The organism is Neobacillus novalis NBRC 102450 (assembly GCF_001591805.1).
GTDB lineage: Bacteria > Bacillota > Bacilli > Bacillales > Cytobacillaceae > Neobacillus > Neobacillus novalis.
Genome location: NZ_BCVP01000010.1, coordinates 173,015 through 230,685, shown reverse-complemented (window position 1 = coordinate 230,685; position 57,671 = coordinate 173,015). Strand labels below are relative to the sequence as shown.

Annotated in this window: 57 protein-coding genes and 1 riboswitch (2 of these 58 running past the window's edge); of the genes, 43 read left to right on the top strand and 14 right to left on the bottom strand. The window is 41.9% G+C overall.

What is annotated here, in order from left to right:
* The 3 genes in view from BANVL01_RS09055 to BANVL01_RS09045 are tightly spaced (at most 34 nt apart) and all read left to right on the top strand, a layout consistent with a single transcriptional unit that may run on beyond the window.
* Window positions 1-41 carry the end of a xanthine dehydrogenase family protein molybdopterin-binding subunit gene (locus tag BANVL01_RS09055; RefSeq protein ID WP_066086004.1) on the top strand. Its footprint begins 2,278 nt before the window's first position, so 41 of the gene's 2,319 nt are visible here — the last part of the coding sequence; its start codon lies beyond the left edge, outside the window; its stop codon occupies window positions 39-41.
* Window positions 42-884 carry an FAD binding domain-containing protein gene (locus BANVL01_RS09050; protein WP_066086006.1) on the top strand — a complete coding sequence of 281 codons (843 nt, stop codon included), beginning with the start codon at window positions 42-44 and terminating at the stop codon, window positions 882-884.
* 34 nt (window positions 885-918) lie between these two features.
* A complete protein-coding gene (locus tag BANVL01_RS09045; RefSeq protein ID WP_066086009.1) occupies window positions 919-1,374 on the top strand; it encodes a (2Fe-2S)-binding protein in 456 nt (151 codons plus the stop codon).
* A gap of 359 nt (window positions 1,375-1,733) precedes the next feature.
* On the opposite strand, the gene BANVL01_RS09040 is transcribed toward BANVL01_RS09045, so the two are convergent.
* A complete protein-coding gene (locus BANVL01_RS09040; protein WP_066086013.1) occupies window positions 1,734-3,800 on the bottom strand; it encodes a peptidoglycan D,D-transpeptidase FtsI family protein in 2,067 nt (688 codons plus the stop codon).
* Between the two features lie 191 nt (window positions 3,801-3,991).
* On the opposite strand from BANVL01_RS09040, the gene BANVL01_RS09035 reads away from it, so the two are divergent.
* A complete protein-coding gene (locus BANVL01_RS09035) occupies window positions 3,992-4,384 on the top strand; it encodes a hypothetical protein (protein WP_066086017.1) in 393 nt (130 codons plus the stop codon).
* A gap of 48 nt (window positions 4,385-4,432) precedes the next feature.
* On the opposite strand, the gene BANVL01_RS09030 is transcribed toward BANVL01_RS09035, so the two are convergent.
* From BANVL01_RS09030 to BANVL01_RS09020, 3 genes are read right to left on the bottom strand one after another with little or no spacing between them, the layout of a single operon-like run.
* Window positions 4,433-4,915 (bottom strand): (2Fe-2S)-binding protein, encoded by a 483-nt coding sequence (locus BANVL01_RS09030; protein ID WP_066086020.1) that lies wholly within the window; start codon window positions 4,913-4,915, stop codon window positions 4,433-4,435.
* Window positions 4,912-5,751 carry an FAD binding domain-containing protein gene (locus BANVL01_RS09025; RefSeq protein WP_066086023.1) on the bottom strand — a complete coding sequence of 280 codons (840 nt, stop codon included), beginning with the start codon at window positions 5,749-5,751 and terminating at the stop codon, window positions 4,912-4,914. Before BANVL01_RS09025 ends, BANVL01_RS09030 begins: the two co-directional genes overlap by 4 nt.
* Window positions 5,748-8,093, bottom strand: coding sequence for a xanthine dehydrogenase family protein molybdopterin-binding subunit (locus BANVL01_RS09020; RefSeq protein WP_066147816.1), 2,346 nt, complete (start codon window positions 8,091-8,093; stop codon window positions 5,748-5,750). The genes BANVL01_RS09025 and BANVL01_RS09020 overlap by 4 nt, the downstream gene beginning before the upstream one ends.
* 267 nt (window positions 8,094-8,360) lie before the next feature.
* Here BANVL01_RS09020 and BANVL01_RS09015 point away from each other — a divergent pair, with 267 nt between their 5' ends.
* The 15 genes from BANVL01_RS09015 (at window position 8,361) to BANVL01_RS08945 (ending at window position 23,906) form a co-directional block, all read left to right on the top strand.
* The gene (locus BANVL01_RS09015) at window positions 8,361-9,884 is read left to right on the top strand and encodes a carboxypeptidase M32 (RefSeq protein ID WP_066086027.1); all 1,524 of its coding nucleotides are present in this window, start codon (window positions 8,361-8,363) and stop codon (window positions 9,882-9,884) included.
* 283 nt (window positions 9,885-10,167) lie between these two features.
* Complete coding sequence (locus tag BANVL01_RS09010; protein ID WP_066086028.1) at window positions 10,168-10,956, top strand: TerC family protein; 789 nt, start codon at window positions 10,168-10,170, stop codon at window positions 10,954-10,956.
* A gap of 169 nt (window positions 10,957-11,125) precedes the next feature.
* Window positions 11,126-12,025 (top strand): hypothetical protein, encoded by a 900-nt coding sequence (locus BANVL01_RS09005; RefSeq protein WP_066086031.1) that lies wholly within the window; start codon window positions 11,126-11,128, stop codon window positions 12,023-12,025.
* Between the two features lie 126 nt (window positions 12,026-12,151).
* The gene (locus BANVL01_RS09000) at window positions 12,152-12,895 is read left to right on the top strand and encodes an ABC transporter ATP-binding protein (RefSeq protein ID WP_066086034.1); all 744 of its coding nucleotides are present in this window, start codon (window positions 12,152-12,154) and stop codon (window positions 12,893-12,895) included.
* Window positions 12,876-13,610 carry an ABC transporter permease gene (locus tag BANVL01_RS08995; RefSeq protein WP_066086038.1) on the top strand — a complete coding sequence of 245 codons (735 nt, stop codon included), beginning with the start codon at window positions 12,876-12,878 and terminating at the stop codon, window positions 13,608-13,610. The genes BANVL01_RS09000 and BANVL01_RS08995 overlap by 20 nt, the downstream gene beginning before the upstream one ends.
* A 21-nt stretch (window positions 13,611-13,631) precedes the next feature.
* Window positions 13,632-15,092, top strand: coding sequence for a sensor histidine kinase (locus BANVL01_RS08990; protein WP_066086040.1), 1,461 nt, complete (start codon window positions 13,632-13,634; stop codon window positions 15,090-15,092).
* Window positions 15,089-15,775, top strand: coding sequence for a response regulator transcription factor (locus BANVL01_RS08985; RefSeq protein WP_066086041.1), 687 nt, complete (start codon window positions 15,089-15,091; stop codon window positions 15,773-15,775). The genes BANVL01_RS08990 and BANVL01_RS08985 overlap by 4 nt, the downstream gene beginning before the upstream one ends.
* Window positions 15,776-15,885: 110 nt before the next feature.
* Window positions 15,886-16,686, top strand: coding sequence for a COG4705 family protein (locus tag BANVL01_RS08980; protein ID WP_066086044.1), 801 nt, complete (start codon window positions 15,886-15,888; stop codon window positions 16,684-16,686).
* A 134-nt stretch (window positions 16,687-16,820) separates the two neighbouring features.
* The gene (locus BANVL01_RS08975) at window positions 16,821-17,483 is read left to right on the top strand and encodes a phosphatase PAP2 family protein (protein ID WP_066086046.1); all 663 of its coding nucleotides are present in this window, start codon (window positions 16,821-16,823) and stop codon (window positions 17,481-17,483) included.
* A 47-nt stretch (window positions 17,484-17,530) separates the two neighbouring features.
* The gene (gene pssA, locus BANVL01_RS08970; protein ID WP_082804939.1) at window positions 17,531-18,235 is read left to right on the top strand and encodes a CDP-diacylglycerol--serine O-phosphatidyltransferase; all 705 of its coding nucleotides are present in this window, start codon (window positions 17,531-17,533) and stop codon (window positions 18,233-18,235) included.
* A gap of 24 nt (window positions 18,236-18,259) precedes the next feature.
* Entirely contained in the window at window positions 18,260-18,565 is a 306-nt protein-coding gene (locus BANVL01_RS08965) for a tudor domain-containing protein (protein ID WP_066086049.1), read from the top strand.
* Window positions 18,566-18,697: 132 nt separating this feature from the next.
* Window positions 18,698-20,413, top strand: a complete 1,716-nt coding sequence (locus BANVL01_RS08960; protein ID WP_066086052.1) for an ABC transporter ATP-binding protein — start codon at window positions 18,698-18,700, stop codon at window positions 20,411-20,413.
* A gap of 144 nt (window positions 20,414-20,557) precedes the next feature.
* Window positions 20,558-22,684, top strand: coding sequence for a TerD family protein (locus BANVL01_RS08955; RefSeq protein ID WP_066086054.1), 2,127 nt, complete (start codon window positions 20,558-20,560; stop codon window positions 22,682-22,684).
* A 143-nt stretch (window positions 22,685-22,827) separates the two neighbouring features.
* The gene (locus tag BANVL01_RS08950; RefSeq protein ID WP_066086057.1) at window positions 22,828-23,583 is read left to right on the top strand and encodes a Cof-type HAD-IIB family hydrolase; all 756 of its coding nucleotides are present in this window, start codon (window positions 22,828-22,830) and stop codon (window positions 23,581-23,583) included.
* Window positions 23,584-23,705: 122 nt separating this feature from the next.
* Window positions 23,706-23,906 (top strand): cold-shock protein, encoded by a 201-nt coding sequence (locus tag BANVL01_RS08945; RefSeq protein ID WP_066086058.1) that lies wholly within the window; start codon window positions 23,706-23,708, stop codon window positions 23,904-23,906.
* A gap of 49 nt (window positions 23,907-23,955) precedes the next feature.
* On the opposite strand, the gene BANVL01_RS08940 is transcribed toward BANVL01_RS08945, so the two are convergent.
* A complete protein-coding gene (locus BANVL01_RS08940; protein ID WP_066086061.1) occupies window positions 23,956-24,156 on the bottom strand; it encodes a YwbE family protein in 201 nt (66 codons plus the stop codon).
* Window positions 24,149-24,352 (bottom strand): hypothetical protein, encoded by a 204-nt coding sequence (locus tag BANVL01_RS08935; RefSeq protein WP_066086064.1) that lies wholly within the window; start codon window positions 24,350-24,352, stop codon window positions 24,149-24,151. Before BANVL01_RS08935 ends, BANVL01_RS08940 begins: the two co-directional genes overlap by 8 nt.
* A gap of 271 nt (window positions 24,353-24,623) precedes the next feature.
* Between BANVL01_RS08935 and katA the strand changes: the two genes are divergently transcribed.
* From katA to BANVL01_RS08900, 7 genes are all read left to right on the top strand, one after another.
* Entirely contained in the window at window positions 24,624-26,087 is a 1,464-nt protein-coding gene (gene katA / locus BANVL01_RS08930; protein WP_066086068.1) for a catalase KatA, read from the top strand.
* A gap of 157 nt (window positions 26,088-26,244) precedes the next feature.
* On the top strand, window positions 26,245-26,715 hold the full coding sequence (locus tag BANVL01_RS08925) for a GyrI-like domain-containing protein (RefSeq protein ID WP_066086071.1): 471 nt from the start codon (window positions 26,245-26,247) through the stop codon (window positions 26,713-26,715).
* A gap of 74 nt (window positions 26,716-26,789) precedes the next feature.
* Window positions 26,790-26,977, top strand: a riboswitch (cobalamin riboswitch).
* Window positions 26,978-27,111: 134 nt separating this feature from the next.
* Window positions 27,112-28,920: a DUF4430 domain-containing protein gene (locus tag BANVL01_RS08920; RefSeq protein ID WP_066086072.1), complete on the top strand. Its 1,809-nt coding sequence runs from the start codon at window positions 27,112-27,114 to the stop codon at window positions 28,918-28,920.
* A gap of 64 nt (window positions 28,921-28,984) precedes the next feature.
* Window positions 28,985-29,758: a DUF4430 domain-containing protein gene (locus tag BANVL01_RS08915; protein ID WP_066086075.1), complete on the top strand. Its 774-nt coding sequence runs from the start codon at window positions 28,985-28,987 to the stop codon at window positions 29,756-29,758.
* Between the two features lie 18 nt (window positions 29,759-29,776).
* The gene (locus tag BANVL01_RS08910) at window positions 29,777-30,655 is read left to right on the top strand and encodes an energy-coupling factor transporter transmembrane component T (RefSeq protein WP_066086078.1); all 879 of its coding nucleotides are present in this window, start codon (window positions 29,777-29,779) and stop codon (window positions 30,653-30,655) included.
* Window positions 30,637-32,283, top strand: coding sequence for an ABC transporter ATP-binding protein (locus BANVL01_RS08905; RefSeq protein WP_066147812.1), 1,647 nt, complete (start codon window positions 30,637-30,639; stop codon window positions 32,281-32,283). Before BANVL01_RS08910 ends, BANVL01_RS08905 begins: the two co-directional genes overlap by 19 nt.
* A complete protein-coding gene (locus BANVL01_RS08900; protein ID WP_235845517.1) occupies window positions 32,259-32,954 on the top strand; it encodes an ECF transporter S component in 696 nt (231 codons plus the stop codon). Before BANVL01_RS08905 ends, BANVL01_RS08900 begins: the two co-directional genes overlap by 25 nt.
* A gap of 782 nt (window positions 32,955-33,736) precedes the next feature.
* On the opposite strand, the gene BANVL01_RS08895 is transcribed toward BANVL01_RS08900, so the two are convergent.
* Window positions 33,737-35,842, bottom strand: coding sequence for a transglycosylase domain-containing protein (locus BANVL01_RS08895; RefSeq protein WP_066086083.1), 2,106 nt, complete (start codon window positions 35,840-35,842; stop codon window positions 33,737-33,739).
* A gap of 196 nt (window positions 35,843-36,038) precedes the next feature.
* Between BANVL01_RS08895 and BANVL01_RS08890 the strand changes: the two genes are divergently transcribed.
* From BANVL01_RS08890 to BANVL01_RS08875, 4 genes are all read left to right on the top strand, one after another.
* Window positions 36,039-36,737 carry an ABC transporter ATP-binding protein gene (locus BANVL01_RS08890; RefSeq protein ID WP_066086086.1) on the top strand — a complete coding sequence of 233 codons (699 nt, stop codon included), beginning with the start codon at window positions 36,039-36,041 and terminating at the stop codon, window positions 36,735-36,737.
* Window positions 36,728-38,077, top strand: coding sequence for an ABC transporter permease (locus tag BANVL01_RS08885; protein WP_066086089.1), 1,350 nt, complete (start codon window positions 36,728-36,730; stop codon window positions 38,075-38,077). The genes BANVL01_RS08890 and BANVL01_RS08885 overlap by 10 nt, the downstream gene beginning before the upstream one ends.
* 97 nt (window positions 38,078-38,174) lie before the next feature.
* The gene (locus tag BANVL01_RS08880; protein ID WP_066086091.1) at window positions 38,175-38,441 is read left to right on the top strand and encodes a phage holin; all 267 of its coding nucleotides are present in this window, start codon (window positions 38,175-38,177) and stop codon (window positions 38,439-38,441) included.
* A 331-nt stretch (window positions 38,442-38,772) separates the two neighbouring features.
* On the top strand, window positions 38,773-39,987 hold the full coding sequence (locus tag BANVL01_RS08875) for an MDR family MFS transporter (protein ID WP_066086094.1): 1,215 nt from the start codon (window positions 38,773-38,775) through the stop codon (window positions 39,985-39,987).
* A gap of 96 nt (window positions 39,988-40,083) precedes the next feature.
* On the opposite strand, the gene BANVL01_RS08870 is transcribed toward BANVL01_RS08875, so the two are convergent.
* On the bottom strand, window positions 40,084-41,028 hold the full coding sequence (locus BANVL01_RS08870; protein WP_066086097.1) for an aldo/keto reductase family protein: 945 nt from the start codon (window positions 41,026-41,028) through the stop codon (window positions 40,084-40,086).
* A 201-nt stretch (window positions 41,029-41,229) separates the two neighbouring features.
* On the opposite strand from BANVL01_RS08870, the gene BANVL01_RS08865 reads away from it, so the two are divergent.
* Complete coding sequence (locus BANVL01_RS08865; protein WP_066086100.1) at window positions 41,230-41,442, top strand: hypothetical protein; 213 nt, start codon at window positions 41,230-41,232, stop codon at window positions 41,440-41,442.
* 237 nt (window positions 41,443-41,679) lie between these two features.
* Here the strand turns inward: BANVL01_RS08865 and BANVL01_RS08860 are convergent, their stop codons facing one another.
* On the bottom strand, window positions 41,680-41,916 hold the full coding sequence (locus BANVL01_RS08860; protein WP_156482232.1) for a YczF family membrane protein: 237 nt from the start codon (window positions 41,914-41,916) through the stop codon (window positions 41,680-41,682).
* Window positions 41,917-42,092: 176 nt separating this feature from the next.
* Here BANVL01_RS08860 and BANVL01_RS08855 point away from each other — a divergent pair, with 176 nt between their 5' ends.
* The 3 genes from BANVL01_RS08855 to BANVL01_RS08845 are packed head-to-tail and all read left to right on the top strand — an operon-like array spanning window position 42,093 to window position 46,018.
* Window positions 42,093-43,679 carry a spore germination protein gene (locus tag BANVL01_RS08855; protein ID WP_235845516.1) on the top strand — a complete coding sequence of 529 codons (1,587 nt, stop codon included), beginning with the start codon at window positions 42,093-42,095 and terminating at the stop codon, window positions 43,677-43,679.
* Window positions 43,679-44,884 (top strand): Ger(x)C family spore germination protein, encoded by a 1,206-nt coding sequence (locus BANVL01_RS08850; protein ID WP_066147804.1) that lies wholly within the window; start codon window positions 43,679-43,681, stop codon window positions 44,882-44,884. The genes BANVL01_RS08855 and BANVL01_RS08850 overlap by 1 nt, the downstream gene beginning before the upstream one ends.
* Window positions 44,885-44,905: 21 nt before the next feature.
* Complete coding sequence (locus BANVL01_RS08845; protein WP_066086109.1) at window positions 44,906-46,018, top strand: GerAB/ArcD/ProY family transporter; 1,113 nt, start codon at window positions 44,906-44,908, stop codon at window positions 46,016-46,018.
* Between the two features lie 36 nt (window positions 46,019-46,054).
* Here the strand turns inward: BANVL01_RS08845 and BANVL01_RS08840 are convergent, their stop codons facing one another.
* The 3 genes from BANVL01_RS08840 to BANVL01_RS26670 form a co-directional block, all read right to left on the bottom strand.
* Window positions 46,055-47,752 carry a PAS domain S-box protein gene (locus BANVL01_RS08840; RefSeq protein ID WP_235845515.1) on the bottom strand — a complete coding sequence of 566 codons (1,698 nt, stop codon included), beginning with the start codon at window positions 47,750-47,752 and terminating at the stop codon, window positions 46,055-46,057.
* Window positions 47,753-47,837: 85 nt separating this feature from the next.
* Window positions 47,838-48,341: a GNAT family N-acetyltransferase gene (locus tag BANVL01_RS08835; RefSeq protein ID WP_066086112.1), complete on the bottom strand. Its 504-nt coding sequence runs from the start codon at window positions 48,339-48,341 to the stop codon at window positions 47,838-47,840.
* Window positions 48,342-48,528: 187 nt separating this feature from the next.
* The gene (locus BANVL01_RS26670; protein WP_082804923.1) at window positions 48,529-48,681 is read right to left on the bottom strand and encodes a YpzG family protein; all 153 of its coding nucleotides are present in this window, start codon (window positions 48,679-48,681) and stop codon (window positions 48,529-48,531) included.
* 253 nt (window positions 48,682-48,934) lie between these two features.
* Here BANVL01_RS26670 and fabG point away from each other — a divergent pair, with 253 nt between their 5' ends.
* The 6 genes from fabG to BANVL01_RS08805 all read left to right on the top strand — a co-directional run bounded on the left by fabG (window position 48,935) and on the right by BANVL01_RS08805 (window position 53,965).
* A complete protein-coding gene (gene fabG, locus BANVL01_RS08830) occupies window positions 48,935-49,699 on the top strand; it encodes a 3-oxoacyl-ACP reductase FabG (protein WP_066086117.1) in 765 nt (254 codons plus the stop codon).
* Between the two features lie 279 nt (window positions 49,700-49,978).
* Window positions 49,979-50,428, top strand: a complete 450-nt coding sequence (locus tag BANVL01_RS08825; RefSeq protein WP_066086120.1) for a MaoC family dehydratase N-terminal domain-containing protein — start codon at window positions 49,979-49,981, stop codon at window positions 50,426-50,428.
* Window positions 50,425-50,826, top strand: a complete 402-nt coding sequence (locus BANVL01_RS08820) for a MaoC/PaaZ C-terminal domain-containing protein (RefSeq protein WP_066086126.1) — start codon at window positions 50,425-50,427, stop codon at window positions 50,824-50,826. Before BANVL01_RS08825 ends, BANVL01_RS08820 begins: the two co-directional genes overlap by 4 nt.
* 50 nt (window positions 50,827-50,876) lie before the next feature.
* Window positions 50,877-52,082 (top strand): acyl-CoA dehydrogenase family protein, encoded by a 1,206-nt coding sequence (locus BANVL01_RS08815; RefSeq protein WP_066086130.1) that lies wholly within the window; start codon window positions 50,877-50,879, stop codon window positions 52,080-52,082.
* A gap of 24 nt (window positions 52,083-52,106) precedes the next feature.
* Window positions 52,107-52,880 carry an SDR family oxidoreductase gene (locus tag BANVL01_RS08810; RefSeq protein ID WP_066096394.1) on the top strand — a complete coding sequence of 258 codons (774 nt, stop codon included), beginning with the start codon at window positions 52,107-52,109 and terminating at the stop codon, window positions 52,878-52,880.
* Between the two features lie 221 nt (window positions 52,881-53,101).
* Entirely contained in the window at window positions 53,102-53,965 is an 864-nt protein-coding gene (locus BANVL01_RS08805; RefSeq protein WP_066086133.1) for a GNAT family N-acetyltransferase, read from the top strand.
* 61 nt (window positions 53,966-54,026) lie between these two features.
* Here BANVL01_RS08805 and BANVL01_RS08800 read toward each other — a convergent pair whose 3' ends face one another.
* Window positions 54,027-54,785: a flagellar motor protein MotB gene (locus BANVL01_RS08800; protein WP_066086138.1), complete on the bottom strand. Its 759-nt coding sequence runs from the start codon at window positions 54,783-54,785 to the stop codon at window positions 54,027-54,029.
* Complete coding sequence (motA, locus tag BANVL01_RS08795) at window positions 54,769-55,566, bottom strand: flagellar motor stator protein MotA (RefSeq protein WP_082804922.1); 798 nt, start codon at window positions 55,564-55,566, stop codon at window positions 54,769-54,771. The genes BANVL01_RS08800 and motA overlap by 17 nt, the downstream gene beginning before the upstream one ends.
* A gap of 115 nt (window positions 55,567-55,681) precedes the next feature.
* Between motA and BANVL01_RS08790 the strand changes: the two genes are divergently transcribed.
* The 3 genes in view from BANVL01_RS08790 to BANVL01_RS08780 are tightly spaced (at most 29 nt apart) and all read left to right on the top strand, a layout consistent with a single transcriptional unit that may run on beyond the window.
* Complete coding sequence (locus BANVL01_RS08790; RefSeq protein WP_066086146.1) at window positions 55,682-56,119, top strand: YaaR family protein; 438 nt, start codon at window positions 55,682-55,684, stop codon at window positions 56,117-56,119.
* A 29-nt stretch (window positions 56,120-56,148) separates the two neighbouring features.
* Window positions 56,149-56,988, top strand: coding sequence for a flagellar hook-basal body protein (locus BANVL01_RS08785; RefSeq protein ID WP_066086149.1), 840 nt, complete (start codon window positions 56,149-56,151; stop codon window positions 56,986-56,988).
* A gap of 4 nt (window positions 56,989-56,992) precedes the next feature.
* Window positions 56,993-57,671 carry the 5' portion of a flagellar hook-basal body protein gene (locus tag BANVL01_RS08780; protein WP_066086152.1) on the top strand. 95 nt of this gene lie beyond the right edge of the window, so 679 of the gene's 774 nt are visible here — the first part of the coding sequence; it begins with the start codon at window positions 56,993-56,995; its stop codon lies off the right edge, out of view.

Here is a 57,671-nt window from a genome sequence, read left to right as displayed (position 1 = left end):
TTCCAGAACTGATTTGGAAAGCAAAGGAGGCGAACAAGTGAATGCTTCCGTTTGATTTTGAATATTATAAGCCGGAAACGCTGCAAGAGGCAGTCGAGCTCTATCAGTATTTAGACCAACAAGGCAAACAGCCGATGTTTTTTTCTGGTGGTACGGAATTAATTACCCTTGGCAGGATAGATTTAGCCTATACCGAAGCGGTCATTGATATTAAGGATATAGCCGAATGCAAAGTGATGCAGGTTAGCGGGGATCATTTACTGATTGGGAGCACGCTTACCCTCACTCAAATTGAAGAAGCGAATCTGTTTCCGTTATTAACAAAAACGGCGAGTCAAGTAGCTGATCATTCCGCCCGTGGAAAAATTACTTTGGGCGGCAATATTTGTGCTCGTATTTTTTACCGAGAAGCCGTTTTGCCCTTTTTACTAGCAGATAGCCAGGTCGTCATTGCCGGAACTGATGGGGGAAAGGTTGTAGCCATCCATGATGTTTTTCAAGGTGAGTTGAAGCTTAAGAGAGGGGAAATTCTTGTTCAAACCGCGACAGAAAGCCGGTTTATTAGGGCCCCGTTTTTCAGCTTCAAACGGCGCCAGCAATGGGAGACGGGCTATCCGTTAATTACGGTTGCTGCGTTAAAAATTGATCAAGAGGTGCGTGTGGCTGTCAGTGGCTTATGTCCGTTCCCATTTCGTTCCAAGGAAGTCGAGACCGCCTTAAACAAAAGCGGTCAATCGGCCGTGGCAAGGGTAGACGGGGCACTTGCGGTGCTGCCAAAACCAATCCTCAATGATGTCGAAGGTTCGGCGGAATACCGTTTATTTGTTTTAAGGAATTTGTTAGTAGATGTATTGGCAGCCCTGGATGGTGTGAGAATTAGATAGTTTCGTAGTTTGGCTTGAAGGGGGAGGATGAAACTTGCAATCCCACACAATTACGTTAAACATTAATGAAGAAATCCATATAGTTGCTGTCAAGGCAGCTGATACCCTTTTATATACAATAAGAGGTAAGCTGGGCCTTACAGGGGCAAAGCCGGGCTGTTTAAATGGAGATTGCGGGGCATGCACGGTGAACGTCGACGGCTGGCCGATGAAATCGTGTTTGATGCTTACGGTAGAAGCGGTTGGGAAAAAGGTTACCACGATTGAAGGACTGAGGGAGACTCCCATTCAACAAGCTTTTGTCGAAAACTTCGCTTTTCAATGCGGCTATTGCACACCCGGTTTTATTATGAACTGCCATTCGTTAATCCAGCAGCATCCGGATGCCGATGATCAAACGATTAAAGAGTGGCTTGAATCGAATATTTGCCGCTGCACTAGCTATATTGAGATAGAGAAGGCTGTGAAATCAGTGTTAAACAAGAAATGAAGGCGCAAAAATGGCGACCTTCATTTTTTTATCGCTTCCTCTTTCCTGATTTTGGTATTCTATTACTAGAAAAATAATTGTGCCCGTGAAAGCGAAAAAAGGATCCCCACGGTCACAAAAAAATTAATTTTATCCGAGAAGCTGGAAAAAGGTCCTACTCAATGAGCCCCAAAAAGGAAAAAACTGGATATTGGCACTCTGAGAGGTTCACAGTGCCCATGAACACAAGAAAAAGCCAAGAACGGGCACTCTGAGAGGTTCACAGTGCCCATGAACAAAAGAAAAAGCCAAGAACGGGCACTCTAAGAGGTTCACAGTGCCGTTTAACAAAGAAAAGACGGCCCGAGGAGCCGTCTTAATTATTGGTTTTTCATTTGAAAATACGTATCCAGTACCCTTTGGCCAATCCTGAGGCTTGCCCGATTATCTATGGTTCCTTCGTAAGCCCATGGAACTAACACCGCCATGGCCACTTCGGGATTTGCACTTGGGGCATAGCCTATCAGGCTTAAGTTCATAACGGGAGGCGGTTCTTTGCCATAATTACTGCGCAAGGGGCCATCATAAAAGGCTTCGGCGGTTCCCGTTTTTCCTGCTGGTGAGTAAGCAGCCTTTCCAAAGAAATTATAGGCAGTTCCTCCCGGCTCCTGCATCACCTTTTTAAAGCCTGTTTGGACATTATACATCCATTCTTTTTTCACATCGATGGTATTCAGGACGGTAGGATGGATTTCTTGAGCGACAGTTCCAAGTTCATTGGATTCAACGGCAGTCTCACGAAATTCTTTCACCACATGGGGCTGCATACGATAGCCGCCATTTGCAATCGTTGAAGCATACTGGGCCAGCTGCATCGCCGAATACGTATCATATTGACCGATAACAAGGTCGAACAAATAACCTGGGAGCCTACTTTGCCCTTTTAATCCGGTCTGCTCATTTGGCAAATCAATTCCCGTTCTTGCTCCAAGGCCAAAGGAAGCAAACGAATTCCGAATATCCTCAAAGGCATTTTTGTTACTGAAATTCAACGGTTGATCGTATTCATAATGACCTTTCCCGATTCTAATCGCGGTTTGGAACATATAAACGTTGGAAGATTTCTTTAAGGCATCGAGTTCATTCAATTTTCCTAAATAAGTATATGACTTTTTAATCGGGGTATCTTTTATCTTTATCCCAGCATCATCAAAAGAGGTACCAGGAGAAATGGCACCTGTTTTATAACCGGTTAAAATAGTTGCCCCCTTTACTACAGAACCAACGTTGTAGGTTGTCGTAAAGGTTCCGAGTGCGTCATCTTCCATTTCTGACCTGCCCGTTTCTTTGTTTTTAACAATTTTTTTCCCGGACATTGTTAAGAGCTCACCTGTTCGCGGGTCCATTAAGACGACGTAGGCACGGTCTGTAAGTTTCGTCCCTGGTGATTGCTTTGTGACCCATAGCTCCTCTTCAACAATCTTATCGATCGCCATTTGCAAGTTCATATCAATCGTTAAAACGAGATCTTTCCCTTTTTTCCCAACGCTCATAACATTGGTTTCAATGATATTGCCTGTTTTATCAATACTATTTTTAATCTTTGATTTCGTACCATGAAGAACATCCTCATACTGAAGTTCTAGCTGACTTTTTCCAATGCGGTCATTGAGACTGTAGCCTCTTGCCAAAAAATAATCCAATTGTTCAGCAGGCAGACCTTCATCAGATTTTGTTACCTTCCCTAACACAGATCTTAAGGTATTTTCAAAGACGTAGGACCGCTCCCAATCGGTTGTCGTATCAACCCCAGGAAGGAATTGAAGATTTTCACTGACAATCGCAAATTCCTTCTCGGTAACATCTTCATTTTTGACGATTTGCGGTGTAAATTTATAGCCGCTGTTAAACTCACGGTAAATCGCCAATACTTCAAGTTCCTCTTTTGTAAAAACTAATTCTTTGTCAGTAATGCGGTCTAATTTAAACTTATAGATGTCTTTATCGGTTAATTTCTTGTCATCATATAAGGCTCTTTCATTATCAGTAATTTTAGCTTCAGCTAACTTGGGATACTTCATAATCCAGAATTCCCGCTTGTTCCTGTCCGTAACTTTATCCGTGTTTTTAGTAATCAATTTGGCTAATTTTTCTGCTGTTGCCAGCATTTCTTTTTGGCTGAAGCCTTCATTTGTAAATGTGATTGCTTTTTTTGGAATATTATCGACGATAACTTTGTAATCCCGATCGTAAATTTTTCCTCGCGGTACTGGATTACTGATGGTAAAATCTTCTTTTCTATCCAAATCCCTTTTGAAGTTTTCTCCATATACAATTTGGACAAATCCTAATCGTAAAATAAGGACGGAGAATAGTAAAAACACACTAAAAAAAAGTATATTCAATCGAAAGGGGAAATGGTTTTTTTTCTTTTTTTGTTGCTCCAACGTGTATCCACATCCTTTTACCTACGATTCATTTCTTTTATTATGCCTTATCTTAAAAGGGGGAACAACAAATAATGGAAATTCTCTTCAAAATTTAAGGAATAATCTAAACAATCAGTTCATTCCCTTATGGATAGAAAGGAATCATTTTATCAAAACTAATTTTATGACTTGCTAAAGGAGGATTACTGATGGAAAAGCAAAACCAACAGCAAATGCAATCACAAAGCTTTAACCAACAACAGATGCAGCAGCAGGAAATAGAGCAGCAGCAAAATCAGCCAATGGTGGAACAGCAATTTCAAACTGGGAAGCAGCAAGCGCTCCAATCACTGCAACAGGCAGCAACTACCATTCAGCAAAACGTTTCGATGAACAATCCCCAGGCAATGCAGCAAGCTGCTCAGCAGCTTGGACAGGCAGCTGCCCAGCTAAATCAAATGCAAGGGCTTGCGGTTACCCAATCGCAAACGGCGCAGCAGCAGCAACTAGAACAGATTCTGCAGCAAATTGAACAGGCCGCGCAAACACTTAGCCTGGTTGAATCCTTAAATCAGGGAAATTACAGCTTCAAAAAAGGGTAATGGAATCGGAGATCCCAGTCTTTCTAAGGCTGGGGCATTATATTTTGCTCAAATTTTGTTCGTCTTTGCTTGCAAAACAGTCTTAACAGCTTCTTTAATTTCTTGGTACCCTGTGCAGCGGCAAAGATTGGACTGCATCCACTCTTCGATTACTTCATCAGTTGCGTTGGGCTCTGTTTCTGCTAATGCATGGCAATTTAAGATAAAACCTGGTGTACAATAGCCGCATTGAATCGCCCATTTTTCGACAAAGGTTTCTTGAATGTTAGAAGCCTTTAGACCCTCGATGGTCGTTATTGGCTGGTTGATTGATTCGATAGCCAGTGACAAACAAGAATGCATCGGTTCGCCGTTTATTAGGATTGTACAGGCGCCGCAATCACCATTTTCACAAGCCCGCTTCGCACCGTTTAAACCGAGCTGTTCTCTTAATGTAAGAAGGAGAGTGTCTGCGGAGCGAATGGTTACCTCATGACTGTCTCCATTCACATGTAATTTTACGACTGATTTAGATGAACCATTTTTGATCATGAAATCGCTCCCTTCAAAGCATCCAGCGCATCCTCTAACGCATTAATTAACACAAATTCGCGGTATTCTCTAGAAGCCTGAATATCATTGACAATTGGTGCTGGAAGGCGACTAAGCGCTTGTTCAATCCGCTTTTCGATTGAAAGGGAAGAATCGTTTAACGCCGCTTCCATTTGAGCAGACCTAAATGGATACGCACAGACTCCGCTAAATGCCGCACGGATCTGGCTGTCTTTTGCAATCGCAGCAAGGGATACGACAGGATAACCCACCTTAGAGGTTTTTGTTTTTTTTATGCTGATATACTGGTAAGAGGCGTAGGACTTTTCTACTAAAATTTGTATGAGGAACTGCCCAGGTCCCAATTTCATTTCTTGCTGAAAAACATCTTCGAATGCAAGAACCTGTTCGCCCTCTTTGCCGGCAATTTTTACTTGCGCGTCCGCCAATAGCAGCGGAAGTACCCCTTCGCGATAGATTAACCGGCTATGAAGATTGCCGCCAATCGTAATTTTGTTTCTAGATGTATGGTCTGCAACCTGTTTGACGGCTTGACCAAGAAGCGGAAATAAATTGGACTTGGCAATTTTATTTAATGAAACGGCGGAACCGATAACCAGCAGGTCTCCAAGGGATTCCAATACTTGGCATTCAGGAATCCCTTTTAGATCAATAACGGCGTCAGCGCTCAATTTATTTATTCGCGAAAAAGTAATAAATTCTGTCCCACCGCTATAATAGATGACCTTTTTGCCCTGGCTCTCGATATCCTGAAACGTCTGAATTGCCTCAGTTATCGAATCGGGTTTGTAATATTCAAAGTCAAACGGAATCATTTCAAGTGCTCCTTCTTTGTCTTCCAGATTAACTCAGGAATTAATGGCAAATGATTCAACTCTACTTGTGCAGCCGCGGACAGACTGTTGGCTAGTGCCCCCGCCATGCCAATCACCCCATATTCGCCGATTCCGCGTGCCCCGTATGGCCCGTCAGCAGCAGGGGATTCAATAAAGTCGACCAGATATTCGACAGGCTGTTCGCCAAATCTGATGATTTGATAGGTCCGTAATTGCGGGTTTTGAACAATTCCTCCTTCATCAAAAAGAAACGCCTCGCTGCTGGCAAAGCTAAGACCTAAATACATGCCGCCTCTCATTTGCTGGGTTGCGGTCGCCGGGTTAATGATGGTGCCGCCGTCAAGCACTGTAACAGCTTTTAAAATTTTGTAGGTATAATCCCTTGTATCCCATTCGACTTCAATTGCCTGTGTTCCGACAGACCACCACGGTCCCGGCTTACCGAACCCTGTTTCCTTATCCATGGGGGTTAAATGTCTTTGAATGTATTTTCCATGACCTACTACCTGGCCTTCCACTGCATGCCCATTTGGGTATTGATAACCTAATGCGATATCTTTTATTTGGACACCATAATCGGGATTTGGTTTTAAATAAACGCGACCGCCGCCAACCTCTAAGTCCTCCTTAGAACATTTTAATGCGATTGAGGCGGTTCTTTTTAGCTGCGATATCGCATCATCACAGGCAGCTAAAACAGCTCTTCCCGCTAGAAATGTCGTACTACTGGCAACCGTCCGCCATTGATGCGGGTCATAGGAGGAATTGACTTCCATCGTGATATGAATCTTATTCATTTCCAGCTTTAATCTTTCAGCGATGATTTGCGCTAAAATGGTTTTTGTTCCTTGTCCTAATTCAATCGCCGCGCAGTTCAAATTCACACTGCCGTCTGCTTCAAACTTTAGAATTGCTCCTGACTGGGCATTCGTGGCCGTTGTCGATGTTTTCCAAAAAGTACTAATCCCTTTTGCTCTTATTTTATTGTTGCTGATTTCGAGCCGCTGCCCCTCATCCCATTGAATGAGTTCCCTTGCTCTTTCTAGGCATTTCAACGTATCGCCAATGTTATTAGCGGTAATGACAGACTGGGTTGGTGAAGTGTCACCGGGTTGAATCGTATTCATTTTTCGGAGCTCGATAGGGTCAATCGATAATTTTTTAGCAAGCTGGTCCATAGTGCGCTCGACGGCAAAGGTAAGTTCCGGATGGGCGTACCCCCTGAAAGAGGTAGCATAAGGGTGATTGGTGTACATGCAATACGAATCACACCAAACATTCGGGACATTATATGGTCCTGTACAATCAAGGGCCATCGCACGGGTAATTCCAGCCGCCTGGTCCGTATAAGCACCTGAATCAATCAAAAACGTGTATTGTCCTGCGATGATTTTCCCGTCTTTATTGGTTCCAAGCGAAATCGTCGCTTCCACGCCAATGTGGCACGGAGCCGTAATCAGATCTTCTTCGCGCTCATAATTCAACTTCACCATTTTTCCGCCAATGGCTTTTGAGGCTAAATACGCGAGTGGTTCCAGTTGGACAGTGCCTTTCCCTCCAAATGCACCGCCGACAATTGTCGTGTGGACAATGATATTGCCCAGTTCAATATTAAAGAATTGATTCATGACTTTTTTTATCGTAAAAGGTGATTGCGTCGTGGTATGAATAATCACCTTGCCGGAAGATTTTATTTCGACCCTAGTACTTCTTGTTTCTAGGGCAACATGATCGGATAGGTTAAAAGAGTAGGTTTCTTTCACCTTTGTCGTGCAAGCTTCCCAGGTCTTAATGAAATCACCCTTGCGAATCTTAATATGGCTGCCAATGTTTGTTCCCTGAACGGGGTATACATTGCTAATGATCTTCATGTATTGGCCAGAGTTTTCATGGACTAAGGGAGCTCCAGTTTGGAAGGCATCCCGTACTGAATTGACCACCTGCAATGGTTCGTAATCGACTTTTACGAGGGCGGCAGCTCTTTTTGCTTGGTGTTCATGGTCAGCAACAACGATGGCTACCGGTTCGCCGTAATAGCGAACTTTTTCAATCGCCAACGGAGGCCGATCTGCGAGGATTGGACCAATATGATATGGAAACATTTTTCCTGTGATAATCGCCCGAACTCCAGGTACCTTCCATGCCTCTGTTGAGTCAATTGAGTTAATCTTAGCGTGGGCATAGCTGCTCTTAACCAGCTTTGCGTGGGCCAAACCAGGTAACGTATAGTCGTCTATGTATCGAACTGTTCCCGCTGCTTTTTCAACGGCATCAATTCTTTGTATCGGCTTTCCAACTGCCGTCCCTGTTCTGTCCTGCATAAAATATAGGCCTCCTAAATACGTTATCGACTAAGCGTAGTCCTGCATCAGAGATTAGTTTTTCCTCTTATATGTTAAATTTATACAGATTTGATTATTAGTGAAAGGTAAAAGCTAATTCGTTAACGTCGAAATCCTTTCTATAGCTAAGAAAAAGTTTTCTAATTTTTTCCCCTATTTGAATTTTTAATTTATAATAAAGTGGATGTGGCGGTTTCTGCAACTGCCATTCTTTAAGTAATAGAATCATGTTTAGGGGGGCTACATATGGAACAGAAAGTGATCGATCTAGATTTACAGACCGCATTGGAACATTTTAGGGTATTAGATGAAAAAATCACGCATTTTTCAAGTATTATTGGTCTGACTGACTGGGATTCAAAGGTTATGGCTCCGAAAAAAGGGCGAAATGTGTTTGCAAAAGCTATCGGGACCTTACGGACGGAAGTGTTTAAACTTTCCGTTTCAGAGGAAATGGGCAATTTGTTAGCAATATTATCAGCTGCAAGTAATCTGGATGCTGTGACAAAAGCAAAGGTTCGAGAATATAGAGAGTACTATCAAAAATCGAAAAGTATCCCTGCAGACCTTTTTCAGGAATACAGCATCTTAACGGGCCAAGCCAATGATGCCTGGGAGGAGGCGAGAGCCAACAATGATTTCGCCCACTACCTTCCGTATTTAGAGAAAATAGTTCAATTTAGGCGGAAGTTTGCGGAAATTTATGGCTATGAGGAGCATCCGTACGATGCACTTCTCGACGAATTTGAACCAGGTTTAACGGTGAAAAGACTAGACCCGTTATTTGCTAAACTTAGAGAATCAAGCGTTAAACTATTAGAGCGGATTCAGAAACATGGAAAGCCGACAGCTGTCGAGGTTTTTGATCAATCATTTGATATTGAGACCCAAAAAGCATTTAACCGCTATATTCTGCCGATTATTGGCTTTGATATGAAAGCCGGCAGACTGGATGAAACCGTTCATCCTTTTGCGCAAACGGTTACGATTGGCGATGTCCGCTTAACAACTCGTTATCTTGAAAAAAATGTCCGTTCCGCCCTATTCGGGACGATTCATGAAGCAGGGCATGGCATTTATGAGCAGCATGTAAATCCGGAATATGAGGAATCTGTTCTTCAGAGCGGAGCATCGTTTGGAATTCATGAATCGCAATCAAGATTTTTAGAAAATATGGTCGGACGGAGCAGGGAATTCTGGTATTATTTTTACCCGCAGCTTCAAGCCCATTTTCCTGCACAGCTTGAAAATGTTAGTGTTGACGAATTTTATCGTGCCGTTAACACTGTACAGCCGTCGTTTATCCGTGTAGAAGCAGATGAATTAACGTATAATCTTCATATCATGCTGCGGTATGAAATTGAAAAAGACCTGATTGCAGGGGTGATTGAAGCAAAGGACCTGCCGGCTATTTGGAACCAGAAAATGCATGATTACCTAGGGGTGACACCAAGTACAGACACGGAAGGCGTCCTTCAGGATGTTCATTGGTCCTTTGGCGGCATTGGCTATTTCCCGTCTTATTCATTAGGTAATCTATATGCAGCGCAAATTCTTCGGACCATCCAAAAAGATTTGCCGGAATTTTATCACCTCATTGAAAATGGCCGCTTTGACCTGCTACAAGAATGGTTAAAGGAAAACATTCATCAATATGGAAAGCTTTATACACCGAATGAACTGATTGTGAAAGTAACCGGTGAGGAATTAAATGCCGACTATCTTGTCGAATATCTTGAGCAAAAATACTGCGAGGTATATGGATTATAATCGTTCTAATGCTTCACATTGACAACCGCTTAATAATATACTATATTAATAGTAATAAAATATTTCCTTTTTAAAGGGGAGTAGCTGCTACAATAAAGTCGTCACTTCGAGAAATCCATCTCCGGCTTTATTGGCAACATGGACGTTGTTAGCAAGACCTTTACTTTACGGTAAAGGTCTTTTTCTGTTTTCTTCAGGCCTTTACTGTCATCAGTAAGGGCCTATTTTTATTGGCGAGAGGGAACAATTTTAGAAAAAACTTACTTTAGAGGAGGAAATATTCATGGATTTTAGTTTGTTACTGGAATACGGCTGGGTGTTAGTTATTTTGGTGGGCTTGGAAGGTCTTTTGGCAGCAGATAATGCCTTAGTCCTGGCGATTATGGTTAAAGATCTTCCTGAAGAAAAGCGAAAAAAGGCTTTATTTTATGGCCTGGCCGGAGCGTTTGTGTTCCGTTTTGCTTCACTATTCGCAATTTCGTTCCTTGTGGATGTGTGGCAGGTGCAAGCGATTGGTGCGCTATATCTATTATTCATGGCGGGGAATCATATTTTCCGCAAGGTTGTTAAAAGGAAATCGGAACAGCCTGTGAACCAGCAAGTTTCCAAAAAAAATAGCGGCTTTTGGATGACTGTGTTTAAAGTTGAATTAGCCGATATTGCATTTGCTGTTGACTCGATTCTTGCTGCTGTAGCGATGGCGGTTGTCCTCCCGGATACCCCACTGCCAAATATCGGCGGCCTTGACGGAGGAAAATTCTTGGTTATTTTTGCAGGTGGAATAATCGGGTTAGTGATTATGCGCTTTGCCGCTAATCAGTTTGTGAAGCTGTTAGAAAGAAGGCCAGGTTTGGAAATTGCTGCCTTTGCGATTGTTGGCTGGGTTGGTGTAAAGCTTGCTGTCTACACACTATCACATCCGTCATTAGGGATTCTTAGCGAGGAATTTGCCCATTCAACTGAATGGAAAGTAAGCTTTTACGTCTTGTTAGTCGGGATTGCGGCGGCTGGATGGTTTTTCTCCAAAGATAAAGCCAGTGAGTCAGTGAAAAAGGAACCGAAAATTTCATAACCTTTTTGGAAAGCAATTCTTTCTGTATGGGAGGATTGCTTTTTTAATTTCCAATTTTTTACCAAAAACTTCCGATTTAAGAAATTATTAATATTTCATTAATAGTCTGTTTAGTTTGGTCGTCTATTCTTATCATGTAACAACACTATGCCTTGAAGGAGGAAGAAAAATGAATAAGAAAGTCCTGGCCGCAGTTGGCGTCAGTGGATTATTAATGGCTGGAGGTGTTTTATCGGCATCTGCTTCCACATCTGGATACGACTTGTTTAAAACAGCAGTTAAGAAGACTCATACAATCAACAGTTTTACTGCCCAGACCTCAGCGTCCTTAACAGATAATGGCAAGGAGATTTACCAGGTTGATTCTTTGAACGCAGTAAATTTAAAGGATGAATCCGGAAATAGCACTGTCAGTGTGACAAATGGCGGAATCACTACAAAAGTAGATTATTTTTCAAAAGCGAATCAGACGGTCGTGAAGAGCAGCAAGGATGACAACTACTATGTAATAGACGAAAGTGAACATAAGAAAGAGTTTAAACGTAAGGAGCATAAAGATGAAAACCTCTCGCCGCAAATGCAAAAAGATGTAGAGGCAATCTTTGATGCTGTAACAAAAAATTATCAAGATATGATTACAACGAGTGTTGGTGCCAACGGAAAGACGGAGCTGCAGCTCGATCTATCTAAAAATCAAATTCCTGCCGTTGGACAGGCTGTTGTGTCATTCTTCCTTAAGAATATCGACCAGCAAAAGGATCATAAGGAAAAAGCAGAATTCGGCTCCTTACAGTTGGCTGACCTAAAACCAGAGCTTCCACAACTAAAAAATAACATTAACGTATCCCGTGTTGTCTTAAAAGGCATAGTGGATAAGAATGATTACTTAACCGGTCAAGAAGCGACTATTTATGTTTCCGGTGAGGATGTAAATGGTACACACCATGATCTTGTATTAATGCTTACAAACACATTCGATCAGTTAAATAATTCAAAAGTATCAGGCGTGGATTTGACAGGCAAAAAGGTTGTTAAAGTACAAGACAAGCATGATGGACATGAGGATTAATTTACAAAGGTAAAGAAAATAACCGATGTGGCAGGGGACATATTCCTCTGCCCTTGGTTCTAAAAATTGAAGAGTACAAGTGGGAAACTTGCTTATATAAAAATGCGTTAAAAAGGAGTGAGATGCGTGCCGGTTCTCGAACTGCGAAACGTAACAAAGCAATATAAAAATGGCCGCGGTGTTAAAAATATTAGTTTTTCCGTGGAACATGGTGAAATTTTCGGGTTATTAGGTCCAAACGGTGCCGGGAAAACAACGTTAATGAAGTGTATTGTGGCATTATGCCGTCCTGATCAAGGGGAAATAGTGATTAATGGGTATCATGTCATGGATCAATTTGAACAAGCAATGCAATCGGTTGGGACACTAATCAGCGGGGTCGAAGCGTTTGATTATTTAACGGCATATGAAAATCTCCTGTTAGCATCGAGACTGTATCCATCTCTTGAAAAAGGGAGAATTGATGAAGTACTCCAATGGGTGGGAATGGAGGCTCACAAGCATGAAAAGGTGAAATCTTTCTCAACAGGAATGCGTCAGCGTTTATATTTAGCGGCCGCCTTACTTTCCAAACCATCTTTTGTTATTTTAGACGAACCAACAAATGGTCTGGATATTGAAGGGAAACTTGATTTTCAGGAGCTTATTAGCCGGTTAGCTAGTGAGGAGGGTGTTACCTTTATCCTTTCCACTCATTTGATTGATGAGGTTGAACGTTTATGTAATCGAATCGCCATTCTTTCTAAGGGTAAAATTATTGGCGAAGTGGCTAAAAATCAATTAGCTGAAGGTCAAACCTTTGAATCTTTTTATATGGACAACATCCGTAAAGGGAAGGAAGTGAACGAAAATGTTGAACTTACAAAATGAGTGGAATAAGTTAGTACAAAAAAAATCAACCATTGTCTTGTTTTGCCTCTCAGTAATATTCCCTTTACTAGTTGGGCCGGCTATTCAAATGATGCAAAACAAGTTTGGTTTCACCGCATTCGATGGCGAGTCCTTCCCACTTGTGATATTAAGTTTAGCCGTATCCTTTTACCTGCCATTATTATTGGCCCTTTGCGTTAGTGATATGTTTGCTGGGGAACAAGAACAAAAGACACTTTCCTTCCTGCTTGTCCGTCCATTATCACGGTACAAACTGTTTACATCCAAGATTGTCTGTATTGGCATCTACTTATTGACGCTATTATTGCAGGTCTGCCTTTCATCATTAATAACAGGTGCCATCTGGCTCGAAAATTTCACCTTTACTGGTTTGTTAATGGGCCTCTCAGCGTTTTTGTTATCATGGTTTCCATTAATGGCAATTGGAATCCTCTTAAGTTTCCTGGCGTTATGGTTCGGTTCTAGCAGCAAGGCATTGACATTTTCTATCCTCCTTTACTTAGTAATGGTCGTTTTAACCTATCTTTTTCCAACCGTTGCCCAGTGGCTGCCGGCATACGATAATGACTGGTATCAGCGTTGGATCAATAATGGGATAAATATCGTCACTTTTGGCAGAACCCTTTATCTTTTATCATTTTGTGCATTATTCTTCACGCTGGGCTATTATAAGTTTAGCAAAAAAGAATTTTAAATTTAGAAAGTAGTGGAACAGATGTCGATTCGTTTTAGACTTTTATTATCCAATCTCGCAATGATTTTAGTGCCCATCTTTTTCGTTGTTTTATCTGCACTTTTAATGGCCTTGCTTTTTAGAGGGGATATAAAAGAATTGCGAAACATCTACCTGCCACCGGAGCATTACCATCATATTTCTGAGAAGGATCAATTATATATTGATTTACACAAGGAAACACTGAAAAACCCGGAACAATTTTTGAATCCAACCTATTTAAAAGAAATTGACGGTCAATTAAATAAGGCGGGTAACACTTCATTAGTAGTGAGAAAAGGACAAAACATTGTCTACCTACCAGCAAAATTACAAGGGTTAGACAAGGAGGAACTTCCGCCATTTGGGTTATTTGGAGAAGTTGATCCGGTTGAACAAATTAATCATCAATTTATTTCGATAAAAAAGCTTGATTTTTTCTTTCCTGATGGGTCAGAAGGTTCCTTGTTTTTTGTAACGGATGCCAGCAGTTTTGCCAAATTTGTTCGCTCCTCATTCCCAATTTTATTTATTGTTTTGCTCTTAATTTTAATTGTAACGAATGGTTTACTCACTTACTATGTGTCAAGAAGTATCATCCTTCCTATTCGAAGATTACAGAAAGCTGCTGAGCAAATAAAAGAAGGAAACCTTAATCAACCGATTCCAGTTAAATCCAAGGATGAAATCGGACAGCTTGCCCAGGGGTTTGAGGAAATGAGGGTTAGGTTAAAAGAATCGATTGAAAAGCAGTTAGCCTATGAGGAAAATCGCAAAGAGTTAATCGCCAATATTTCTCATGATCTAAAAACACCGATTACGACCATTAAAGGGTATGTGGAAGGAATTCGCGATGGCGTGGCCAACAGCCCCGAAAAAATTGATCGCTACATTCAAACGATACATTCAAAATCAATCGATTTGGATCATATGATTGATGAACTATTTTTATATTCGAAATTAGACTTACAGCGCCTTCCTTTTCATTTTGAAAACATTCAGTTTGATCACTACCTTCAGGATTTTGTTGAAGAACTGCGGTTTGATTTGGAGGAAAAGAAGGTTGGAATCAGTTTAAATATAGAAAAAAATGGTGATTATCTCATCGTCGCTGACCGTGAGCACCTGAAACGTGTCATAACCAATATTGTCGATAATTCTTTGAAGTATATCGATAAACCGGCCAAGGAGCTTTCCTTTCATTTATCTACAATAGATTCTTATGTTCTTTTCAAAATGAATGACAACGGTCCAGGGATTGAGGAAGAGAAATTACCGATGATTTTTGACCGCTTTTACCGTGTCGATATGGCACGAGGAACGGAAAAAGGCGGTAGTGGCCTGGGGTTATCGATTGCGAAGCGAATCATCGAAGAACATCATGGTTCCATCTGGGCAGAAAGTCAAAAAGGACAAGGAACAACGATTCTTTTTACGTTAAGAAAAGCAGGTGAAGACAATTGAAACGGATCTTAATTATTGAAGATGATAAAAGTATTGCTGAGCTTGAACGGGATTATTTGGAAATAGATGGTTTTTCGGTTGAGATCGCATTAACCGGTGATGAGGGCTTACAAAAGGCTATAAATGAGAAGGTAGATTTGGTATTGCTCGATCTTATGCTCCCAGAGGTTGATGGCTTTCAGATTTGCAAAGCAATCCGAACTGAAAAGGATATCCCCATCCTTATGGTTTCTGCCAAAAAAGAAGACATTGATAAAATCCGTGGCTTGGGACTTGGTGCCGATGATTATATTGTTAAGCCATTTAGTCCGAGTGAGCTGGTTGCAAGGGTTAAGGCGCATCTATCTCGTTATCAAAGACTAATTGGAAGGGAACCGCAAAATGACAGTATTATGGTGCGTGGTCTTCGGATTGATCAAGCTTCAAGACGGGTTTATGTAAATAATCAAGAAGTGGCTGTTACCACAAAAGAATTTGATGTGCTAACCTTCTTTGCGCTCCATCCAAACCATGTCTTTAGCAAAGAGCAGTTATTCGAAAAGTTATGGGGCTTTGATTCGTTGGGTGACATTTCAACGGTTACTGTCCACATTCGAAAAATCCGTGAAAAAATTGAAACGGATCCATCTAATCCTCAATATATCGAAACTGTTTGGGGAGCAGGATACAGATTTAAAGGGTAAAATAGTAAAATTTTTATGATTTTTCCGAAAATCATCAACAACCAAGGAATTCAGATTAGTGAAAAGCTTAAATAAACTTATCGGTTAGTGGAAAGTAGGAGGATTACTAAATGGAGTATTCTGAGGGGAAATATCGTAAGGAAAGTATTGGACGGCAGATGTTGAACAAGGTTCCGGAAGTCACGATTTTCTTCTGGATCATCAAGATCATGGCCACAACTGTAGGCGAAACGGCCGCAGACTTCTTGAATTTCAATTTAAAATGGGGCTTAACTAATACAACGATCGTCATGGCCTGTCTTTTAGTCATTATCCTGTTCTTCCAGTTCCGGTCGAGGAAATACGTGCCAAGTATCTACTGGCTTGCAGTCGTGATGATTAGCATCGTCGGTACGCTTATAACTGATAATTTGGTGGATAACCTTGGCGTATCTCTAGTGACGACAACCGTCTCCTTCAGTCTCGCTCTGGCGGTGGCATTTACAGCCTGGTATGCGAGTGAGAAAACTCTTTCCATTCACTCCATCTACACCACCAAGCGGGAAGCGTTCTATTGGTTGGCTATTTTGTTCACCTTCGCACTAGGTACGGCTGCAGGCGATCTCATCGCAGAGGGGCTTAACCTTGGGTACTGGATGTCAGCGCTGATGTTCGCTGTTCTGATAGGTATCGTTACTATCGCATTTTACCGATTTAAATTGAATGGAGTGCTGTCTTTCTGGATCGCCTACATCCTGACCCGTCCTCTCGGTGCTTCTCTTGGCGATTACCTTTCACAGCCTCGTAAAGATGGTGGTCTAGGTCTAGGAACAGTGGGAACGAGCGCAATCTTCCTAATAACGATTTTATGCTTGGTCATCTATTTAACTAAGACGAGAAGAGACGAGCTTCCTCATTCAACTAATGAATAACATGATGGTTTAAATATAAAACTAATAGAGCTCGCCAATCGGCGAGTTTTCTTTAGGATAGAAAATGAGATAGTAGTGATATTATTTTTATTTCATGGTACTATATGGTAAGTATTTATTGAAAGGATTTTGTTATGAACCTTAAAGTACATCTAGTTATAGCTTTCATCATTAGTTTAGTCTGCGTGATTGGCTTTATCTTTATCTCTTTATTAATAAGTGACCATAAAATTATCGATTTTGATAGCGATGTAATAGCAGCTATTCAGGGGCTTGAATCACCAACCTTAACAAAAGTGATGAAGTTTTTCACCTTAATCGGTTCTTTTTCTGTTGTCAGCGTCATTATTATCATTTTAATAATTTTCCTTTATAAAGTGTTACATCATCGTTTAGAATTAATATTATTCATATCTGCTATTATTGGTTCAGCGGTATTAAACCAAATTTTGAAACTTATTTTTCACCGGGTTCGTCCTGATTTCCATCGCTTAATTGATATTTCAGGGTATAGTTTTCCAAGTGGCCATGCGATGAATGCCTTCACAGTTTATGTCATTCTGTCATTTTTACTCTGGCGCCATATCCCTAGCAGATGGGGAAGGAGTGTCCTGATCATTTTCAGTGTTTTCATGATTATGGCTATTGGGATTAGTCGGATCTATTTAGGTGTCCATTATCCAAGTGATATTATTGGGGGATATCTTGCAAGTGGATTTTGGTTAACTGTTGCAATTTGGTTTTTCCAATTTTACCAAGAAAAGCGTTATAATAAGAAATATAAAAGCGGAACATGATGTTTAGTGATTTTTTAAACTGAAATGCTTCGCTATTGAAAATTGGAGTGATACATATTATAAGAAATAGTATTCCTAACTTATTTACACTGGCGAACTTATTTTTTGGCTTTTTATCCATTATGTATTCAGCGTCAGGGGATTATAAGAATGCGGCCATCCTAATATTAATTGGAATGATGCTTGACAGTATGGATGGAAGGATTGCCAGAATGCTGCGCGTAGAAAGTGAACTTGGTAAAGAACTTGATTCACTGGCGGATATTGTTACCTTTGGTGTTGCACCTGCAATGATGGCCTATTATGCCTATTTTTCTGCCTTTGGCACTATCGGAATGGCTGTTGCCGGTCTTTTCCCTTTATTCGGTGCGTATCGATTAGCTAGGTTCAACATTAACGCCGTTAAATCTTCCCTACAGTACTTTACAGGCGTTCCGATTACAGCGGCGGGCGGCTTATTAACACTATTGACTTTGTTCCATGGTAAAATGTTGGGTTACATCTTCGTAATCGCCTTTTTCCTTTTATGTTATTTGATGGTAAGTACAATTAAAATTCCTAGCCTAAAGGATGTTCCACTGCCAAAATACGGTATTATCATAACGCTATTCCTTGGCTATGCCATTTATATTGTCTTTAAAAAAGAACATCATCGATTCCCGTATTTTATTTATGTCGCAATACCATTATATATTGCATTTATTAGTTACCAATTAATCAAGATAAAAAAGAATAGTCAAAAAAAGAATTAATAAGAAGATAGAGGAGAGCATAAGATGAAAGTCAAAATTAACCGTCATGCGGCTAAAGCGCTGCAAAAAATGTTGGAACAAGAAGAAGCTCAAGGGAAAATGTTCCGAGTTTATGTCACAAGTATTCATGGAGATCATGCACACTATGATTTGATGCTCGATACGCCAACAGAAAATGATGTGGTCGTCAAAAGCGATCGAGAAATTGATTTTATTCTCAATAAAAATAATGAAAATTTGAATAGTATTTGGATTCAATATTTTCACGTCCCGAAAGAGGAATGGTTAATCACCAATCCAACAAAAGGCAGCCACCATCACCACCATTAACATATAAAGCGCTTGGCATATTTTTAAAGCCAAGCGCTTTTTTTGAATATAATATATTCAAAAAACTTGAAATTGTCCGCCTCTTTCTCATATAATCCTAGTATTGCTATCTTAGAAAAAAGGAGATAATTTATGATTCGGCGTTTTTTTTCTTATTATCGACCGCATAGAAGGCTATTTATTTTGGATTTTATCAGTGCAGTCATCGTAGCCATGTTGGAATTAGCCTTTCCGCTTGCGGTGCAATGGTTTATCGATAAACTGCTGCCTGGAGGCGATTGGCATGCGATTGTCACAGTCAGTATCGGACTTTTACTTGTTTATTGTTTGAGTACCTTCTTGCAGTTTATTGTGAATTATTGGGGCCATAAGCTCGGAATCAATATTGAATCAGATATGAGGCAAGAGCTGTTCGAGCATGTCCAAAAACAATCATTCCGGTTTTTCGACAATACGAAAACGGGACATATTATGAGCAGAATAACCAATGACCTATTTGATCTCGGTGAGCTTGCCCACCATGGTCCGGAGGATGTATTCATCGCGCTGATTACTTTTATTGGCGCTTTCTGGATTATGCTGACGATCAACGTAAAATTAGCACTGGTTGCAGTAGTGATTCTGCCTTTTTTAATTATATTGGTTGTCGTCTGCAATTTAAAAATGAACAAAGCTTGGGGCCAAATGTATTCCAGTATCGCAGATGTAAACGCCCGGGTGGAGGACAGTGTTTCCGGCAGCCGTGTGGTTCAATCGTTTACAAACGAAGAATTTGAGATTGCTAGATTTAAAAAGAATAATCAGAGGTACCGCGGGGCTAAACTTGGCGGGTATCGGGTGATGTCCTATAGTCTTTCCGGTATTTATATGATGACCCGGCTGATTACGATTGTTGTTCTCGTTTACGGTGCATGGCTGAGTTTCTCCGGTCATTTGACGTACGGCGAACTTGTCGGTTTTGTCCTTTATGTCAATGTTCTTTTTAAACCGATTGATAAAATCAGCGCCATTATGGAATTGTATCCAAAAGGAATGGCGGGTTTTAAACGGTTTATTGATCTGATTGATTCTGAGCCTGAGGTGCAGGATACAGAGGATGCGGTGGAAGTAGGGTTACTTAAAGGGAACATCGTCTTTGATGAAGTGTCTTTTCGCTATGATAACCATAAATCGGTCCTAGAAAATATTAATTTGAATATCCGTGCCGGTGAGACGGTTGCTTTTGTAGGGCCGTCGGGGGCAGGGAAGACCACGATTTGCTCGTTGATTCCAAGATTTTACGATGTGAATGGCGGCGGCATTTATATTGATGGTCTCGATATTCGCAATATGACCAAAAAATCACTGCGTTCCCAAATCGGCATCGTTCAACAGGATGTGTTTCTGTTTACAGGGACACTTCGAGAAAATATCGCCTATGGAAAGCAGGATGCCACAGATAAGGAAATTGCTGAGGCAGCAAGCAGGGCACATCTTGAAAAGTTTATTGCTTCTTTGCCGGATGGTTACGCGACGCAGATTGGCGAAAGAGGACTCAAGCTTTCAGGCGGTCAGAAGCAGCGGCTTGCGATTGCAAGGATGTTTCTAAAAAATCCACCTATCTTGATATTGGATGAAGCGACGTCCGCTCTCGATACCGAAACAGAAATGGTGATCCAGGAAGCGCTGACAGAGCTTGCCCAAAACAGAACCACACTTATTATTGCCCACAGACTGGCAACAATTCGCAATGCCGACCGGATAATTGTTGTGACCGAGGACGGGATTGCTGAAGAAGGACGACATGATGAGTTAATTGAACAAGGCGGTATTTTTGCCAATCTTCATCGCGTCCAATTTCAGCGATAATTTTATTCTTAATACATGTAGTATGATATACTTAGATTATCAGGCTATGATACTTCTTCCTTCTTCATCTATTTAAGGGATATTTAGAGGTATCGCTTTCCTGATTTTTTTTTGCCCAAATAAACTCGTTAGGAATGATGTGTGATGAAAAATTCGATTCTATTACGTAGAAAAAATAAGCTCATTCTTACTAGCGGGCATAGTGTGCTTCCTGATACTTATTTAGCGACTGCGCTGAAAAATATTGAAAATTTAGGTTACACGTTCTCAGAAGAGTTAATCGAGGCAGTCCGGACGATGTCTGAAGCTGACTTTATCAATTTTTATAAAGGATTGGTCCAGGACCTTAAAGAAATGGTTGGTGCACATCGGACATTTCAGCCGATGTATCCGAATTTTCCGTCGCAGGTGATGGAAATAGAGAATGTCGACCTTTATCTAAATGCAATTATTCACTATTGTTCTGCTTTTGTTCATGATGTATCAGGGTTAAGCTTTCAGAATGAAGGTCTTCCAATTTACAAAGTGGAGGAACGATTCCCGCTCATCGAAGAACCAGATGTGAAGGTAATTGGACTTGCTGCGGAGGAAGAATTCCTGGAAATCATTCGACAATTGATAGCTGCGAAAACGAGCATCTCAGTAGTAGATAAGGGTGATGTTGCTTGGACGATTGAAAATATCACTAATGTAAGTTTGATTTTACCAGATGAGATTCCGTTAAAAGAGAATATTGGCTTTGTAGTGTCGCAACTTTTGAAAAATGAAAAAGCGGATGCAGCTGTCATTTCTCGTTATTTTAAGACGGCAACGGATGTGCTTCGTTTAGCTGCTGCCCTTTCAGACGGTGATGTTAGTTTAGCGGGCAGCACCCGTTTTAAGAATTTCAAACGGCCGGAACGGCGGCTGCTCCTTAGCCTTTTAGAAGGTTGCGGCAATCTCACCGAAGACATGATTCGTCATAAGGAAATGTGGAAGCGGCTTGGTGAAAGGCTCCATCCTGCCGAGTATAAAAGCCGCTATAAAAATGTTAACCGAGCATTTGACATCATCCGTAATAATATTCCGTTTACAACGTTCGGAGGAAGGGTGGAAGGAGCATTGCTGGATAGGGATTTAGCTACTGCCGTTTCCCTGCTTAAAACACGCCCAGGTGAGTTTGCGAGAAGATTGGATCATCTCCTAAGGATTTCAGAAGATGTCGTGCCGGTTATAAATGAGTTCGGCGCAGTAGTGAACGCTGTTGCAACACCAGTCCTTTTGCAAGTCCTTGCTCATTTTAAACAGCGCGGTAAACCAACCGACATCCGGGTCTTCTTCCCGAAAGGTAATGTACAGAAAGCTGTTGCCATAAATAATGAACTAAATGTACTCGAGGAATCGGTTTGTGAGCAAATCACTGCCTTGATTGAAGCAGCACTGATTAGCCGATTCGCTCAGCTTCCGGGACTTGGAAAAATTGTTCTGGATAAGGAATTGCGAAATTATCTCGTGCCATTTTCACAGCGTTCTGCTTCGAAAGCATTGCGCACACTCGTCCGCGGCAGCAAATTGGATATGCCGATTGGCGATACCATCCGTTTCTTTCTTTGGTGGAAAGAAGGAATGATTAAGGGGGTACCGACAGGCCGGGTGGATATTGATTTGTCAGCAGTCATATTTGATGAAAATTGGCAGTATCTTGAGCATATTTCCTACACGAATCTTCGTTCTGCCAAGTACAATGCTGTCCATTCCGGTGATATCACTAGTGCTCCAAATGGTGCATGCGAGTTCATTGATTTAGACATTCCAAGTGTTCTGGCTAACGGCGGCAGGTATGTGGTGATGGATATCATCTCCTATACCGAACATGCTTTTTGTGATATGCCTGAATGCTATGCTGGCTGGATGAGTCGTAAGCAGCCGAATTTAGGTGAAATTTTCGAACCAAAAACAGTGGTCGATAAAATTGATGTTGCCGCCGATACTACATTTTGCATACCAGTGATTTTAGATCTTGCGGAACGAAAAGTAATCTGGACAGACCTGGCACTTCGAAGCCATCCGGAATACTACAACAATATTGAAGGCAATTTAACCGGAATCGCCGCCACGGGTAAGGCAATGACTTCATTAGTGAAGCCAAACCTTTATCAATTGTTCGAGCTCCACGCACGTGCCCGAGGGGAATTGGTAATTGAGAAGGAAGAGGCTGATACAATTTTTTCCGTTAAGGAAGGAATCACTCCGTTCGATATCGAAAAAATTATCGCTGAATATTTAATTTGAAAAGGAAGGCTGCGAATTTATCGCAGTCTTTTTATAAGTTTGATATAAATATGTTATGTAAACCCGAGCCAGGACTTTTGATAAATAACATTAGAAAGTGTTAACCTAGATAGGAAAAGTAGGAAAGGAGCAAGTTGGCGCAGATGGAAAAAGACAAAATGGAGAAACCAATCAAGCTTATTGCCCTCGATATGGATGGCACACTCTTAAATAACAAAGGACAGATAACGGAGGCGAACCGTCAAGCAATCAAGGCTGCACAGGATAGGGGAATATTTGTTGTGCTTAGCACAGGAAGATCATTGCTTACCTGCCGGGAGCACGCCGATGCGCTTGAGCTTAGTTCCTATTTGGTAACTGTTAATGGCAGTGAAATCTGGGACGATAAACGGGAGCTGGTCGAGAGGAATTTGGTGAAATCGGAGCTAGTGGAATGGATGTGGAATCTAACCCGCGAGCATAAGACGAAATTTTGGGCGATAAGTACAGAGCAAAATTGGCATGATGAAATGCCGGAAGATATACATACGCTTGAATGGCTGAAATTTGGATTTAATATTGAAAATGATGAAACAAGGGAACTAATTTTACGGGAGCTCGAAGCTAGAGGTGAATTTGAACTAAGTAATTCAACCTTGAAAAACATCGAGGTAAATCCTGCTGGAATTAACAAAGCTAACGGATTGAAAATTGTTTGCAGCCGGCTTGGAATCGCGATGGAAAATGTCATGGCCGTTGGTGACAGTTTAAATGATCTGGCGATGATTACGGAAGCTGGACTTGGTGTAGCGATGGGAAATGCACAAGAGAAAGTGAAGAAGGCAGCAGACTGGGTTACTACAACTAACGAAGAAGATGGCGTTGCAAACGCAATCCACAGATGGGTTATTCAAATATAAAAATTTTTTCATGTTATTTTCCAATTTGCTGTGTATAAGAGGTTAGTTGATTGGTAAAAATAATTGAGCAAGTATAATTTGCAAAATCATGTAATTGTTACATGCTAGGAGGCTACAAAGGAATGGAACATGGTAAAGTAAAATGGTTTAACAGTGAAAAGGGTTTTGGGTTTATTGAGCGTGAAGGCGGCGAGGATGTATTCGTCCACTTCTCGGCAATTCAAGGCGAGGGATATAAATCCTTAGACGAGGGTCAAGAGGTAACGTTTGAAATCGAAAACGGCCAACGCGGACCACAAGCGGTAAATGTCCATAAAGCATAATTTACCAAAACAGACTCCATATGAATGTGGAGTCTGTTTTTTTTGTTTATTATGGTGAATTAACTTCCTTGACTCTGCCGACCTGTCCATCTGTCAGTCTTACTTTAATGCCGTGGGGGTGAAAGCTGGACTTGGTTAATATGTCCTTAACAACCCCAGCAGTAAGTTTGCCACTTCTTTGATCTGCTTTTAGGACGATTTTGACAGGAGCTCCCGGGAGAATGTCTTTCCTATTTTGCCCGTTAGACACCCATTTTTCTCCGAGAATTACTCACTTTTTTCGTCTGTTGGCTTTGCAGCTTTTTGGTTGCCTGTGAGCCATTGGCGTTTGCATTTCCGGCTGCTGCTTTGTTTTTCTTATTTTCAAGCTGCTGTTTCATCGCTTCTTGTAAGCTAATTTTCTTCTTTGGCTCTTCGTTTTGCTGTGATTGATTAGATTCACTCATATAAATCCTCCTATAAACAGTATTATGTCCAGTATAAACTATTTTTTTGTTTATTAAAAATCCATCTTCCCAATTAACACAAAAATTTTAGGACATTATTCGGTAATTTTGGAATAACATCCATTATTTTTAATACTTATGTAGTAACGGGTACATGTTATCCAGTTAATAGTTAATGCTTAATTATATTAATTATAAATAAGTATTGATTATTATTTTATTTATATTATAATGTAATAAATCATTAAAAAATAGTTTACGAGGTGAGGGAATGAGTAAAGAAAACAAACAGTTAACAACAGGTACCGGAGCTCCAGTCGGTGATAACCAAAATTCAATGACCGCAGGAATGCGAGGACCAACATTGATTCAAGACGTCCATCTAATTGAGAAATTAGCACACTTTAACCGCGAACGTGTACCAGAGCGTGTTGTGCATGCTAAAGGTGCCGGGGCCCATGGGTACTTCGAGGTAACAAATGACATGTCATCCTATACAAAGGCCAAATTATTTAATGGGGTTGGGAAGCGGACACCCATGTTTATTCGTTTCTCAACTGTAGCGGGAGAATTGGGTTCGGCGGATACTGTCCGGGATCCACGCGGCTTTTCAGTGAAGTTTTATACAGAAGAAGGAAACTATGATCTTGTCGGAAATAACACCCCGATTTTCTTTATTCGTGATGCGATTAAATTTCCTGATTTCATTCATACGCAAAAAAGAGATCCAAAATCACACCTGAAAAATCCGAATGCCATCTGGGATTTCTGGTCCTTATCACCTGAATCCTTACACCAGGTTACATACTTAATGGGTGACCGAGGAATTCCTTCTTCACTTCGTCATATGAATGGCTATGGCAGCCATACCTTCAAATGGGTGAATGAGGACGGGGAAGCCGTGTGGGTAAAATATCACTTTAAAACGGAGCAGGGCGTCAAAAACATGACGAATGAGGTTGCAGGCAAATTGGCTGGTGAAAACCCGGATTATCATACTGAAGATTTGTTTAATGCGATTGACAAAGGTGACTTCCCGGCGTGGAGGCTGCACGTGCAAATCATGCCATTTGAAGATGCCGAAACGTACCGTTTTGATCCATTTGATGTCACAAAGGTCTGGTCTCATAAAGATTATCCGTTAATTGAGGTAGGCCGAATGGTGCTAAATCGCAACCCGGAGAACTACTTTGCAGAAGTGGAGCAGGCAACATTCTCCCCTGGAACTATGGTGCCTGGTGTTGAAGCTTCGCCGGATAAGATGCTCCAAGGGCGTATTTTCGCTTATTCTGATGCACACCGTTATCGTGTCGGACCGAACCATAATTTGCTCCCGATTAACCGGCCAAAAGTGGAAGTAAATAACTATCAACGCGACGGTGCGATGCGTTCTGACAATAATGGCGCCGGTTCCGTTTACTATGAACCAAACAGCTATGGGGGACCTAAGGAAGCACCTGAGTATAAACAAACGGCCTTCCAGGTTACAGGTGTGGCTGAACAGGTTTCGTATGATGAACACGATCATTACACGCAAGCGGGGGACCTTTACCGTTTAATGTCAGAGGAAGAACGGGCCCGGTTGGTAGAAACAGTCGTCGGAGCGATGAAGCCGGTTGAGAGAGACGACATCAAGCTTCGTCAGATTCAGCATTTTTATAAAGCGGATCCAGACTATGGCGAGCGGGTGGCAAAAGGGTTAAATTTAGCGCTTCCGCACAGTATTTTAAAATAATTCATACACAGGCAGCCTATTGATATGGGCTGCTTATTTTTTCCAATTTGTTATATAAAAATTATTATTTTGATTTTTTCGTCGAAATTTCTTTGCAGGATATTTCGGGATATTATTCGAATTATAGAAATATGATAGATAAAAAGGGGGGATTAGCTTGGCTATCCAAGTGATTGAAAAAGAAGAAATGAACGTAGTAGGAATTTCCTGGAATGGTACTTACGCACAGATGGAAAAGATTCCAAGTCTTTTTACAAAATTGAGGGGACTTCTTAAAGAGGTACCCAATCAAAAGAAAGAAGACGTGTTGATTGCTCCTTTTCATATAAGGGAAACAGAGATTACCTATTATGTTACCACTCCTGTTGATGTAATTGATGAAATTCCGGATGGTATGGTTGGGTTTACAATTCCACGGAAAAATTATGTTTTCGGTGTCCATAAAGGCAGGATTGAGGATGTTGAAAATACATATCACCGAATGTACCAATGGATGAATGAATACGGCTATGACCAAGATCACCAGGCATTATGTCTTGAAATTTATAAAGAAGAGCATAAACTCCAAAATCTGACTGGAGATCTGCATTTTGAAATTTATTTACCAGTTAAAGTGTATGAAAAATAGCAATTGACGCTTTTGTTTGCCATTTGATGTTTACAATTTTATTAGTTTATAGAATAATAAGGTTAGCCAATAAAAAATATGATGAAAAAACAGGTGCTGAAGTTTTAAAAGACTTAAAGCTTAATAGGGAAGTTGGTAGAAGCCGACGCGGTCCCGCCACTGTATATGGGAGCAGCCTATAACATGTCACTGTCGAGAAGATGGGAAGACATAGACTGTGATGATCATGAGCCAGGAAACCTGCCTGTTTTTAACACCTACAGCCTACGCGGATAGGAGAGTGTTAAGAATAGAAGCGGTTTTTTCGTTTCCAAAACTTAACTAGATGACACTCCTCCTCCTTTTTGGGGGATTTTTTTATGGTGATTTTAATAATGAAGGGATGTCAGACGAAGAATGAATAACAAAAAAAATCTAGCAATGGTTCTGCTGCTAGTGTTTGCGCTTTTTACAAGCGGATTTCAAACGCCTGTTTTAGCAGCGAATCAAGAGAAACAAGGCACGATCACAGTTATTGGGACAGATGCAGCCAATCCGCTGTTACCGGAAACAACAGTCCAATTCGGTGAAAGTGAGACTGCAACCCAAGCCTTAGTTAATGCAGTCGGAGAAAGCAATATTGAGTTTACAGATACTACATATGGAAAAATGTTAACTGCGATTAAGGGAGAAAAGGCTGAAGGAAATCATTTTTGGGCTTTCTTTATTAACGGCGTCTCCGCCCAGGTTGGTGCCGATACCTATGTCGTTCATAATGGTGACAAATTAACCTTCCGTCTTACGGATTGGACCAAAACCCCAGAAACTATGGTTTCGCTCAAGGTCGTCGATGGAGATAAAAAGATTGTCAATAATCTATCCGATATTGAAGTGATCGGCACTCCGACTGCCTTTCAGCTTTTACAAGTGGCACTTGGTCCGGAAAAGGTTGGCTTTAGCGAAACACAATACGGGAAGATGATTACGTCGATTAACGGACTGGAAGCAGAAGGGACAAATTACTGGGCATTTTACATTGATGGCCAAATGGCCACTACGGGTGCAGACAGCTACCCGCTTAAGCCCGGTAACCAGATAAGCTTTCAGCTGGAATCATGGCAGGATGTTCCCGAGGATGGCGGGGATGGTCAAACAAATCCAAACCCAAACCCTCCGGCAGGAACGGTTTCAGAAGCCGCTCTTCAAGCTGCTATTGACGCAGTGAGCCAATATGCTTTAAATTCTCAAATCGGTGAATGGGAAGCGATTGCCCTAAAACAGGCTGGGAAAACCATCCCTGCGAGCTATTTGGAAGCTGTTAAAGGGCTTGTCAAAGAAAGAGAAGGAAAATTCACGCGCATCACAGATACAGAGCGGTATGTACTGGGAATTCTGGCAGCAGGCGGTGACCCAGCCAATATCGAAGGCTATGACCTTGTTCAAGCAATTTACAATGGAAATGTCACAAAACAAGGATTAATTGGTGTCTCCTATGCGTTAATTGCCTTGGACAGTGCGGAATTCTCCGTTCCAGCTGATGCGTTGTGGACTAAAGATAAGCTGGTAAACTATTTAGCTGAAAAACAAAACGCAGACGGCGGCTGGGCATGGGATGAAAGCTCAACAAGTGACATTGACACGACTGCGATGATTGTTACAGCACTTGCACCATATCAGAATCAAGCAGGGGTTAAAGAGAAAGTGGACGCTTCCATTGAATATTTAGCGGCCCAATATCAGGCGGCGAAGATTGATAACAGTTCAACAGCGGCCCAAGTGATTATTGCCTTATCTGCTTTAGGAATGGATGCGAATGCTTCATTATTTGCTAGTGACAACAGCAGTCTGTTTCAGTATTTCTTATCGTTCCAAAATGCCGATGGCGGTTTTGATTGGCAAGGCGGCGATGTAAGTGATGTTTTTACCACTTCTCAAGCATTCCAGGCACTAGTGGCCTATCAGCTTTTTTCACAAGGGAAGGGGTCGTTGTACCAATTACCGTTAGCAGCAGAACAGAAACCTGATGTGGAGAGTCCTGAAGTGGAAAGCCCACAAGTGGAAGAGCCAATACTAGAAGCTCCTGTGGAAGGAAAAGGGGTGGAAACCGTGAAGGGCCATACTCTTCCAAATACAGCAGCCAATATGTATAACCTGCTGGCATTAGGTTTATTCTTCATGATGGCCGGAAGCGTGTTTTATATGATGCAAAGGAAACGTAAGGCGTAAAAACCTTTGTGCCCCCTCTGATTGTCGACTCGGAGGGGGCATGGATAGGAGGGACACACACACCATGAAGAGAATCTTAAAAGCAACTGCATTATTATTCGTTTTGTTTGCTGCCTTCAGTTTGGCTGGCTGTGGTTCGACCATGGATACCGCGAAGGAAACTAAGAAAGAAGCAGTAAAAACGGCAGAAACTGCGAAACAGGCGGAACAAAAGCAACAAGTGGAAGAAAGTGCTAAGGTAGATGCAGCCGAAGAGAAACAGACAGCACCAGAGAAGGTAGCTGAATCAGCTAGTATTCCATCGGAAGAAAAGGAAACAGAACAGCCGGCTGCAAAACCGGAAACACCTAAACAAAATGCTCCAGCGAGCCAGGCGAAACCTGAAACAAGTAAGGCTAATACGGCGGCGTCCCCAAGCAAAAGCAGTCCGGCACCAGCCGCTCAGCCAAGTAAGCCAGCAGCACCAAGCACCCCGCCACCAACAGATCCGCCAAAGGAAACGCCAAAACCTGAATTGGCAGTGACCATTTCGATTGCCGGACCAGAGTCCGGACCAAAGGATAAGCGCACAATTCTTGGTGCAACAAAGGTAAATTTTAAAGACGGGGCAACGATTTTTGATATTATTTCACAAACAGCCAAAAAACAAGGTATCGTAGTTGATTCGAGAGGCAGCGGAGCCACTGCCTATATCGAAGGAATTGACAATATATATGAGTTTGATTATGGTGTCAAGAGCGGCTGGATATTTAAACAAAATGGTGTTAGTCTAACAAAAAGTATCGGAATTGTAAAAGTAAAAGACGGTGATCGGATTGAATGCTTCTATACTGAATAACGAGGGGAGAAACAAGTAATGGAAAACCGGTTTGCACGCTTCCATCCGCTTGTTTCTTTCCTTTTCTATGCCGGGTCAGTATCACTGTTAATCCTAATGCTCCATCCCATCTTTTTAGGGACAGCGTTAGTAATTATTGTGTTAATTAATTTTTTCCATGATCGCTTATCAGGACTGCGGCGCTGGAAGTTTTTTCTCATTACGACTTTTATATTGATGATTATCTTGAATCCATTATTTAATGAAAGAGGCCGGCATTTGTTATTCGAGGTGGGGACTCATCGGGTAACATTGGAAGCAGTTGTTTATGGCGGCATGAATGCAATGTCCATTATCGGGGTGATAGCCCTATTTGTTTCCTACAACGTCGTCATGCCACCGAATAAGCTTTTATTTTTATTCGCAAAAATCTTGCCTCAGTTTGCTGTCCTGCTTATGCTGACATTGCGCTTTATTCCATTAATGAGGAGGAGATTGGAAGAAATTTCAGTCGTACAAAGGAGTAAGGGAATTTCCGTGAGTCACGGTAAATGGAATCGAAGAGTAAGGACGGGGATGCTTTATGTTCAAACCCTGTTGACCTATTCGCTGGAAGAGGCGATTCAAACAGCGGACTCCATGAAAGCGAGGGGCTATGGAATGGGCACCCGTTCATCTTATGAATATTTTAAATTTCGAAATGCAGATGTGCTGGCAATCATTTATCTTGTCATCCTACTCTCCTTGATTATTTATTGCCGATCTTTTGGCTATGGCTTTTTAACCGTGTATCCAGTCATGGAAGCATGGAAATTATCACATCTAGATATGGGGGCGCTAACATGCTATCTGATGTTTTTATGTTTCCCACTATTCGTTGAAGCAGGTGGATGGTACCGATGGCGTTTATCGAATTAACAAATGTAACATTTACATACCCGGATTGTTCAGAACCAGCGATAAACAATCTTTCATTAAAAATTAACAAAGGCCAATTTGTCGTCCTTTTTGGTGCCTCAGGTTCTGGGAAAAGTACACTTTTAAAACTTTTGAAAAAAGAAATTCAACCACACGGAAAGCTTTTGGGCCAGATTGTAATTGATGGACAGCCTGTTCAGGAAACAGAAGGCCTTGCCAACGATATTGGCTTTGTTTTTCAGGATCCGGAAAATCAGCTGGTTGCGGATGATGTTCTCCATGAAATGGTCTTTGGGCTTGAAAATATCGGATTGCCGCCAAATGAAATGAGGAGCCGGGTCGCGGAAATGGTCCATTTCTTTGGTGCTGAATCGCTGCTAGCGAGGAAATCACATCAGCTTTCCGGCGGGAAAAAGCAGCAAATTAATCTGGCATCGGTATTGTTAATGCAGCCGAATATTTTATTATTAGATGAGCCAACAGCCCAGCTTGATCCTGTTAGTACAAGAGAATTTTTAGATATGCTTAAGCGGCTGAACGATGAATTTGGGATGACGATTATTCTTGCTGAGCACCGTCTTGAGGAAGTGTTTACTTTAGCGGATCAAATTATCATGATGGAAAAAGGCCAGGTTCAAATAGAAGGAGAGCCAAAGGAGGTCATTCCAAAGATTTGGAATTCTGCAAACAAAGACTATGTCCCTAGTATTCCTGCGTTATTTTTGAGTATGAACGGCGAGGGAAGTGTACCTTTAACCGTGAAAGAAGGCCGGAGCTGGGTGCAAAGGGCAATGGCGGATCCTTATGGTGAGAAAGAGCAAGTTTCGACACCTCTCCTTGATGATGTTCGGATTAGGGCGAAATCGATTTCTTTTCGCTATGAGAAAAAATCCGACTTTATTTTGAATGAGCTTGATTTGAGCCTGAAAAAAGGGGAGTTTTACGCGCTATTGGGCGGGAACGGTTCTGGAAAATCGACGTTATTAAAGGTGATGGCCGGACTATTGAGGCCGGAAGTTGGAAAAGTTTTTTATGATAAAAAGGCTTTGAAAAGCTATAAGGATCATGAATTAACAAGGAGAATCGGCTATTTGCCCCAGAATCCAAAACTCTTTTTTCTTCAAGATACGGTTGAAAAAGAAATCCTGGAGACCATCGACCAGTGGGAATTGGCTGATGCCACTGAAGCAGACAACCTGTTAAACCAATTAGGGATTGCTCATGTGAAAACAAGTCATCCATATGACTTAAGCGGCGGGGAGCTCCAAAAGGCGGCGCTTGCTTGTTTGCTGTTACGAAAGCCTGAAATACTTCTGCTGGATGAGCCGACAAAAGGATTGGACCCAATTTCTAAAAGAAGATTAGCAGAAATTCTCCTTGAACTTAATGCAGCAGGCATGACCATTTTCATGTCCACACATGACATAGAGTTTGCGGCCCGGTATGCAACAAAATGCGGGATGATGTTTCAAGGGAACATAACCTCAGAGGACATACCGAGGAGATTCTTTAAAGGAAATTTCTTTTATACGACGATGATTCAAAGAATCTTCCGCGATTTGGTGCTTAGGGTTCCGATGACGCTTGAGGAGGTTAGCCGGCAGTGCGCTTCAATAGAAAAGCTGTAAAAACAATAGTGCTCCTCTTGCTTGCTTTGGGCTTCTTGCTGCTGACTATTTGGTTTGAAAATGCTTATATGTGGTTAAGCTTCGGATTTGTCATCCTTTCAATTTTGTTGTTTTTGGTTCGTTTTGAAAGCAGGAAAGTGGAGCCGAGGGAATTGGTTCTTTTGGCTGTTTTAGCTGCGATTGCGGCAGTGGGGCGGATTCCGTTTGCCAGTATCCCTAGTGTGCAGCCGACTACTTTTGTCATTATGATGTCGGGATATGTTTTTGGCGCTGAAAGCGGGTTTGTGATTGGTGCTGTAGCAGCACTTGCTTCCAATATGATAATGGGGCAAGGTCCGTGGACACCATGGCAAATGACGGCTTGGGGATTGGTTGGGCTTACGGCAGGGTTATTGCGGAGGACATGGTTTATGAATTTGAAATGGGGCCGGATTCTCTTCGGTGCTGTTTGGGGATTTTTGTTCGGCTGGATTATGAACATTTGGGGATTTTTAGCTGTGATCCAGTCCGGCAGCGGAGTAAGTTTAAAAGCATTTCTTCTCTATTTTGCTGGCAGCGCTATGTTTGACACATTTCATTCCGTCTCAAACGTAATTTTGTTACTGGTGTTTGGAGATGTTTGGTTAAAAATATTAACAAGATTTAAGCGGAAATATGGGCTGCTTGAGTAAAAATGTGAAAACGTGTTGGGTGTGTTTTAGAAGTTGAAAATGATTCTTTTTCCCACGTTTCGGGCACTATGAACTGCTCTCAGTGCCCGAGCGGCAGGTTATTTTCACGTTTCGGGCACTATGACCCGCTCTTAGTGCCCGAGCGGGTGGTTATTTTCACGTTTCGGGCACTATGAACTGCTCTCAGTGCCCGAGCGGCAGGTTTTTTTCACGTTTAGGGCACTATGAATTGCTCTCAGTGCCCGAGTGACTGGTTTTTTTCAGGTTTCGGGCACTATGACCCGCTCTTAGTGCCCGAGCGGGTGGTTTTTTTCAGGTTTCGGGCACTATGAATTGCTCTCAGTGCCCGTGTGACTGGTTTTTTTCAGATTTTGGGCACTATGAATTGCTCTCAGTGCTCGTGTGACTGGTTTTTTTCAGATTTCGGGCACTATGAATTCGCTCTCAGTGCCCGAGCGGGTGGTTTTTTTCAGGTTTCGGGCACTATGAACCACTCTCAGTGCCCGTGTGACTGGTTTTTTTCAGGTTTCGGGCACTATGAATTGCTCTCAGTGCCCGAGCGGCTGGATATTTTCCCGTTTCGGGTACTATGAACTGCTCTCAGTGCCCGTACGTCTGTTTTTTTTCCCGTTTCGGCCCTATGACCCGCTCTCAATAGTCCTCATTGGTGCCCGTTTTGTCTTTTTTGTGCCAAAAGTGGTCACCACAATAGGCATTTTTTATCCCACTGTCCTAAGCTGCCTATCTTTTGTAAGACAAATAGCACGCCGTTGAACGGCGTGCTATTTTCCAATGCTTTTCGCTTTTTCGATTAATGAATCAATACCTTCTCCAATCTTATATAACGCCTTGTCCAAGCCCTTTTTCCAGCCTGGAGCTTTTTCTTTTATGGTTGAACCAATCTCTTGGGCGTTTTTATTTAATTCTTCGCCTATTTTCTTCGCCTGTTCATTGATGCTTTGCTTAGGAGGTGCTTCGCCTGCCAGCTGGGCATTAATCGAACCAACCTCAAAGTTTTCTTTTGGCAGATGGCGCAATGACTCACTCATAATTTCTTTGAAAATCGGCACCACATTGGACGAGCTTGAACTCGGCAGGTAATGCTCGCGGTCCGTTTTGTCATAACCAATCCAAATCGCGCCGACAAGGTTAGGGGTATATCCGACCATCCATTGATCCTTTGTTCCATTTACATTGTTAAACGGTAGCTGTGTCGACCCTGTTTTGCCGGCAATTTGCACATTTGGTATTTGGGCGCGTTTACCTGTGCCGGTTTCCACGACATTAAGAAGCATTGAGGTCATTTCGCCAGCCACTTTACCCGAAGTCACCTTAGTCGTCTTTGCTTTTCGTTCGACAATGATATTCCCTGTCGGGCCGACAATTTTTGTTATTAGATGGCTTTCCTTCCGCGTCCCGCCATTAGGAAAGGCGGAAAAGGCATTCGCCATTTGCAGCGGCGAAACTCCCTTACTCATGCCGCCTAGCGCAATCGCTAAATTCTTGTCTTCCTTTACCACAGGAATGCCAAATCGATTTAAGGCATCAAGCCCCTTGTTTAAGCCGAACTCATTAAGGAGCCAGACAGTGGGAATATTTAACGAATCTTCGAGTGCTTTATACATTGGCACTTTTCCTTGATAGGTTTTTGAGAAATTTTCCGGTTTGTAATTTTTTCCGAATGTAGTTGGCTCATCCACTAATTCAGATGAATAGGTGTAACCATTCTCAAGTGCAGGTGTATAGACAACCAGCGGTTTTATCGTTGAACCAGGCTGGGCCTGTAATTGGGTCGCCCGGTTAAATCCGCGGAATACATGCTCACCACGCCCGCCGACAAGGGCGCGGACACCGGCGGAAGCGGGATCCATTAACACAGAGCCGCTTTGAACTAAGGTATTTCCTTTTCCGCTTGGAAACAACGCGTTATTTTGATACACTTTTTCAAGTCCTGCTTGCAGGTTTTGATCCATTTCCGTATAAATCCGGTATCCTCGTGTTAAAATCTCTTCCTGCGTTAATCCATAGCGGTTGATCGCCTCATTTAACACGGCGTCAACATAATAAGGATATTTTCGCTCTACAAAACTGCCGCCGCCATCGTGAAGGCGGATTTTTTCTTGTTTTGCCGCAGCGGCTTCATCAGCGGTAATCATTCCCAGTTCGTTCATTTTTTCTAAGACTACATTTCGTCGTTTTATCGCCAGATCATAATTTTTATATGGGTCCAGGTAATTTGGCGCATGGAGGAGTCCTGCAAGCATTGCGGCTTCGCTGATGCTGACATCTTTAATGTCTTTATTAAAGTATTTTTTCGAGGCATTGCCGATTCCCCAGGCACCGCTCCCGAAATAAACTTGATTGAGATACATTTGCAGAATCTCATCTTTTTTATAAACCTTTTCGATTTTTACTGCTAAAAATAATTCCTCGGCCTTTCGTTTATAGGTGCGTTCCGGTGATAAAAGCGCATTTTTCGTTAACTGTTGTGTCAACGTACTGCCGCCACCAGTAATTCTTCCGTGAAGCAAGTTGCCGAAAAAAGCACGGGCGATTCCCTTGACATCAAAGCCGCCATGTTCATAAAAGCGCTCATCTTCAATCGCCACGACAGCATTTGGCACAAACTTCGGCAGTTCGGCAATTTTCACGCCTTTCGTTCGATTGGTAGCAACATTGCTGGCCACTTTGCCATTTATATCATAGATGACCGTCGGCTCATTCAAGCCTTCCTGAAGCGATTGCACATTTGCTCTTGTGGCGAGCCAGGCAAAATATAGAATTACCGACAGCACGACAACCAGGAGGAGTAACAGTAAAATTTGTGTGAGGTGTTTCCGTTTCCAGAAACGGACAATCATTTCCCATAATGAATGCAGTTTATCCATACATTCTCCTTACTTTTTAAAAAGGATTTTTCAATTCATTTATTATAAGTTTTTCCGGGTGAAAAGACTAGTAAAAGCATTTTTTTGCTACTACTATACCCTTTTTACGTAAATTTATAAATTTTTTTAAATTTTATGTAGGGGTTTGTTAAATGTCCTTCGTCTATTAGGGTGAAATGATAGGGAGGAAGAAATAATGATTACAATAAAAAAGTTAAGCCATGATTTTGTGATTGGAAAAAAAGGAAGACAAACGATTATTCCGGTACTTAGAGATATTTCTTTTTCGGTGGAAAAAGGGGAAATTGTTACGATTGTGGGCAGAAGTGGCTCGGGGAAATCGACGCTATTAAATTTGGTCAGCGGTTTTATTCATCCTAAAGAGGGTGAAATCTGGATTAGTGGGGAAAAGGTTTCTGACATGAATGAAGCGAAATTTGCAGATTTCCGGATTCATAACCTCGGATTTATTTTTCAAAGCTTTCAATTGATTCCTAGTATGACAGCCTTTCAAAATGTTGAATTGCCGCTGATATTAAAAGGGATAAATGAGGGCGATCGAAGAAAGCAAACCGAGGAGATGCTGAAGAAAGTCGGGCTGCTGGACTATCAGGATCATTATCCTGGGGAACTGTCCGGCGGGCAGCAGCAGCGGGTCAGTATCGCCCGTGCCTTGATTATCAATCCGCCCCTTATCCTTGCTGATGAACCAACAGGGAGTCTTGATAGTGAAACAGAGGAAGAATTACTGCAATTCATCAAGGAATTGAATCGGGATATGGGTATTACGTTTTTGATTATTACCCACGATGATAAGGTGGCAGAAATTGGTGATCGTACCATTGAATTAAGGGATGGGCGGATTGTTGAGGAGGTTAGATTGCTATGCAACTAAAAGATCAATTTCGCTTCGTGCGCCAAAATATGAAGAAAAATAAAACGCGCGTGTTTATGACGATTCTGGCAACGGCGATGGGCTGTGCTTTTCTGATCGTTCTAGCGTCGGTTGGTTTTGGCTTGCAAAAATCGGTTGTCAAGGAAATGACCGAACGGCGCGTCATCACGCAAATAGATGTTCACGGGAAAGAGGGGGATGACGGAGGCAGTTTTCGACCTATAAACAAGAAAGATATTCAAATTTTTGAAGAGGTTAAAGATGTTAAGGCCGTTACTAGACGAAAAATGCTCCAGCAGGAAGGCAATTTTTCGATTGGAAACTATCAAGAACCGGCGCAAACGTTTGTCGCAAACTTCCCATCAGAAGTGAAAGCGGGTCTTGAATTGTCAGAGGGCAGGCTCCCAAAGGGGCAGGATGAAGTGGTAGTTGGTTACAATTTTCCGCTAAATCTTGCTTCTAAGGACGCTCCTGATGATCGGTATGACAATAAGAGTCAATTAAAGACAGAGTACCGCTACAGCGGCAAATTGATTGGCGAGAAACTTGAATTAACGGTTAGACAGTTGAAGGATGGGAAACAAGAGGAAAAGACGATTCCTTTGACAGTGGTAGGAATTTCGAAAAAGCCGACAAAAGAGTGGGCGGAAGATAGAAGCGTATTTATTTCTGATACGATATTAACAGAAATTGAGAATTTTACTGGGACGCCTAAGGGGTATTTACTTGATGCCAATAGTGAAGTTCCAACGGATCAAGATATCCATGAAAATTCGTTTGATGAAGTGAAGATTTATGCGAAAAATATGGAGGCAGTCCAAGGTATTTCAGATCAGTTAAAAGATCTGAAATACGCAACCTATTCAGTTGTGAATGAATTGAAAGAAGTCAATATGATTTTTATGATTGCGAAGGCAGGGCTCATCTTTATCGGGACGATTGCCATTCTTATTGCGTCTATTGGAATTTATAATACAATGACGATGGCGGTTACCGAGCGGGCTCCTGATATTGGCATTATGAAAGCAATTGGTGCAAATCCAAAAACAATCAAGCGGATTTTTCTGCTTGAAAGCAGCTATATAGGCTTGATCGGTGCTCTCATCGGAACGCTCGTTTCTTACGGGATTAGTTACGCAGTCAATTTTGCGATTCCATTAATCATTAAACAAGCATTCGGAAAAGAGACAGAACTTAATATCATTTTTAGTGACATTCCGCTTATATTACCGGTTATTTGTATTTTAATTTGTTATGGGGTGACGATTATCTCTGGATACCGACCGGCGCAACGGGCAACGAGAGTGGATGTTTTAAAAGCGATGCGCAGAGAAGTCTAATAAATCGCGAAAACCTATGATTATCGTAGACAACCATTTCTTAGTACAAGCATATGTTAATAGAAAGAGTATTAACATATAGGAAGGGGATGGGATGATGATAAACTGGAAAGTCCGTTTTAGAAACCGAAACTGGGTGATTGCGTTTATTTCACAGCTGTTGATTGTCGCACAGTTAGTATTGGCGGCGTTAAACTCTTTACACATAACCGATTTTCAATTAACAGATGCCATTCAGAGTAATATCATTGCCTTGGCGAATGCCGTATTTGTATTGCTCTCTATGCTGGGGCTCGTACAGGATCCAACCACAAAAGGGTATGGCGACAGTGACCGGGCGTTAAAATACGAAGATCCAAATTAATCTCTTTAAGTCAGCTTCCTAGGGAGCTGACCTTTTTATAAAAAATGTCTAATTTGCCAAAAGGGGTCGAAAAGTAGCCAAAAGGGGTCGAAAAGTAGCCAAAACGGGTGAAAAAATAGCCAAAACAGGTAAGAAAATAGCCAAAACCCCTAAGAAAATAGCCAAAACAAAAATCCTTCTTCTTTCAATCGAAAAAAGTGAGTCAAGTCTTCAAGGAAATCCAAGCTGACCAGTGCGATTGCGCTTTATTTAGAGTAATATAATTCTTTACAACTTTCGCGCAAATTGGTTAACTAGATAAGTAACCTTTAAGACTGAGAGGCAAATACATATGATGAAAGTTAAAAACTATATTGGACAGTTCCATCCGATTGTCTGGGTTTTGTTAATTGGAACGGCATTATCCAGAGGCTCCGCGTTTATGACGCTGCCGTTTCTATCAATCTATTTATCAAGACATATGGATTTGTCACCGATCATTATTGGCATAACTGTCGGGATGAGTCCGTTAATGGGGACGGTGGGGGGCTTTATTGGCGGTCACTTATCGGATAGATTTGGGCGCAAACCAATCATGCTTACCTCGTTGTTTATGGTAGCCTTAGTTTACTATGGGTTCACAGTGTCAACAGGACAAGGCTGGTTTATCTTGTTAAACGCCTTAAACGGGCTTAGTAACTCATTCTTTGAACCAACAGCACAAGCGTTGATGGCCGATTTAACCGAAAAGACGAAGCGGATGAAGGTGTATTCGTTACGATATACCGCGATGAATATCGGAGCATCCGTTGGTCCGCTTATCGGAGCGTATTTAGCCAACACCTCGGCTAAGTTATCCTTCGGTATAACGGGGACAATCTATTTGCTTTACGCGATTGTATTGGTTTACTTTTTAAAAAGGCTCGTTGCACCAGTACCGCAAGAAGAAAATAGCAAGAAGGTTGTATCCTTTGGTGCTGCTTTTCGGATTATTAAAACAGATAAGGCGTTAAGGTATTTAATCATCGGCATTATTTTGGTCAACATGGGCTATGTTCAAATTGATTCCAACTTGCCGCAAATATTAGAAGGAACAGTCGAAAATGGCGTCTTTATTTTTTCGATGTTGATTACGATTAATGCAGTCATGGTTGTCGTCCTGCAGATGCCGATTAGTCATTTGGCCGAAAAGTTCAAGATCATGCAGGTCATGGTTGTTGGCGCCGTTTTCATGGCGGCGGGATTGATTGGCTTTAGCTTTGTCAACGGGTGGGTGACGGCTATTGTTGCCATCGTCTTATTAACCTTGGGAGAAATATTAATCTTTCCTTCCAACAGCATGATGATTGATCAGCTTGCCCCGGAACATCTGCGTGGCACCTATTTCGGAGCTGCCCAATTCCGGAAAATTGGCAACTTCCTTGGCCCGGTCTTCGGCGGTTATCTTCTTAGCCATTTCCATGGTCAAATCATGTTTTGGGTAATCGCACTCGTAACACTTGGAAGTATCATTTTCTTCACTGCCGGTAATAAATTCAGAGTTACAAAAGCCGAAAAGGCAGTTTAACTATTAGAAAATTGCCTAAATTCACTATATTCATGATCTTCTTTCTTAATAAAGCAGAAAAATGCCTCTGGACTAAAATCCAGAGGCATTTCTATATTATCTTAAAATGTCCTCGATTGTTGCAAGTGTTTCTGCGCTTAATTTCACGCCAGAAGCTTTAACGTTTTCTTCGATTTGCTCGGGGCGGCTTGCGCCGACTAATGCGCTTGCGACGTTACTTTGTCTTAAAATCCAGGCAAGGGCAAGGTTGGCAAGCGAAAGATCGTTTTCTTGGGCCACTCCTTTTAATAGTTCTACCTTATCGAGATTCTCTTCGGTTAAGAAACCAGATAGGCTGCTGTATTTTTCCTGTGCGGCCCGAGTACCCGCAGGAGCTTTTTCACCTTTTTTATACTTACCTGTTAAGACGCCCTGTGCGAGCGGTGACCAGACGACCTGCCCGATTCCATGCTTCTCAGAAACTGGTAGGACTTCTTTTTCAATATAGCGCTGCAGCATGCTGTATTGCGGCTGATTGACAACAATCCGGTCGAGAAGCTTTTTATCAGCGAGATGTACAGCTTCGCTAATTTGTTCTGCCGTCCACTCACTCACACCCACATATAGGACACTACCTTGGCGGACAAGGTCATCAAGCGCGCGCAATGTCTCGTCGAGCGGTGTTTCGGCGTCAAATCGATGGCAATAATAAATGTCGACATAGTCCGTATTAAGACGTTTTAAGCTTGCATGGCATTGTTCGATGACATGTTTGCGCGATAAACCTCTGTCGTTGGGGCCATCGCCCATTGGCCAAAATACCTTTGTTGCCAATACAAACGAATCACGGGCATATTTCTTTAGTGCCTTGCCTACGACAATTTCGGCTTCACCGCGCATGTAAACATTGGCTGTATCAAAAAAATTTATTCCTAAGTCATATGCTTTGTCGATCGATGCTGCTGCATTTTGTTCTTCCACATAACCACCATATGTAAGCCAGCTGCCCAAACTAATCTCACTAACCTTCAACCCTGTTTTTCCTAAGCGGCGATATTCCATGATTATTCCCCCTTGAAAAATTTCGTAATCCAAAATAAAAGTACTACATGTAGAGGCAAAATGTCTACTATTTAGCAACTTTTCTGATAAAATAAAGGTTAGGAAGCAATTGTAAAAGAATGGTAAGTTAAAACATAGTCGGTACTTCTTTAGTTGAATCTCGAATAGGATGAATCATCTATTTGAAAAGGGGTCCTTAGTATGTCATTTTGGATAACTATTTGTGGACTATTTTTTGGATTACTGATTATCATCGAGGAATTAATCTATTATAGTTGGAATCGCTATGTGTACGGACCAAATCTGGAAAGAAGAAGAAAATGGAAGAAGAGATTAACCGCAGTTTTTAGGCTATTTAAGCGGAAGCGGCAAACAGAAATCCATGAAATGGAAAGTGAAAAGAGCTCGCATTAAACCAATGCCGGGCTCTTTTCTTTTTTCTTGGCTGTGTTAAAGAGAATATTGTTGATTTTGATCACAATGTTGATTGGAGTGGAAGGCGCGAGACTCCTGCGGGATCAGCGGGACAGGTGAGACCCCGCAGGCGCTTTAGCGCCGAGGAGGCTCACCGCCCGCCCCGCGGAAAGCGAAGCGCCTGGAACGGAAATCAACATTCATCTTAACACAGCCTTTTTAGTAAGTGAATAAAGATTAGTTCGACGGTTGATTGCTTTTTTGTTTCTTTTTAAGGTAGGAACCAATTGAGGTAATGATAAAAATAAGAAAAAATAAGAGGATAATAATATATTCAGCAGTCTCCATAACTCGAAAAGGATTTAGTGCCTTCCATATTATTCCTCGTCTAACGATGCCCATTAATAGATCTAACATCATAATTAAGGAGAACATTCCAGTAGCTAATAAAATGGTTACAAGAAATAGTTTCACGAGCATCACCTTCAATCCACATTATTAATACTGTTTGGATATTAAGGATTCCTTATACAAGAATATTTACAGGTATCTTGGGAGAAATGGATATATTAGAGTGCGTTGGGTAAAATACCCATTATGATCATTTCTTTGAAGGCGAGGCGGAAATTGTGCCGATTTTGTCGAAACTTTTGAAAAAGAAACAGAAACAGCGAAAGAACGATAATTACAGACAGCAGCAAGATCCGCAAAAACCAGAAAATTTGCCTATCCTTCGTGAATATAAAGATAATATCTCTCGAATAAAAGGGGAGTTTGGAAATAGTAATGATATCGTGATTCGGGAAATTGTTCACTGCAAGCATCGAGGTGCGCTTGTTTATGTCGATGGATTAGTTGACAGCCGAGCCATTAGCGACTTTATTTTAGAATCGTTTAATGAAAATGATATCGATACGGATGGAATGGATTATTTCCAATTTATGACTGAAAAAGCTGTTGCTCTAGGGAGTAATGAAGTCATTCATGATTGGAATCAGGTCTACGACATGCTTCTTTCAGGCAACACGATTATTTTTCTAGAGGGTTACAATAAAGCAATTAGCGGTGAAACAAAAGGCTGGGAAAAGCGTGCGATTACGGAACCTTCAACCCAATTATCAATAAGGGGCCCAAAAGATTCCTTTACTGAAACGCTCCGGACAAATACAGCCTTATTACGGCGGCGGATTAAGAGTCCGAATTTATGGCTTGAGTCGATGAGAATTGGCACTGTTTCACAAACGGATATCGCTATTATGTATATCAAGGGGATTGCTAATGAAAAAATCGTCAAGGAAGTTAAAGATAGATTAAAACGAATTAATATCGATTCCATCTCTTCTTCTGGATATATTGAACAATTAATTGAAGATCAATCATGGACAACATTTCCGACCACGTATCATTCAGAAAGACCTGATACGGTGACCTCACAATTGCTCGAAGGAAGAGTTGCCATTATCGTAGACGGGACTCCGTTTGTTATTACTGCACCAGCTCTTTTTATTCAATTTTTTCAGGCGGCTGATGATTATTATTCACGGTTTGATATTTCAACTGGAATAAGACTTCTTAGGATTTTAGCGTTTATTATTGCCTTGTTAGGACCTGCTGTCTATATTGCCGGAACGACCTTTCATCAGGAAATGATTCCGACAACGATGGCAATTGCAATTGCTGCACAACGAGAAAATGTTCCTTTCCCCGCCTTTGTTGAGGCGTTAATTATGGAAGTTACCTTTGAAATATTAAGGGAGGCAGGGTTAAGGCTGCCGCGTGCGGTTGGTCAAGCTGTTTCCATCGTAGGTGCACTGGTAATCGGACAGGCTGCAGTACAGGCTGGTTTTGTTTCCCCGGTCATGGTTATTGTTGTTTCGATTACGGCGATTGCGAACTTTTCAACGCCAGTTTTCGCGATGGCGATTGCGGCCAGATTAATCCGCTTTGTTCTGATGGGATTAGCCACTATTTTAGGTTTTTATGGAATCATGTTAGGACTCATGTTTATGTCGATTCATTTATGTTCATTACGTTCATTTGGGATTCCATACATGATGCCAATTGCACCTTTTAACATGCGAAATCAACAAGACATTTTTGTTCGTTTTCCGATATGGGCTATGAAATATCGACCGATGTTTATCAGTAAAGGGAATATGGTAAGATCGGGAGAAAATCAAAAACCAGGACCGCCTAAACAAGGGGATGATAATCAATCTTCAAAAGGGGAATCTTGATGAGAAAAATTTTTGTGATTTCTTTACTAATGGTTTTGGTTTTGTCTGTCCTTAGTGGCTGCTGGAATCAAAAGGAGTTAACCGATTTAGCTTTTGTCATGGCAATGGGCTTTGACAAGGGAGAAAATAAAAAATTTGAGGTTTCGTTTCAGATTGTAAATCCCGGCAATGTATCTTCAGGGCAAAACGGCGCCGGGCAGGGGCTGCCGATTGCTGTTTATAAGAGCGCCGGTAATACCCTGACAGAGGCGGCTAGAAATGCGACCAAAATGATTTCCCGACGGTTATATTATTCGCATACGAATTTAATTGCCATAAGCGAGGAAGTAGCAAGAGATGGAATCCTTGATGTGATGGATGCGTTGGATAGGGATCCGGAATTTAGAACGACTACCCAGATTGTGGTAGCAAGACATTCTACTGCGGAGGAATTGGTTTCAGCACTTACCAACCTAGATAAACTGCCTGTTAATAAGATTACCAAAGAGCTTAAAACGACAGAAAGTATGTTAGGTGAGAACACAAGAGTTAATATCGATGATTTCCTTGCCGGGCTTGTCAGCAATGGGAAAGAACCCGTTGTTAATGGCTATATCGTGAAAGGCAATAAAGAACAAATAGGAAGAGCAGATGATCTGCAAAAAACAAAAACAGAGACTTTTCTTGAAGCGAATGGATTAGCCGTTTTTAAAAATGGAAAACTGACTGGCTGGTTTGAACATGAAAAGGCGCGCGGAGTGGTGTACGTTTTGGATAAGGTTCAAAGTACAGATATTAATATCCCTTGGAATGGAAAGAAGCATGCGATTACAATGGCCCCGATTCGCACAAAAACAAAAGTATCCGTTCACTTTAAAAACGGTAAGCCCATTATTAATATAGCGATTGAAGATGAAGGCTTTATAAGCGAAGCGAATACAGATGTCGACTTAACGGATCCAAAGGTCATCGAAAAAATTGATAAGCTCGTTGAAAAAGAAATTAAACAGCAAGTGATGGAATCTATTAAAGACGCCCAAAAAATAAAGAGCGATATATTTGGGTTTGGGGAAAGAGTTCATCGGGCCAACCCGAAACTATGGAAGAAATTAAAAGGGAATTGGGACAACCAATTTGCTGAACTTAAAGTGAATGTGAAGGTAGATTCCTATGTTCGCCGCGAGGGGATTCGGACGAATCCGTTTTGGTTTAATATGAATAAATAGCCCTTTTGAAGGTGGATCGTTATGGAAAAGGCAAAAATAAAAGCATCCCAAATGTTTATTCTGGTGGTCTTGTTTGAAATGGGCAGTGCTATTCTTGTTGGTCTCGGCGTTCAAGCGAAACAGGACGCCTGGATGGCAGTCTTGTTAGGATTAATGGGAGGGTTATTGCTTTTTCTCATCTACTATCGTCTTTTTAAGTATTATCCAGATCTTCCCCTTACCAGTTATCTTCAAAAGATAACCGGTAAATGGATTGGTGGATTACTTGGTTTGTTATATATCATCTATTTTATCTACATGGCCACAAGGGTTTTGCGCGACTTTGGGGAGTTATTAACAACGACCATCTATACAAGTACGCCGCTAATTGTCATTAATTCCTTGATGATTCTTACCATTATGTATGGGATTCATAAAGGGTTTGAAGTAATCGCAAGAGTTGGGGAACTATATTTTGGGATTGTCTACTTTATGGCGATTGCCGGCATTATTTTAATTTCTGTTTCCGGATTAATTCATATTGAATTCCTTCAACCCGTTTTCGAGTATGGCTGGAAGCCTGTGGTTGGTACAGCTCTTAAGCAAACCATCACCTTTCCATTTGGGGAGATGGTTGTCTTTACGATGTTCCTCCCGTTTTTAAATAATCACAAAAAAGTGAAGTTAGCCTGTATGGGTGGAATGATTTTAGCCGGAATTAACATAGCGATCACTGCGGCAATAAATGTTGCAACTTTAGGGGCAGAACTGTTTACTCGCTCCAATTTCCCCTTATTGACTACAATTGGCAAAATTCAATTGGCCAATTTTATTGAACGCTTGGATGTATTATTTATGCTCTATTTAGTGGTTGGCGGTTTTTTTAAAATATCGTTGTATTTCTATGCTGCAGTGGCTGGAACAGCGGATCTTTTCAAGTTTAAAAACCACCAGATGCTTAGCTTTCCGATTGGTTTCATTATCTTGTTTGCCTCGGTAACGATTGCATCGAATTATGCAGAACATATAAAGGAAGGACTGGATGTCATCCCGGTTTATTTGAATTGGCCTTTACAAATTATCATTCCATGCTTCCTGCTGGTCATCGCATTCTTACGCAATCGGAAAAAGAAAAAAACACCAAGCGCATCTTAAAAAAACTGCCTGTGCACTTACAGCACCAAGCAGTTTTTATTCTTGACAAATCGGCAGCATCACTTCAACAGATGTTCCTTGATTTTTTTCACTTTCAAAACGAATTGTCCCTTTGTGAGATTGAACAATTTTGAAGCTGACCGTTAACCCTAAGCCTGTCCCTTTTTCTTTTGAAGAATAGAACGGTTCGCCAATTTTCGTTAATCTCTCCTTCGTAATCCCGCAGCCATTGTCTTTTACGGAAATTAACACGTTATCACCATTTACCTTTTCTAGACCAATCGAAACGTTGCCGCCATTTATTGTTGCTTCAATCGAATTTTTAATAATATTGATGAACAATTGTTTTAGCTGATTTGGCTCGCATTCAATTAGCAGGGCTTCTTTTGGAAAAATAGACTCGATTTGCACATTATATAAACTGGCTTCGGTGTTTAATAACGAGATCACGTCATTCAGCAGCTTTTGAATTTCTGCTTTCGTGAATTTTAGTACCTGTGGTTTTGCCAGCAGCAAAAGCTCTCCAACAATGTGATTGATGCGGTTTAACTCATCAAACATGATTTGATAATAGAATTGATGCTTTTTATCTTCCGTTTGCAGAAGCTGGACGAAACCCTTTAGCGATGTAAGCGGATTGCGGATTTCATGGGCCACACTGGCAGATAACTCCCCGACAACGGACAGCTTTTCCGTTCTTCTAAGGCGCTCCTCTGTTTTCCGCAATGAAGTCAAATCTCTTCCGTACCCGATGATTCCAGTGGTAACGCCATTAATAACCATCGGAACAGATGTACATTGTAAAGTAATCGTTTCACCAAAAGCATTTGGTAATTTAATCTCAAACATAAGCGGTTTAATTTCTTCAACTACTGAGGAAAAAAAATTCTTCATGTACCTTTTATATCTTTTCGGTAAAAAGGTATTTATATTGCTGCCTATTATGTCTTCCCGCTTGTAACCGGTAATCCCATCAAATTGTGGGTTCAGGTTAGTAATAATCCCATTCAAATCCATCATATAAACGATATCGGGACTGTATTCAAATAATGATTTATATTGCTGCTGGCTTTCGGTTAATTGTTGTGCCATCTTCTTCTTTTTGGTAATGTCGCGGCCAATAATCACTAAACCCTCTCTGCTGCCATCAGGGTTAAACAGGGGAACCTTGATAGTGTCAAATATTTTCGAAGAGCCATCGGGAACGGGGAGAATTTCTTCAATCCGGGTAATTATCCGATTTTCCCATGCTTCCTCGTCAGATATTTCACAGTACCTGAGGGCATCGGCATAAAAGTCTGTATATTCAGCTAACTCTGAGTCCTTTTTTCCGCGATAATCGACATTTTCCAACTGAAATAATTGCAAACCAAAATCATTCGCTTCAATCCATCTGCCTTCGCCATCTTTAAAATTAACGAAGTCGACCATCGAATTGATTAACGTGGATAGACGTTTTTGATCTTCCTTCGATTCATGTAACTCTTCTTTTTTAATGATGAAAAAGTAAATAAACCCGCCTGTAACAAGGATATACAGGACTTCTTTACCTCTTTCGATAAGCTCGATGAAGGAGGAATGCACATATTGATGTATAATATAGTTGGAACCGTATATCCAAATAAAACTAGAAATAAAGTAGATGAGGATTAGCTTTTTTTTCTCCATGAAATCTCCAATTCCTTCAAGGACGCTGTTTCCCAGAATGGTAGAAATACTTTTCTTTAATAACATAGTACTATGTAATGAGGGAATTTGGAATATTTCCATGATGGAAAATTATGAATCGTGTTTGATGTCCTATTGGGAAAATTTATTATTAAAGAATTCTTTTCCCGAGGATGAGTAAATCCCGCTCAACACCATCTAGTTCTGCCACCTTTGGAAGATAGGCCCAGGTTGCAAATCCGTAGCTTGAGAAAAGTTTAATGCTTGGTTCATTATGGGCAAAAATAAACCCAAGCAAGGTTTTGATTTCGAGCGACGGGCAGGATTCGATGGCTTTTTGAATCAGGAATTTTCCGAGCTTCCTGCCCCGAAAATCGGGGCGAATATAGATACTAATTTCCGCAGTAGAGTTGTAAGCGGGCCGGCCGTAAAAGGATTGAAAGCTGACCCAAGCACAGGTATCCCCTTGGTTTTCAACAACCCATAATGGCCGGAAATTCGGAGAATGGTCGTTAAACCACTGCACACGGGATTCAATAGAAACTGGTTCAAGATCGGCGGTAGCCAATCGGCTTGGTATGGTTGAATTGTAAATGTCAATAATGGCTGGCAAATCACTAAGAATTGCATGTCTGATTGTGAAGTTCTCAAACATAATTGCTTCACTCCTGTTTTTTATTATTTCATTATGTTATCGTTTCGTTCCTATAATATCAATATAAAGTTTAGATCTAGGTAAAATACAGGAAGGCCCTTTCTCGATTACTATCATCGAGAAAAGACCTTATCTGTTCATGACAGCTTAAACTATGGCTGCCACTCTTCGTTTCTTGCCAAACCTATTACCACCGGTGAGCTTTGGCATTGCTCCTAAGGATAATATTGGTTGGCGTCCTCATTGTTTGCCCATTCATTTGCGACTTGGCATGTTTAGGCCTTGTCCAATTGGAGTGAAAAAGCTGTGAGTGTGGATCTAAATGATCTTTGTAGCTCATCAAATCACCTCATCAAAGGATTTAGAAACGATGATATTCGATTAGGAATATCCCAATTATTATCTGTGATAAAGCCGGAAATTAGTCAGGTATGGCAAAATAGTTGACTTAAAACTTGTTTTATCTGAAATTTCGGAATAAAATAAAGCTAACATACCAACCGGTAGGTATGCACTGGTTGATGATGGCATAATATATGTAATTAATTTTTGTAAGCGTTGTCTAAAATATTTTTTGGTCAGGAGGAAGAGAGATGACTGGAAGATTTGCAGGGAGAGTAGCATTTGTCACCGGCGGCAGCAAGGGCATTGGCAAAGGAATTGTCGAGCTTTTTGCTGAGGAAGGAGCAAAGGTGGCTTTCATTGATTTAAATGAAGAGTCCCTAAGTGCGACAACAAGTGAATTAAAGGAAAAAGGCTATGATGTTTATTCAAAGGTAGCAAATGTGACGGATGCTGCTCAGGTAGAAGGTGCTATTAAAGAGGCATACGAGGTATTTGGGTCGATTGATATCCTTGTCAATAACGCGGGAGTTATCCGTGATAATCTGTTGTTTAAAATGACCGATTCCGATTGGCAAACCGTTATGGATGTCCATTTAAAGGGCTCCTTCAATTCCGCCCGCGCCGCACAAAAATATATGGTTGAACAAAAATATGGGCGCATCATCAATATCTCCTCGACATCAGCGCTTGGAAATCGCGGCCAGGCCAATTATGCTGCCGCAAAAGCAGGCTTGCAGGGCTTCACGAAAACACTGGCAATTGAGCTCGGGCGCTATGGAATTACTGCTAACTCGGTCGCACCGGGCTTTATCGAAACAGAAATGACGAAAGAAACGGCAGCGAGAATTGGCATTCCTTTTGAGCAATTAATTCAAGCGAGTGTATCACAAATACCTGTCGGAAGAAGCGGGAAGCCCGCTGATATCGCCAATGCTGTCGCCTTCTTTGCAGATGAAAAATCATCGTTCGTGAATGGTCAGGTTATCTATGTTGCCGGTGGACCAAAAAATTAAAATGAGTATACCTTTTACTCAGAAAGTCGGTTTCATGGACCGGAAATGGCAAAAAGCTGCTCACATGGGTCATGAAAATCGGTTTCATGGACCGGAAATGGCAAAAAGCTGCTCACCCGGGCCATGATAGTCGGTTTCATGGCCCGAAAATGACAAAAAGCTGCTCGCTCGGGCCATGAAGGGAGGTCTGATCGAGCAATAATGGCAAAAGATAAGAATTACTTATTCTGAGCTAATGGAATAATCATTAAAATTAATTTTCTCGTGAGGTGAAGTGACTTGTTTAAAGACCAGATTGGCAAACTTTCGAACAAAGTAAGAAATGCAGTCGAACGAGGTGCGGTAAAGAAATTTGCCGAAGCGATCGGTGACCTGCATCCGATTTATTTTGATGAAGAAACCGGAAGACTTTCGTACTACAAAAATAATATTGCGCCGCCAACTTTCCCAAGAGTATTTGATTATGGTGTGATTGAAGGATTTAACCTTCCTAATAAAGGCTTGATTCATGGTGAACAAACGTTTCATTACGAAAGGCCATTATTGGTTGGCGAAGAACTTTACTGTTATACAAAGGTAAAGAATTATTTTGAGAAAAAAGGCAGCTTTGGTGAAATGGGCTTCCTCGTGCTTGAAAACAATGGCGAGGATTTGGAAGGAAAAACGATTTTCAGTTCAACCGCGACAATCGTGATTTCTGAAGCGGTAAGGAAGGTGTTGACCAGGTGAGTACGGTTGCGCAATTACAAGTTGGCGAATCGCTAAAGGATATTCAACTCAAGCCCGTTTCAAGGCTGGACTTGATTAAGTATGCCGGAGCCTCTGGAGATTTTAATCCGATTCACACGATTGATGTGGAAGCAGAAAAAGCGGGATTGCCCGGCATCATTGCCCATGGGATGTGGACGATGGGCAATCTAGCCAAGCTTTTTACCGAGTACTATGAAGAAGGTTTCATTCAGGATTATTCAATCCGCTTTAAAGGAATGGTATTTTTGAATGATGTCATCACCTTAAAGGCGACGTTAAAGGAAAAACAGGAAAATTTGCTGCGATTCGCCGTTCAAGCCATTAACCAACAGGGGAATGTGGTTTTAAAGGGTAAGGTTGTTTATTACCAATACTAAAAGCCTTGGATGAATGATTAGTTGGCTGCTTGAGAAAAGGAGTGGGAAGAGTGAATTTTGATTATTCCGATAAGGTCAAAGCATGTCAAGAAAAACTGCTGGATTTTATGGAAGAGTATATTTATCCGAACGAAAAAGTATATATGGAACAAATTGATAAACATGCACCCTTTTCAAAAATCCCAGCCATAATGGAAGAGCTAAAAGAAAAAGCCAAGCAGGCAGGATTATGGAATTTATTTTTACCAGACAGCGAATATGGCGCTGGTTTAACCAACAGCGAATATGCACCGCTATGTGAAATTATGGGCCGATCAGCGATTGCCCCTGAAGTATTCAACTGTGCCGCCCCGGATACCGGAAATATGGAAGTGCTCGTCCGCTATGGAAGCGAGGAACAAAAGGAAAAATGGCTGAAGCCTTTATTAACTGGAGAGATCCGTTCTTGTTTTTCAATGACTGAACCGGATGTCGCCTCATCAGATGCGCGGAATATTCAGGCCAGCATTATCCGTGATGGCGACGAATACGTCATCAATGGAACGAAATGGTGGTCATCAGGCGCCGGCGACCCTCGCTGTAAAATTGCGATTGTCATGGGAAAAAACGATCCAGCGGCCCCTGCTTACGAACAGCAATCGATGATCCTTGTTCCCCTTGATGCCCCTGGAGTAACAATTAAAAGAGTTTTGCCGGTGTTTGGTTATGACCATGCGCCGCATGGTCATGCCGAGATTGAATACGACAATGTCCGGGTACCAGCCGCCAACATGTTATGGGGGGAAGGAAAAGGCTTTGCGATTGCCCAAGGGCGGCTTGGACCGGGCCGAATTCACCATTGTATGAGATCAATTGGGGCAGCAGAACGAGCGCTGGAGGAATTATGTAACCGCGTTCAAATCCGTACAGCATTTGGAAAAAGACTAGCGGAGCAGGGTGTGATTCAAGAGTGGATTGCTGATTCAAGAATTGAAATTGAACAGGCACGGCTGCTGACACTGAAAGCCGCCTATATGATGGATACCGTTGGCAACAAGCGCGCGAAGGCAGAAATTGCGATGATTAAGGTCGTTGCACCAAATATGGCCTTAAAGGTTCTTGACCGTGCCATCCAAGCCTTCGGTGCTGCCGGGGTCAGTGATGATTTCCCATTAGCCTCCAGCTGGGCGAATATCCGTACACTGAGATTAGCGGATGGACCGGATGAAGTCCACCGCCGTGCGATTGCCAGATATGAATTGAAAAAATACCGATGATGTTGAGATTGGAGGTTTTCGATGATGCATGTGAACGAGCTGTTTGATTTAACAGGAAAGGTTGCCATTGTAACAGGGGGCGGGCGTGGGCTCGGTCAGCAAATTGCCGAAGGCTTTGCCGAAGCAGGTGCACATGTGGTGGTATGTTCAAGAAACCTTGAGGCCTGTGAGGAAGTAAGCGCACGGCTGAAAAATCTTGGTGTTGAAAGCCTTGCGTTAAAATGTGATGTGACCAAACCGGAGGATGTTCAACATGTCGTGCAGCAGACAGTTGAACAATTTGGCCGGATTGACATTCTCGTTAACAATAGCGGAGCTTCATGGGGCGCACTAGTGGAAGAAATGCCGCTTGAGGCCTGGAATAAGGTGATGAATGTCAACGTTACCGGGACCTTCTTAATGTCCCAGGCAGCAGGGAAAGTGATGATTGAACAAAAATCGGGAAAAATTATCAACATTGCCTCTGTAGCTGGTTTACAAGGCGGTGATCCCAAATATTTGAATGCAATTGGCTATAATACAAGCAAGGGTGCAGTGATTACTTTTACCAAGGATTTAGCGGTGAAATGGGGCCAGCATGGCATCTGTGTCAACGCGATTGCCCCGGGATTTTTCCCGACAAAAATGTCTAAGGCAATCCTCGAACACGGCGGTCGTGCGATTCTTGAGGGGACACCGCTCCGAAGATTTGGCTCGGACACAGACATGAAGGGTGTGGCGTTATTTCTAGCCTCAAAAGCTGCGGATTTTGTTACGGGGGATATTGTGATTGTTGATGGCGGTGCCCATGCACAGTAGGGGAGTCTTCGTATGAGGGGGAATCTGCCAGTAACAGAGGGTTATGCGCCAAGTAAACAAATGGCATCCGTGAGTAAATGGGTGGTATCCGCGAGTAAATGATGCCCATTCGCGAGTAAATGGCGCCCATCTGCGAAAAAACGAGGGTTATCCGCCAGTAAAACGGCTTAAACGCCAGAAGAAGTTTAATGTTTATTTCACCTTGTTAAGGAGAGAAGCAAATGGCTATTATTTTTAAAAAATTAACTGAATGCAAAATTGAAGATGCGATTACTGCGTGGAATCGCGGGTTTGAGGGGTATTTTGTTCAAATTGAAATGACCGCGGAGACATTTTTTCAACGTTTAGTAAATGAGGGTCTTTCCATGACAATGTCGTTGGTTGCCTTTGACGGGGAGGAACCTGTGGCAATTATCTTAAATGGCGTCCGCACACTAGACGGGAAAAAGACAGTTTGGAATGGCGGAACCGGCGTCGCAGCCTCCTACCGCGGGAAAGGCGTCTCCAAGCAGCTAATGGATGAGACGTTCAAGCTGTATGCGCAAGAGGGAATGGAAGTGGCCACACTGGAAGCCATTAAAGAAAATGAGCGGGCGATCCGTTTATACCAAAAATATGGCTACGAAATCATCGATTCTGTCGTCTTTTTAAGCGGAACTGTAGAAGCCCAATCCGTCACGGCCACGTCGATAAAAATAAAGCCAATCCGACCGGAGCAACTGCCAACGCTCCCCTTTTATAAACAAAATGTCCCTTGGCAATGTCAGTGGCAGAGTGTAAGGCCAGGGGAAGCGCAAGTTTATTATGCCGCCGGGGACGAACCACTTGGTTATTGTTTATATCGAAGAGTATGGAATCAAGAAGGGCAACTGGAGAAGGTAATCATCTACCAGCTTGAACTATTTTCTGAGCTTACTAGCGAAATAATCAATACGATTTTGGCGAGCATTTGTGGTGAGGCAGACAACAAGGTAAATATCATGACCGTCAATGCCTCCGTATCGAATCCAGTTACACAATACTTAATAGAAAATGGATTTTCAAAAGCGACGGAGCAGGTGCAAATGGTCAAAAAAATCAACTAATATACTAATAAACAAAGAAGCCAAGCTCAACCATTCAGGGAGAGTTTGGCTTTTTCAAAAATTAACTATTTCGTAAAATAACAATATTCACGCGGCGATTGACCTGTTTATGCTCCTCAGTATCATTGGGAACGAGCGGTTTGAATTCACCATAGCCAGCAAACTGGAGGCGTTCTTTGGCAATATTCTTTGTTTCAAAATAATGGAGCACACTGACTGCCCTGGCCGAGGACAGCTCCCAGTTTGAGGCGTAATTCGAATTGTTGATTGGCACATTATCGGTATGGCCTTCAATGCTGATTGGATTCGGGACTGTTTTGATTAAGACAATGATGGCATCCAAGGTTTGATTGGAACTATCCTTAAGACTGGCTTTGCCGGGATCAAACAGAATGACTTCCTTAAAGGTAATTTCCACTCCCCGCTTCGTGTCTTGCAGTGTAACATCTGCTTGCAGGTGACTATCGGCAATGAACTTTTCAATTTTTCCCTTCAACTCTAAAAGCTCGGTCTCTTCTTTGCTCGGACCTGGGGCCGCACCCTGTGCCGGCTTCGGTTCTTTCACCTCTTGATCCGGCAAGTCCTTATTTGGCGGCTGAACGGACAATCCAGCCTTATGATTATCGATTTTCGTCCCCGTTAATTCCGATTTGAACGATTGCATAATCGACATAAATTTCTGTTTATCGACCGCACTGGAGGCAAATAACACAATAAATAAAGCCAGTAGCAGCGTCAGGATATCGGCATAGGGGATCAGCCACGATTCATCAATATGTTCTTCATGTTCATCGTCAAAATTTCTACGCTGTTTTCTCATGTGCTTTGTCCTCGGTTTTCTTTTCTAGCTTTTTCCGTTCCTTTGGCGGGATATAAACCGTTAATTTCCGCTCAAGCGCACTCGGTGAAACCCCTTGATAAATCGCTAACAGCCCTTCAATTGTTAACAGCTTTAATTCCTGTTCCCGTTTCGAGAGCCGTTTTAATTTATTGGCGAGTGGATGCCATAACACGTAGCCGGAAAAAATACCCATTAAAGTGGCGATAAAAGCGGCGGAAATGGAATGACCAAGTTTTTCAACATTATTTAAATTTCCAAGTGAGGCAATGAGTCCAATAACGGCTCCCAGTACGCCAAGTGTCGGGGCATATGTCCCTGCTTGGGTGAAGATTAACGCACCCGTCTTATGGCGTTTGCTAACCGCGTCAGCTTCATCAAAGAGAACTTCTTCGATGAAATCTGCTTCATTGCCGTCAATAATCATTTCCAAGCCTTTTTTTAAAAATGGATCCTTTGTTTCGCCGGCGACTTCCTCTAGTGCAAGAAATCCTTCCCGCTTCGCAATTTCCGCGCATCTGACTAAATTGGCTGTTTGCTCTGCCTTAGATGGGAGTTTTGGTTCGAAAAAAGCGATTTTTAATAGAATAGGGAACTTTTTTATTTCACTGAGTGGGAAAGCGATGAATAACGCTGCGGCTGTCCCGCCAAAAATAATTAATAACGCAGCAGGATTATATAAAGCTGCTAACGAGGCTCCCTTTAAAATCATTCCAAACCCAATAGCGAGTAATGCAAGCAAAATTCCAATAATCGTCGACATCATTTTCTCCTTTAAAAGTAGAATAAATAGATTTATAATGTTATTGTACGTGAATCGGTAAAATTCGACAATTCATTTTGAAAAATATCATTCATTTAATAGGGGGACATTCCGTTTGAAGATTCAACCGAACCATGGTGTGAACCAGGAACGTTTTTTTTCCACGAGAGAAAAGGGAAAAGAAACACTGTCCTTTCATCATATTTTACAAGAAAAACAAACCACACTTTCCGAGGCGCGATTGCAAACCATCTTCGATGAGCTTGAACAGCATGGTTCGAGTTTAAGCCGTTCCCGGTCCTTAAAGGATTTAATCGCTTATAAGCAGACGATCCAATCCTTTTTAAAAGAAGTGGCCCAGAACGGGGTCGCGATTGAAGAACACAAGGGTTCCTATCCAAATGGACGGGAAAAGCGTTTGAAGATGATAAAACAAGTCGATCACCAGCTGCTGGGGCTGTCCGACCTCGTGTTAGACAAGCAAGCGCCTTCAATCGATTTGCTCCAGAAAATGGGTGAAATCAAGGGGTTATTAGTTAACCTCTATTTATAGATATTTTAAAAGCGAGAGGGGCACGAACCATGCTTCGCGGAATTGAATCTGCATCATCAGGGATGATTGCACTGCAACGAAAGCAAGATGCGTTAACAAATAATTTGGCCAATGCCGAAACACCTGGCTACAAACAGGACTCCAGTCCATTGCGGGCGTTTCCGGAAATGCTGCTAGAGCAAATACATAATCAAAGTTCAGCGCCAGGAAGAAAAATCGGCTCCTTAACGATGGGGGTCTATAATCAAGAAACCTTAGCGTTGTTTACCCAAGGCAGTCTTGTCAGTACAAACAGCCCGTTTGATGTCGCCATCAATGATTCACAGCTTGCACCGGTTCTAACCAACAATAAATACTTAAAACCTTCCGTTTTATTCGCCGTTCAAACAGCTGATGGCGGCTTTCATCTGACGAGAAATGGCAACTTTTCCGTCAATGCCAGCGGACAGCTGACGACTTCATCAGGTGATTTGATTTTAGGACAAAATGGGGCGCCGATTTCTGACCCGGAATTGGCTTCTGGTGATGTGACAATTAGCGACAACGGGGATGTCATCATCCATCCCAATGATGCCGCGCGCGCAAAAACAGTCGGCTCGCTTGGTATGGTTGTTGTCAACGACCCCTCGCAACTTGTGAAAGAGGGGAATGGCCTGTTTACGATTAATGGCGGGAATACCGCGATGATTGCGAAGACCATGCCGGAGGGTGTGCAATTACAACAGAAGATGCTCGAGCAATCGAATGTCGATATCGGCCAGACGATTACCGAAATGATGGCCAATATCCGCTTGTATGAGGCAAACCAAAAGGTCCTCCAAGCCTATGATAAAACATTGGAACAGTTGAATACTGTGGGAAGGGTATAAACGAATGAATACATCCTTATATATTGCTTCAACAGGAGTCCGTGCCTATCAAGGAAAACTGGATAATATCGCTAACAATATTGCCAATGTCGATACAACTGGTTATAAACGTCGGGAAGCAACATTTTCTGATAATCTCGCAGTCTCGATTCAAAATCAAACCGAGCAGCAAAAGGAAATCGGCCGCACTTCCCCTCTTGGGATTCGGACAACCTTTGGTTCGAGGATAGCTGCAACAGCACTGGATACAACCCAGGGGACGCCGCTAGAAACAAACAATCCGTTTGACTTCATGATTGTCGGCGATGGATATTTCCAAGTCCAACGAACAACCGGAAATACGACGGAAACATTGTATACTAGAAACGGGGTTTTTCAGCAAATGGCGCTTGGGAATGGCCGTATACAGCTTGTAAATTCCCAAGGTGATATTCTCCTTGATCAAAACGGGAAGCCGATTGAATTAAACAGCGGCGAAAACTTTCAGGTGCTAACGGACGGAACGATTGCCGGAAGCAGCCAGAAAATGGCGATTGTGACGATTGAAAACCCACAGCTGTTAACCGATGAAGGCGGTGTCTCCCGGCTCATTGGTGGGACGGTATCGTTGGCCAATTCGGTTAATCTGAAACAAGGCTATCTCGAATCCTCAAACGTCGATTTAAACAAAGAAATGACCGATA

Bases quoted from the DNA above. Each gene is read 5' to 3' on its own strand.
- motA (WP_082804922.1), bottom strand. From the start codon at position 55,566: ATGTCGACGATTATTGGAATTTTGCTTGCATTACTCGCTATTGGGTTT.
- BANVL01_RS08980 (WP_066086044.1), top strand. From the start codon at position 15,886: ATGGAGTATTCTGAGGGGAAATATCGTAAGGAAAGTATTGGACGGCAG.
- BANVL01_RS09035 (WP_066086017.1), top strand. From the start codon at position 3,992: ATGGAAAAGCAAAACCAACAGCAAATGCAATCACAAAGCTTTAACCAA.
- BANVL01_RS08990 (WP_066086040.1), top strand. From the start codon at position 13,632: ATGTCGATTCGTTTTAGACTTTTATTATCCAATCTCGCAATGATTTTA.
- BANVL01_RS26670 (WP_082804923.1), bottom strand. From the start codon at position 48,681: ATGAGCTACAAAGATCATTTAGATCCACACTCACAGCTTTTTCACTCC.
- BANVL01_RS08870 (WP_066086097.1), bottom strand. From the start codon at position 41,028: ATGGAATATCGCCGCTTAGGAAAAACAGGGTTGAAGGTTAGTGAGATT.
- BANVL01_RS08805 (WP_066086133.1), top strand. From the start codon at position 53,102: ATGGCTATTATTTTTAAAAAATTAACTGAATGCAAAATTGAAGATGCG.
- BANVL01_RS09015 (WP_066086027.1), top strand. From the start codon at position 8,361: ATGGAACAGAAAGTGATCGATCTAGATTTACAGACCGCATTGGAACAT.
- BANVL01_RS08885 (WP_066086089.1), top strand. From the start codon at position 36,728: ATGCAACTAAAAGATCAATTTCGCTTCGTGCGCCAAAATATGAAGAAA.
- BANVL01_RS09050 (WP_066086006.1), top strand. From the start codon at position 42: ATGCTTCCGTTTGATTTTGAATATTATAAGCCGGAAACGCTGCAAGAG.
- BANVL01_RS08850 (WP_066147804.1), top strand. From the start codon at position 43,679: ATGAGAAAAATTTTTGTGATTTCTTTACTAATGGTTTTGGTTTTGTCT.
- BANVL01_RS09005 (WP_066086031.1), top strand. From the start codon at position 11,126: ATGAATAAGAAAGTCCTGGCCGCAGTTGGCGTCAGTGGATTATTAATG.
- fabG (WP_066086117.1), top strand. From the start codon at position 48,935: ATGACTGGAAGATTTGCAGGGAGAGTAGCATTTGTCACCGGCGGCAGC.
- BANVL01_RS08785 (WP_066086149.1), top strand. From the start codon at position 56,149: ATGCTTCGCGGAATTGAATCTGCATCATCAGGGATGATTGCACTGCAA.
- BANVL01_RS09025 (WP_066086023.1), bottom strand. From the start codon at position 5,751: ATGATTCCGTTTGACTTTGAATATTACAAACCCGATTCGATAACTGAG.
- BANVL01_RS08875 (WP_066086094.1), top strand. From the start codon at position 38,773: ATGATGAAAGTTAAAAACTATATTGGACAGTTCCATCCGATTGTCTGG.
- BANVL01_RS09030 (WP_066086020.1), bottom strand. From the start codon at position 4,915: ATGATCAAAAATGGTTCATCTAAATCAGTCGTAAAATTACATGTGAAT.
- BANVL01_RS08840 (WP_235845515.1), bottom strand. From the start codon at position 47,752: ATGTTATTAAAGAAAAGTATTTCTACCATTCTGGGAAACAGCGTCCTT.
- BANVL01_RS08865 (WP_066086100.1), top strand. From the start codon at position 41,230: ATGTCATTTTGGATAACTATTTGTGGACTATTTTTTGGATTACTGATT.
- BANVL01_RS08955 (WP_066086054.1), top strand. From the start codon at position 20,558: ATGAAAAATTCGATTCTATTACGTAGAAAAAATAAGCTCATTCTTACT.
- katA (WP_066086068.1), top strand. From the start codon at position 24,624: ATGAGTAAAGAAAACAAACAGTTAACAACAGGTACCGGAGCTCCAGTC.
- BANVL01_RS08950 (WP_066086057.1), top strand. From the start codon at position 22,828: ATGGAAAAAGACAAAATGGAGAAACCAATCAAGCTTATTGCCCTCGAT.
- BANVL01_RS08835 (WP_066086112.1), bottom strand. From the start codon at position 48,341: ATGTTTGAGAACTTCACAATCAGACATGCAATTCTTAGTGATTTGCCA.
- BANVL01_RS08845 (WP_066086109.1), top strand. From the start codon at position 44,906: ATGGAAAAGGCAAAAATAAAAGCATCCCAAATGTTTATTCTGGTGGTC.
- BANVL01_RS08965 (WP_066086049.1), top strand. From the start codon at position 18,260: ATGAAAGTCAAAATTAACCGTCATGCGGCTAAAGCGCTGCAAAAAATG.
- BANVL01_RS08810 (WP_066096394.1), top strand. From the start codon at position 52,107: ATGCATGTGAACGAGCTGTTTGATTTAACAGGAAAGGTTGCCATTGTA.
- BANVL01_RS08920 (WP_066086072.1), top strand. From the start codon at position 27,112: ATGAATAACAAAAAAAATCTAGCAATGGTTCTGCTGCTAGTGTTTGCG.
- BANVL01_RS08995 (WP_066086038.1), top strand. From the start codon at position 12,876: ATGTTGAACTTACAAAATGAGTGGAATAAGTTAGTACAAAAAAAATCA.
- BANVL01_RS08800 (WP_066086138.1), bottom strand. From the start codon at position 54,785: ATGAGAAAACAGCGTAGAAATTTTGACGATGAACATGAAGAACATATT.
- BANVL01_RS08880 (WP_066086091.1), top strand. From the start codon at position 38,175: ATGATAAACTGGAAAGTCCGTTTTAGAAACCGAAACTGGGTGATTGCG.
- BANVL01_RS08905 (WP_066147812.1), top strand. From the start codon at position 30,637: ATGGCGTTTATCGAATTAACAAATGTAACATTTACATACCCGGATTGT.
- BANVL01_RS08975 (WP_066086046.1), top strand. From the start codon at position 16,821: ATGAACCTTAAAGTACATCTAGTTATAGCTTTCATCATTAGTTTAGTC.
- BANVL01_RS08910 (WP_066086078.1), top strand. From the start codon at position 29,777: ATGGAAAACCGGTTTGCACGCTTCCATCCGCTTGTTTCTTTCCTTTTC.
- BANVL01_RS08960 (WP_066086052.1), top strand. From the start codon at position 18,698: ATGATTCGGCGTTTTTTTTCTTATTATCGACCGCATAGAAGGCTATTT.
- BANVL01_RS09020 (WP_066147816.1), bottom strand. From the start codon at position 8,093: ATGCAGGACAGAACAGGGACGGCAGTTGGAAAGCCGATACAAAGAATT.
- BANVL01_RS09010 (WP_066086028.1), top strand. From the start codon at position 10,168: ATGGATTTTAGTTTGTTACTGGAATACGGCTGGGTGTTAGTTATTTTG.
- BANVL01_RS08935 (WP_066086064.1), bottom strand. From the start codon at position 24,352: ATGAGTGAATCTAATCAATCACAGCAAAACGAAGAGCCAAAGAAGAAA.
- BANVL01_RS08895 (WP_066086083.1), bottom strand. From the start codon at position 35,842: ATGGATAAACTGCATTCATTATGGGAAATGATTGTCCGTTTCTGGAAA.
- BANVL01_RS08915 (WP_066086075.1), top strand. From the start codon at position 28,985: ATGAAGAGAATCTTAAAAGCAACTGCATTATTATTCGTTTTGTTTGCT.
- BANVL01_RS08890 (WP_066086086.1), top strand. From the start codon at position 36,039: ATGATTACAATAAAAAAGTTAAGCCATGATTTTGTGATTGGAAAAAAA.
- BANVL01_RS08945 (WP_066086058.1), top strand. From the start codon at position 23,706: ATGGAACATGGTAAAGTAAAATGGTTTAACAGTGAAAAGGGTTTTGGG.